Below are 57,671 nucleotides of genomic sequence, written 5' to 3'. Positions count from 1 at the left end.
TCTCCACCGAACAGGACCGGCAGCGCATCCTCCACCGGCTGCTCTGCGCCATGTGGAACGGCCACATCGCCGCCGAGGGCCGGGCCGACTCCCCCCACCTCGTCCGGATCCGCCTCCAGGAGGGCGAGGGCGCGACCATGTCGCTGCGCCTGGAGGGCTTCGACGGCTCGCTCTCCAGCTGGGCGGGGCTGCTGCGCGCGTACGAACGCTGGGCGCTGCTCGACGAGGGGCAGATCATCGAGCAGTTCTGCGAACGGCTCATGCGGGCCCTGCCCCAGGGCCTCGCCCAGGTCCCCGCACCCCCGTCGCCGCTCTTCACCCACTTCGTGGAGAACGTCGCCCCGCGCCAGCTCGCCCTGATCGACCGGATCGCCGCCGAGTACGGCGAGGCGGACAGCGAATGGCTCGCGCCGCTCCGCCACTTCTGGTCGGTCACCTACCCGGGCGCCCTCGACATGCGCTTCCCGAGCTCGGCCCGCCCGACCCGGGCGACCCTCCGCGCCCTCTACGAGCGCCACGCGCCCCGCCGGGGCCAGGGCCAGGGGCGGGGCCAGGAGCCGAGGCGTCCGCGGGGGCAGAGGCAGGGGTACGTCCCCGAGGCCCGCCAGGAGCCCCGCCCGCGTCCCCGGTACGAGTCCCCCGCCCGGCACGAGAACGGCGCGGGGCACGCGCCCAGGCCCCGGTACTACGAGGAGTACGAGGCCTACGAGTCGGGGCCGGGGCCCGACACCGATGCGGGGCGGATCCGCGACGACGGGCGCGCGTACGAAGAGGGGCGCGCGTACGACTCCCGGTCCGGGTACGACGACGGGCGCGCGTACGAGTCCCGGTCCGGGTACGACGACGGCCCCGCGCACGACTCCCGGTCCGGGTACGAGGACGGTGCCGGGCGGGAGAACGGGGTTCGGCGCGATCCGCGTTCCGGGTACGCGAAGGAGCCCGCCTCCGCACCGCCGCCGTCCGCCTACGAGGGCGACTGGGAGCTGGACCCCGAGCCGGACTTCGAGCCCGAAGGTGAGGGCTACGACGGGGGCCACGGGACGGGTTACGAGACCGGTTACGACACGGGTTACGAGAGGGGCTACGAGACGCGTGACGAGTCGGACCGCGGCCCGGAGTCCGGGCCCGCCGCCGACGAACCGCACCGCCGCGACCGGGCCGGTGAGGCGGAGTGAGCCCCCACGTCCCTCCCGTCCTGCCCGAACGGCCCCTGCCGGGCCACGCCGTCTGCCTCGACCTGCGGACGCCGACGGACGGCGCGTACGGACTCGAAGCCGTCGTACGCGCCGCCCTGGACGTCCCGCAGCCCGGCGGCGAACGGCGCTTCCTCGTCGTCGACACGGCCGACCGCCTCGTCGCCCACCAGCTGCTCTACGAACGCCTCTCCTCCTACGGGCCCGCGCACATCGTCTGCCTGGCCGTCGCCCGCCGGGGCGAGCGGACCCTGAGCCGCTCCCTCACCCTCCGCCCGCCCGCCGCCGGCGTCCTGTGGGTCTTCGACTCCACGGAGGACGGCGTCCCCGGCGAGGCCGTGCTGCGCCCGCTCGTCGACGTCCTGTCCACGCCCGAGGTCTTCGACGCCGTCCTGCGCGCCCTCGGCGGCGTGGTGCACGGCGTCGCCGTACCGGCCGTGCGGGTCCTGGAGCACGACCTCACCGACGAGGCCCGGGCACGCGCCTGGCGCCAGGCCGTGGAGGGGCTCACCGGACCCGACGTCCCGGCCGGGAACGTCTCCGCCGACCAGGTGCCGGGCGCGCTCGCGCTGCTCCTGGACGAGGGAGTCCCGCGCTCCCTGTCCGGCCACCGGTGGCTGCCGCCGCAGGGCCGGGCGGGGGCGACGCTCGCCGCCTGCGACGCGGCGGTCGGCGAGGCCGTCGAGGGCTACCAGCGGGTGCGCGGCCCGGCCGGCCTGCTCACCCGGGCGGGCCGGTCCGTCGACCTGCCCGCGGACATCGAGCGGGTGACGGAGGAGCTCGACCGGTTCCGTACCGCCGTCGCGGACGCGTTCGGCGCGGCGGGCGGCACCCGGCTCACCGCCGAGCACCGGGGGGTGCTGCGGGACCGCGGGGTCGAACTGCCGGAGCTGCCGCGGGAGATCTCGCGGGCCGGGATCGTCCCGGCGCTGCGCGACCTCACCCACGACCTGATCGGCAAGGGCCTGCCGCTGCGGTCCGTGGCGGCCCGGCTCTCCGCGCTGTCCGCGCGCACCGCGCCCGTCGGCAGCGCGGCCCGGCTCGCCCGCCTCGACGCCATCTGCGGACCCGAGCGGCTGCGCCGGCTCGGCGCCCGGTACCCCTTCACGGCCGGCGGTTCGCGGCCCGCGGCCTTCGCCGTGACCGGACTCCTGGCGCTGCTCGCCGGGGTCTGGCCGCTGCTCGGCTGGGTCCTCGGCCCCGCCGTCGGCGTCCTCGCCGCCGGACTCGCCCATCTGATGCTGCGCCGCAGACCGAACCGCTCGCCCGATGGCCGCATCGACGGCGGGGGTGCCACGGGCGCGGCGCCCCGGCTCTTCGGGGGCCTGCTCGGCGGCCTCGCCGGGGCGGGCCTCGGCCAGTTCCTGGAACTCCCCGTCTGGGCAGGGGCGGTGGCGGCGACCGTGTCCGTGGCGGCCGTCGTCCTGCTCGCGCTGCGCGACTGGAGCCGGGCCGTCGACGACTGGTGGACGCGCGCCGACCCGGAGGAGGCCTGGCGGATCCTGCGGGAGATCCAGACCCTGGTGGTCACGACCGCCGTCCACGACTGGCTCTTCGCCGAGGTACGGCACCACTGCTCGGCCGGCGCGGGAGCCGTGGCCGGGCTGCTCCGGGGCCTCGCGGAGACCGCCGACGCGCACGGGCAGCCGCACGCGGCCCGGCCGGCCGGCCGCCCCGAGGCGGAGCCACCGCCGGTCCGGGACTCCGGCACGGCGTCGTGGAGCTGGGAGGACTGGAAGGACGACGCCGACGACTGGGGCGACGGCCCGGAGGCCTGGGGCGACGGAGCCGAGCCCTGGGGGGACGGCGCGGAGGCCTGGGAGGACAGGGCGGAGGCCCGGAGGGGCGGGGCGGAGGCCTGGAGGGACCGGGCGGAGGGCGAGCGCTGGTCCGGCAGGGACGAGGAGCCGCCGATGGCCGAGCCGGAGCCGGAGCCGGCCGCGTTCGCCTCCGCCGCGCACGGCCCCCTGCCCGCGCCCGGATGGCTGGAGCGCCGGTACGGGGACGGGGGCCCCGCGCTCGTCGACACCCTCGTCGGCGACCTGGTCGCCGGGACCGTCCTGATCCTCGACCGCTGCTGGGCGGGCATCGAGCGCGATCCCGGCGCCCTCGCGCGGGCCGGTCACGAGCAGCGGATCACCGAGCTCCTGGACGAGACCCGGCTCCGCCTGGAGCGGGACGTGGCGGCCTCGCCGCCGCCCCGGTACGAGGGCCTGCGCGACCCCGACGCGCTGACCTCCCTCGCGGCCTTCACCGACCGTTCCGACCGGCCCGACGCGGCCCGCCTCACCGGGGTCGCCGCCGACGCGGTGGCCCGGCTGCTCCTGGCCGAGGACGACCCCGGCCGTACGGTCGCGCTGTGCGGCCCCGAGCACCTGCGGCTGCTCTCCCACGACCCGCTCGCCGCCCGGCAGGTCCGGTTCGTGCCCGAGGCGATGCGCCGCGGGGCCGCCGGGGACGACCTCTGGCGGGGCGCCGCCGAGGACGTGGTGTGGACCGGCGCGGGACGGCACGCCGGCATCCTCCGTCTCGTACCGCTGCGCGCGGACGTCGTGCACACCGTCCGCGCCGAGGAGGCGGGAGAACCGTGACCGACCCGAACCACCCGAGCGACGCGCACTTCCTGGGCGACCCGGGGTACCTGGACGACCCGAACCATCCGAACGACGCGGGGTACTTGGACGACCCGAGCGACCGGATCGACCCGAGCGACCGGATCGACCCGAGCCTCCCGAACCCCGCGACCCCTCCGAATCACCCGACGGACCCGGTCCATCCCGGCGATGCGCACCATCCGATCGGCCCGGACCACCCCGATCACCTGAGGGAGCCGACCACGCCGACCCATCCGTACTACCAGGAGCTGGAGTTCCTCACCCACCGGGAGGACCCGGTCCGCTTCGCCGTGCGCTACGGCGAGGACCACCGGCCGCCCGGCCGCCCCGGCGTCCTCGCGCGCCGGGTCACCCTGGGCAAGGGCTCGCACGTCCTCCAGTACCGGCTGACCTCCTCGGCGCAGGGCGACCCCGAGGCGTACGGCCGGCTGGAGCGGGAGGTGACCGCCGCCGTCGCGCTCGAACGGCGGTACGGCGGGGCCAGGTTCGGCGCGGTCTTCGCGCGGATCGTCGGCTTCGACCTGACCGCCGCCGAGCCCTTCGTGCTGTACCGGCCGCCGACGGGACGCCCGCTGTCCGAGTGGGCGGGGCGCCTCGGCGCCGAGGACCAGGAGCGCATCACGGGCCAACTCGCCATGGCCGTACGGCTCCTGGGGGAGGTCTCGCTCGTGCACCGGGCCATCGCGCCCGACACCGTACGGTGGGACGGCGCCCGGGTACGGCTCGGCGAACCGTACGCGGCACAGCGCGCCGGCGAGGCCCGCGAGCCCTTCGGCGGAGCCCCCTGGGCCTCGCCCGAACAGCGCGCGGGCCGGGGCACCGCCGATCCGCGCGACGACCTGTGGTCCGTCGCCGAACTCGCCTACTACCTGCTCTCCGGCCGCCCCGACCGGGGCGAGGGACCCCCGGCGGACCTGGCCGACTACCGCCGTCTCGCGGCCCTCGGGCAGAGCGGTCTCTTCGCCGCGCGCGCGGCGGACCGGCCCCACCCGGCCGAGCTCATGCGGCTGCTGGACGTCCGCGACCCGCTCGCCACCGGCGTCGGGGCGGCCGACCCGCTCGACCGCTGGCGTACCGAGTACGACCGCCAGACCGCCCGGAAACGCGCGGCCTCCGCACCCCACCGGGACGAAGAGGAACCGCCCCCGCCGAGCCCACGGCCCGGGCGCCCCTCGCTGCGCGACCGGATCTTCGGCGGCGGCGACTCCTACCGTCCCGTCGAGCCGGCCGCCCCGTCGGAACCGGCTCCGCTCCCGGCCTCACGGGCCCGGATGTGCCCGTACTGCCTGCTCCCCGTCGAGTACGACGAACGGCTGCTCGTCACCATCGACGCCAAGGGCAACCGGATCCCGCTGGACCTCAGCGCCGAACGCCGCCCCGGCCATGTCGCGGACGCCCTCCGCAAGGCCTACCACCTGTGCCCGCACACCGCGGACGGCGACGAGGAGCACGAACTCCCCGTCCCCTACCTCACCAACGGCGAGCCGCTCTCCATCGCCCTCGTCGGCAGCTCGTCCGTCGGCAAGACCCACCTCCTGGCCGCCATGCTCGGCGAGGTCGAACTCGGCGGCCTCGAACCGTACGGACTCAAGTGCCGGCCGCTCAACCCCGAGGCGCACCGCACCTTCGTCCACGACCGGGTCCAGCGGCTCAAGGAGGGGCGGCAGCTGGGCCGCACCGGCCAGCAGACCTTCGCGCGCTTCGCCGACGGGCTCCTCGTCCAGGCGGGCGGCGCGACGCCCCGGCCCGTCGTCTTCTTCGACCTCGCGGGGGAGGACCTCGCGCAGGACGGGGAGGTCGGGCGTTTCCTCATGGGCGTCGACGCGTTCGTCTTCGTCCTCGACCCGCTGCGCGCCCTGCGGCTGCCCGGGCTCGACCCCGTACGCGAACAGAGCGGGCTGCGGCGGCGGGACTTCGGCGACGAGGCCTTCACGACCGTGCTCAACCGCATCCCCCGGCAGGAGGGCGGACTCGTCGGCGCGCCCGCCGCGCTCGCCGTCAACAAGAGCGACCTCGTCCGCTTCGAACCGGTCGTCGACCGCTGGCTGGGCCGGGCCCTGCCCGGCCGGCACGACCCGGCGGCGGTCCTGGAGGAGAGCCGGGACGTGTACGCCTTCCTCGCCCACCACGCCGGGGCCGCCTGGCTGAAGCCCTTCGACGACTGCGTCGACTGCACCCTGCACTTCGTCGCCGCGACCGGCGGGCAGGCACGGGGTGACCGATTTCCGCACGGGGCCCGGCCGCGCCGGGTCCTCGCGCCGTTGCTGTCGCTGTTCGCCCTGTGCGGGCTGCTGCCCGGGGCGGAACCGATGGAGGGGATCGTCCGATGACACGGACGGAGCACGAGGCCGACCAGATCGTCTTCCGCTGGGACAGCGAGAACCTCACCGGCAACACGGGCTTCGGGCCGGTCGCCTGGTCCGGGCCCCGCGACGAGGCCGAGAACCTCTTCCGGATCTCCGGGCCCGTGCTGCGGGCCAGCGGCGACGAGATCCGGCCGGCCCTGATCCGGCTCAGGGAGCGCGCCTACGTGATGCTGATCCGGCGCGTGCCGTTCACGGACGCCGACGGCCGGACGTCCGTGCTGTGCCACGCCCTCGTCGGCGCGCCGGGTCTCCTCAAACCCTTCGTCTGCCTCGGGCTGCACGGCTGGGACTGGGAGGGCGCCGCGCACGCCGCCGGGGCGCGCGGGCGGCTGCCGGTGGTCCCGGCGGAGGCCCTCGCCCCCGGCGGGGGACTGGCCGAGCTCGACCGGCGCCTGCCGTACGTGGTGGAGGAACTCGTCGGCGCGGTGGCGGAGTTCCTGCGGCACCCCGAGGGGCCGTTCACGATCCTCGACGAACGGGGCGACACCGCGCCTGCCGTCCTCTGGGGCCTGCAGAGCATCGTCGGGGCGGTCACCCGGCACCCGTGGACCTTCGCCACCCACGACACGGTCGAACTGCCCACGCTCCAGTTCGCGTTCGTCGGCCGCTGGCCCGGCGCGGCGAGCCGCAACACCGAACGGCGCCGCGTCGACCCGCTCGAGCGGTGCGGCGACCGGGCGGAGGAGATCGCGACCCGGCTGGTCCGCCACCATCTGGCGGAGCTCGAGGAGCAGGGCCGGGAGCACGTGGTCGCGAGGGTCCTCGGTACGACGGCCTCCACCCACCGGGGCCCCCTCCTGGACACGGCGGCGAGAGCGGCGGACACCCTGGACGCCCTGGACCACCACGGCAGCCCCCCACGCGGGAGATCCCGCCCGCCCCGGGTCCCCCGGGACCAGCGCCCGGCACCGTCGAGGGACCAGTCGGCCCCGGGCCCCCGGGACGTGGGCGCTCCGGCCCCCCGGGACGTGGGCGCTCCGGGCTACCGGGATCAGGGCACGACGCCCTCCCGTGACGAGCGCGCTCCGGGCTCCCGGGACCAGGGCGCTTCGGGGCTCCGGGACCGGGACACCCCCGGGTCCCGGGACCAGGCCGGCGCGGGCTCCGGGCAGCAGGGCACCCACGACCCGCGAGGCGAGACCGCCCCGGGCCCCCGGCGCGAGGGCGCCCACGGCCCCGGAGACCGGGCCCCCCGGGGCGAGGGGACTCCGGAACCCGGCCAACAGCCCGGCCCGGGCTCCCGGCACGAGGCCGGACCGGATCCCCGGGACCGACCCGGCTCAGCCCCCCGGTACGAGGACGAAGCGGCCGGCCTCGGCCAGGACACCCCGGCTCCCCGGCACCCGGATACGCAGGATTCCCGGGACCAGTCGGGCCAGGCCCCCCGGTATGAGGACGCTTCGGGCCCCCGGGGCCAGGGCGCTTCGGACCCCCGGGGCCAGACCGGGACGGACCCGCGCACGTCGAGTGCCCGGGAGCCGGCCGGCTCCGACTCGCGGCGTCCGTCCGGCCCGGACCCCCGGCGCCAGGGCGGCACCCCCATCCCCCGGTACCCCGACTCGCCGCCCGACGCGCCCGGTACGGCTCTGGACCCGGACCCGTACGGCCGGGCCGAGAGTCCGGTCTCGGACCCGTATGGCCGGCCCGACAGCCAGGTCTCGACCCCGTACGGCCGGCCCGACAGCCACGCCTCGGGTCCGTCAGGGCGGCCGGCCCACCCCGCCGAGCCCCCGTCGGCGCCCGGTGCCGTCGCCTACCCCCGTCCCGTACTGGCGCGCGTGAGGCCCGACTGGACCGGGCCCGGGAAGGGGGCGCGGCGGGGGCTGCGGAAGCGGGGGCGGGAGGCCGAGACCTCGCTCGTGCACAAGCTGCCGACCGTGCGCAGCCCTGAGGAGGCGCGGGGGTTCGTCCGGGCCGCCGGCCACCGCGAGCTGCTCGACGCGCTGCGCAGGCAGCAGGCGTACGTCGTCGTCACCGTCCTCCTGGAGGAGATCGCCCGGCGCCTGCCGTCCTGGGAGCATCCGCTGCGCCGGGAGCTCTGCGAGGTCGTCATCGCACGGGAGCTGTGGGCCGTCGTCCCGCCCGCCGCGCGCGACGACCGCTCCGAGCCGGCGGAGGATCAGCGCGCGGCGAACGCCGCCGAGCTGTACCGCTGGGCGGTCCGCCCGCTGCTCGCCGGCGGCGACGCCCCGGTCGGCACGGTCGCCGAGCTGCTCTCGCGGCTCCGGACCAGCCCGCAGCCGTCCGCCTGCGAGGCGTTCTGGCTGATCGTGGACGGGGAGCGCCCGGGGCTGCCGGACGCGGTCTGGCTCTCGCTCCTGAAGGAGGCGTACGGCCTGCCCCGCACCCCGCCGAGCCCCGGACCCGCGTACTCCCTCGGCGAGGACCTCGGCAGCGGCTACACCCGCCGCTTCCTGGGCCGCGCCGCGCTGCTGATCGGAGGTCTGGTGGGGGCGATCCTCCTGATCGGCGTCGTCCAGTGGCTCACCTGAGCGTCGAAAACGCGGGCCAGGGCCGCCCGGCTCCGTCAGGATGGGCGCATGGGATTCCATGTCGATTCCGAGACCGGGCGGCTCCGCCGCGTCATCCTGCACCGGCCCGATCTGGAGCTGAAGCGGCTCACCCCGACCAACAAGGACGCCCTCCTCTTCGACGACGTGCTGTGGGTGCGGCGGGCCCGGCAGGAGCACGACGGCTTCGCCGACGTTCTCCGCGACCGCGGGGTGGAGGTGCACCTGTTCGGGGACCTGCTGCGAGAGTCCCTGGAGGTCCCGGCGGCCCGCGCGCTGGTCCTCGACCGCGTCTTCGACGAGAAGGAGTACGGCCCGCTCGCCACCGACCACCTGCGCGCGGCCTTCGACTCGCTGGACGCCGCCGCGCTCGGCGAGGCGCTGGTCGGCGGCATGACGAAGCGGGAGTTCCTGGCGGCGTACCGGGAGCCGACCTCGGTCCGCTTCCACGCCCTGGACCTGGACGACTTCGTCCTCGGCCCGCTGCCGAACCATCTCTTCACCCGGGACACCTCGGCCTGGATCTACGACGGCGTCTCCATCAACGCGATGCGCTGGCCGGCGCGGCAGCGCGAGACGGTGCACTTCGAGGCGATCTACAAGCACCATCCGCTGTTCACGGGCCCGGAGGCGGGTTCCTTCCACCACTGGTCGGAGGGGCAGTCGGACTATCCGTCGACGATCGAGGGCGGGGACGTCCTGGTCATCGGCAACGGCGCCGTGCTGATCGGGATGAGCGAGCGGACCACCCCGCAGGCGGTGGAGATGCTGGCCCGGGGGATGTTCGCGGCCGGTTCGGCGCGCACGATCATCGCGCTCGACATGCCGAAGCGGCGCGCGTTCATGCACCTGGACACGGTGATGACGATGGTCGACCAGGACACGTTCACGCAGTACGCGGGGCTCGGCATGCTCCGCTCGTACACGATCGAACCGGGCGACGCGGGGCAGTCGCTGCGGGTCACCGACCATCCGCCGGAACAGATGCACAGCGCCATCGCGGCGGCCCTCGGGCTCCAGGACATCCGGGTGCTCACGGCGACCCAGGACGTGCACGCGGCGGAGCGCGAGCAGTGGGACGACGGGTGCAACGTGCTGGCGGTGGAGCCGGGGGTGGTCGTCGCGTACGAGCGGAACGTCACGACGAACACGCATCTGCGCAAGCAGGGCATCGAGGTGATCGAGATCCCCGGCAGCGAGCTGGGCCGGGGGAGGGGCGGTCCGCGCTGTATGAGCTGTCCGGTGGAGCGTGACGCCGGCTGAGGAGCGGGCCGACCGAGCGGGCCGACCGAGGGGAGCCGACCGAGGGGAGCCGACCGAGGGGGTCGACCGAGGGGGGCTGTATAGAAATGTTGAAGTGCGTATACACTTCCAGAGTCCCGACCCGCCGTCCTCCCGACCGTACCCACAGGAGCGCGTCCCATGGCCACAGACCTCATCGGCCGCCACTTCCTCAAGGAGCTGGACTTCACCGCCGAGGAGTTCCGCGGCCTGATCGAGCTCGCCGCCGAGCTCAAGGCCGCCAAGAAGGCGGGCACCGAGGTGCAGCGGCTGCGCGGCCGGAACATCGCCCTGATCTTCGAGAAGACCTCGACCAGGACCCGCTGCGCCTTCGAGGTCGCCGCCGCCGACCAGGGCGCCTCCACCACCTACCTCGACCCCTCGGGCTCCCAGATCGGCCACAAGGAGTCGGTCAAGGACACCGCCCGGGTCCTCGGCCGGATGTTCGACGGCATCGAGTACCGCGGGGACAGCCAGGCGAACGTCGAGGAGCTCGCCGCCTTCGCGGGCGTGCCGGTCTTCAACGGGTTGACCGACGACTGGCACCCCACCCAGATGCTCGCCGACGTGCTCACCATGACCGAGCACGTGGACAAGCCGCTCGACGGGATCGCCTTCGCCTACCTCGGCGACGCCCGCTTCAACATGGGCAACTCCTACCTCGTCACCGGCGCCCTGCTCGGCATGGACGTCCGGATCGTCGCCCCGCAGGCCTACTGGCCGGCCGAGGACGTCGTCGCCGCGGCCCGCAAGCTCGCCGAGACCAGCGGCGCCACGATCACCCTCACCGATGACGTGTCCGAGGGCGTCGCCGGCGCGGACTTCGTCGTCACCGACGTCTGGGTCTCCATGGGTGAGCCCAAGGAGGTCTGGGACGAGCGGATCGCCGCCCTCTCCCCGTACTCCGTGACGATGGACGTGCTGCGCGCCACCGGGAACCCGGACGTCAAGTTCCTGCACTGCCTGCCCGCCTTCCACGACCTGGGCACGGCCGTCGGCCGGGACATCCACGCCCGGCACGGCCTGACCGAGCTGGAGGTCTCGGACGAGGTCTTCGAGTCGGCGCACTCGGTCGTCTTCGACGAGGCCGAGAACCGGATGCACACCATCAAGGCGGTCCTGGTGGCGACCCTGGCCGGCCCGGCCGGGAAGTAGTCCCGCGGAGGAAGTGGCCCTGCGGGGTGGTGGTCCTGCAGGGGAGTGGCAGGGGAGTGGCAGGGGAGTGGCAGGGGATTGTCCTGCCGGGGGCCCTACGGGCGGCGCCGCCGCTGGGCCGGTATCCCCGGGAGCGTGAACCACACCGCCTTGCCGTGCGCGGTGGGGCGGTGTCCGCAGTCGCTGCTGAGCGCGCGGATCAGGAGGAGACCCCGGCCGTGCTCCTGCCACGGGTCGACCTCGATGTCCGGGCCGGGGCGGACGAGCTCGCCGGGGCCGGCGGGCTGCGAGTCGTGGACCTCGATCTGACAGCCGCCGGGCGCCGCGAGCAGTTCGACGACCAGCTCGATGGGGCCCTCGCCCTCGGTGTGCTCGACGGCGTTGGCGACGAGTTCGGCGGTGAGGAGCTCCGCCGTGTCGCAGTCGGGCCGGTCGGCGGCCACGGGGTCGATGTCGGTGAGCGCGGTACGGATCAGGGCGCGGGCGATCGGCACGGCGGCGGTGGTGTGGGGCAGCCGGACGCGCCAGGCGACGGCGGGTCCGGCGGGCTCGGTCCCGGGATCAGCCGTGGCGGGTCCGGCGGTCCCGATTCCGGGGCTCACGGCCGCGGGTCCGGTGGCTTCGGGCATGGGGGGCGGGCTCCCTTCACCGAGGGGCGGATGGGGCGAGTGGGGTGGGGGCATCCCTAGACGTCCTGGTTTCAACCTTACGAGGCGCAAAATCCTCTTCCCAGGGCACCCCCTCCCTTCCCGCAGGGACTTAGGTCGACCGTGGCCCGGGACCTTGTGGAGCCCGGCGTATCGCGTACTCGTGACGACAGTCACAGTACGGTGATACCCTCCCTGCGGAGGAAGGAGGCCCCTCGGATGAGCCCCTTTACCGGCTCCGCGCCCCGCACGTCACGCTGGCAGCATCTACGCCTCGACATCGACCAGGGCGTCGCCACCGTCACCCTGGCCCGCCCCGCGAAACTCAACGCGCTCACCTTCGGCGCCTACGCCGATCTGCGCGACCTCCTCGCCGAGCTCTCCCGCGAGCGCGCCGTCCGCGCCCTCGTCCTCGGCGGCGAGGGCCGCGGCTTCTGCTCGGGCGGCGACGTCGACGAGATCATCGGCGCCACCCTCGACCTCGACACCGCCCGGCTCCTCGACTTCAACCGGATGACCGGCCAGGTCGTCCGCGCCCTGCGCGAATGCCCCTTCCCCGTCGTCGCCGCCCTGCACGGCGTCGCCGCCGGCGCCGGGGCCGTCCTCGCCCTCGCCGCCGACTTCCGGATCGCCGACCCCACCACCCGCTTCTCCTTCCTCTTCACCCGGGTCGGGCTCTCCGGCGGCGACATGGGCGCCGCCTATCTGCTGCCCCGGGTCGTCGGCCTCGGCCACGCCACCCGCCTCCTCATGCTCGGCGAGCCCGTCCACGCCGCCGAGGCCGAGCGGATCGGGCTCCTCAGCGAGCTCACCGAGGAGGGCGCGGCGGGGGAGCGGGCCGCCGCCCTCGCCCGCCGGCTCGCCGACGGCCCCGCCCTGGCCCTCGCCCAGACCAAGGCCCTGCTCACCGCCGAACTCGACATGCCGCTCGCCGCCGCGGTCGAACTGGACGCGGCCACCCAGGCGCTCCTGATGAACGGCGAGGACTACGCCGAGTTCCACGCCGCCTTCTCCGAGAAGCGCCCCCCGAAGTGGCGGGGATGCTGACGCCCCCGGCCGGGCCCACCAGGGACGCCGGCCCCCGCCCCGGGAGCGACGCCGACGGGGGCGCCCGGCGTGACGCCGCCCCTGTTACCGGCCTGAGCGCCGACCCCGGCGCCGACCCCGACCCCGGCCTCGGTCCCGACCCCGACCCCGACCCCGGGGCCGACCCCGACCCCGACCCCGGGGCCGACCCCGGCCCCGGCCCCGGCCCCGGCCCCGACCCCGACCCCGGCCCGGACCCCGGCCCCCGCCCCGTCCCCCGGACCGTCGCCGTCGTCGGTGGTGGGCCCGGCGGGCTCTACGCCGCCGCCCTGCTGATGCGCCAGGACCCCACCCGCGAGATCACCGTCTGGGAGCGGAACGCGCCCTCCGACACCTTCGGCTTCGGCGTCGTCCTCTCCGACGAGACCCTCGGCGGCATCCGGGACGCCGACCCCGTCGTGTACGAGGCGCTCCGCCGCGAGCTCGTCCGCTGGGACGACATCGACGTCGTCCACCGGGGCCACCGCACCACCTCCACCGGCCACGGCTTCGCCGCCCTCGGTCGCCGCCGGCTCCTGGAGATCCTGCACGCCCGCTGCGCCGAGCTCGGCGTACGGCTCCGCTTCCGCACCGAGGCCCCGCCCGCCGCCGTCCTCGCCGCGGAGCACGACCTGGTCATAGCCGCCGACGGCGTCCACAGCCGCACCCGCGAGACCCACGCCGCGCACTTCCGCCCCCGGCTCACCACCCACCGCTGCCGCTACATCTGGCTCGCCGCCGACTTCCCCTTCGAGGCGTTCCGCTTCGAGATCGCCGAGACCGAGCACGGCGTGATGCAGCTCCACGCCTACCCCTTCTCCCCGGCCGACTCCACCGTCATCGTCGAGATGCGCGAGGAGGTCTGGCGGGCCGCCGGCTTCGACGAGCTCGACGAGGCCGAGTCCACCGCCCGCTGCGCCAAGGTCTTCGCCGAGGCGCTCGGCGGCCGCGAGCTCCGCTCGAACAACTCCGCCTGGACCGCCTTCCGTACCGTCGCCAACGCGCGCTGGTCCCACGGCAACACCGTCCTCATCGGCGACGCCGCCCACACCGCGCACTTCTCCATCGGCTCCGGCACCAAGCTGGCCGTCGAGGACGCCGTCGCCCTCGCCGCCGCCGTCGGCGCCCACCCCACCCTCGACGAGGCCCTCACCGCGTACGAGACGGAGCGCCGCCCCGTCGTCGAGTCCACCCAGCGCGCGGCCGGCGCCAGCCTGAGCTGGTTCGAGGAGCTCTCCGGGCACGTCGACCGGCCGCCCCGCCGCTTCGCGTTCGACCTGCTCACCCGCAGCCGCCGCGTCACCCACGCCAACCTGAAGCTGCGCGACCCCGTCTTCACCGCCGCCGTCGAGGCGGACTTCGGCTGCCCGCCCGGCACCCCGCCGATGTTCACCCCGTTCCGGCTGCGCGGACTGACCCTCCGCAACAGGGTCGTCGTCTCCCCCATGGACCTGTACGTCGCCGAGGACGGCGTCCCCGGCGACTTCCACCTCGTCCACCTCGGCTCCAGGGCCCTCGGCGGCGCCGGACTCGTCATGACCGAGATGGTCTGCGTGAGCCCCGAGGGCCGCATCACCCCCGGCTGCGCCGGCCTCTGGACCGACGAGCAGGCCGGGGCCTGGTCCCGGATCACCGACTTCGTCCACGCCTCGGCGCCCGGCACCGCGCTCGGCGTCCAGCTCGGCCACTCCGGCCGCAAGGGCTCCACCCGCCGCATGTGGGAGGGCATCGACCAGCCGCTCCCCGAGGGCAACTGGCCCCTCGTCGCCGCCTCGCCCCTCCCGTACCGGCCCGGCGTCAACCAGACCCCGGCCGCCCTCGACCGCGCCGGACTCACCGCGATACGCGAGCAGTTCACCGCCGCCGCCCACCGCGCCGCCCGCAGCGGCTTCGACCTCCTCGAACTCCACTGCGCCCACGGCTACCTCCTCTCCGGCTTCCTCTCCCCGCTCACCAACCACCGCACCGACGGCTACGGCGGCGACCTCACGGCCCGGCTGCGCTACCCCCTCGAAGTCTTCGACGCGGTACGGGAGGCCTGGCCGGCCGACCGGCCCATGACCGTCCGGATCTCCGCCACCGACTGGGCCGAGGGCGGCACGACCGCCGAGGACGCCGTCGCGATCGCCCGCGCCTTCACCGACCACGGCGCCGACGCCATCGACGTCTCCACCGGCCAGGTCGTCCCCGACGAGGAGCCCGCCTACGGCCGCTCGTACCAGACCCCGTACGCCGACCGCATCCGCAACGAACTCGGCGTCCCCGTGATCGCGGTCGGCGCGATCTCCTCCTGGGACGACGTCAACTCCCTGCTCCTCGCGGGCCGCGCCGACCTCTGCGCCCTCGCCCGACCGCACCTCTACGACCCGCACTGGACCCTGCACGCGGCGGCCGAGCAGGAGTACCGGGGACCGGCCGCGCCCTGGCCCGCCCCGTACCGCGCGGGCAGCCGCCGCCCGCCCACCGGCCGCCGGGACTGAAGAACCTGGACGCTCGCGTATGCGGGTGCGACGCGGAACCATGTCCCCCGCCCTGGCTCCTCCCCTTGAATGAGGGCATGACAGAAAACAGGGGCGGGAAGGGTGCCGGGGCGGTCCTCGGCACGGCGACGGCGTTGACGGGACTCCTCGCGGGGGTGTGGTTCGCGTACGTCTGCTCGGTGATGCCGGCACTGGCGCGCAGCGACGACCGGGTCTACGTCGAGGTGATGACGAACATCAACGACGTCATCCAGAACCCGGTGTTCTTCACCCCGTTCTTCGGGGTGCCGATCCTCACGGCGGTGGCCGCCTGGCAGCACCGCGCCGGCCGGGCGAGGCTCTGGACGCTCGCCGCGTTCGTCCTCGCCCTGGCCGTCCTCGTGGTCACCTCGGCCGTGAACGTCCCCCTCAACGACGCCCTCGCGGCGGCGAAGGACCCCGCCGCCGCCCGGGCCGCGTTCGAGGGCCCGTGGGTGGCGTGGAACATCGTCCGAGCGGTCCTCGGCACGGCGGGCCTGATCTGCCTGGTCCGAGCCCTGTCCGTACGGCGCTAATCGCCCGCCAGGAACGGGCCCACGTACTCCGCGCCCCGGTCCCGCAGCAGTTCGTGCAGGGCGGTGAAGACCTCCGCCGAGCGGCGGCCCGGCCAGTCGTCCGGCAGGAGCTCCGCCGGGAGCACCGGGTCCGCGTAGGGGAGCCGGCGCCACGAGTCCAGGGCGAGGAGGTAGTCCCGGTAGGCGTCCCCGGCGTCCGCCGGGGCCGTCCGCCAGGACCGCAGGACCGGCTCGTGGGCCGCCAGGAACTCCTCGTGGAGCCCGGCGATCGCCGGCAGGTCCCACCAGCGGGCCACCGCCTCGGCCGTCGCCGTGTAGCCCAGGTGGTCGCCGCGGAAGAGGTCCACGTACGGGGAGAGCTCCAGCCGCTCCAGGGCGTTCCGGGTCTCCTCGTACAGCCGGGCGGGCGCGATCCAGACGCCCGGCGCCGCCGTGCCGAAGCCGAGCCGGGCGAGCCGCGACCGCAGCAGGTGCCGCTTGTGCCGCTCGGCCTCGGGCACCGAGAAGACGGCCAGGACCCAGCCCTCGGACAGCTTCGGCTCCGTCCGGGCGTAGATCCGCCGGTCGCCGTCGTCCAGGAGCCGCCGGGCGTCCTCCGACAGGGAGTACCCGGCGGCGCCGCCGGCCGTACGGCCCGGCAGCAGCAGCCCGCGCCGCTTGAGCCGCGACACCGAGGAACGCACCGACGGCGCGTCCACGCCGAGGGCGCCGAGCAGCCGGATGAGCGCGGCCACGGGCACCGGCGACTCGTCGGGCCCACGGCCGTACGCGCCGTAGAACGAGACGATCAGGGATCGGGGGGTGTGCTGCTCGGCCACGTGATCACTTTAGGGGGTGCTGCACACGTCATGCCGGTCGCGCCGGGTCCCGCAGCAGGAAGCGCTGGAGCTTGCCCGTCGCGGTGCGCGGCAGCGCGTCGAGGAAGACGATCTCCCGGGGCGACTTGTACGGGGCGATGCGGGCGCGGACGAAGGCCCGCAGCGCGGCGGCGGTGCTCGCGTCGCGCGGCACCCCGTCCCGTACCACCGTGTACGCCACGACGACCTGGCCGCGCAGCTCGTCCGGGCGGCCCACGACCGCCGTCTCCACGACGTCGGGGTGGTCCAGGAGCACCTCCTCCACCTGGGGGCCCGCGATGTTGTACCCGGCCGAGATGATCATGTCGTCGGCCCGTGAGACGTAGCGGAACCAGCCGTCGGGTTCGCGGACGTACGTGTCGCCCGTGACGTTCCAGCCGTTCCGCACGTACTCCTCCTGGCGGGGGTCGGCCAGATAGCGGCAGCCCACCGGGCCGCGCACCGCGAGCAGCCCCTCCTCGCCGTCCGGGACGGCGTTGCCCTCGCGGTCGACGACCCTGGCCTGCCAGCCGGGCACCGGGCGGCCGGTGGTGCCGGGGCGTATGTCGCCGTCGGCGGCGGAGATGAAGATGTGCAGGAGCTCGGTGGCCCCGATGCCGTTGATCAGACGCAGACCGGTCCGCGCGTACCAGGCCGTCCAGGTCGCCTCCGGCAGGTTCTCGCCGGCCGAGACGCAGCGGCGCAGCGAGGCCACCTCGGGGGCGGTGCCCTGGGTCAGTTCGTCGAGCATGACGCGGTAGGCCGTCGGGGCGGTGAAGAGGACCGTCACCTTGTGCCGCTCGATCGCCGCGAGGAGCTGTTTGGGCCCGGCCTGTTCGAGGAGGACCGCGCTCGCCCCGGCCCGCAGGGGGAAGACGACGAGCCCGCCGAGGCCGAAGGTGAAGGCGAGCGGCGGCGAGCCGGCGAAGACGTCGTCGGGCAGCGGGCGCAGGACGCGCGCGGAGAAGGTGTCGGCGACGGCGAGGACGTCCCGGTGGAAGTGGACGCAGCCCTTGGGCCGGCCGGTGGTGCCGGAGGTGAAGGCGATGAGGGCCACGTCGTCGGCGGCGGTGGCCACGGCCTCGTACGGGCCGGGGTGGCGTGCGGCGAGGGAGAGGAGGTCGTCCGGGCCGTCCCCGCCGAAGGGGGTGACCCGGAGCCCGGGTATCCGGGCCGCGCGGAGCTCGTCGAGGACCTGGGCGTCGCACAGCGCGTGGGTGCACTGGGCCGCCTCGGCCATCACGGCGAGTTCGGGGGCGCGCTGCTGGGCCAGTACGGTGACGGCGACCCCGCCGGCCTTCATCACGGCGAGCCAGCAGGCGGCGAGCCAGGGAGTGGTGGGGCCGCGCAGGAGCACCCGGTTGCCGGGCAGCACCGCGAGGTCGGTGGTGAGGACGTGGGCGATCCGGTCCACCCGGTCGCGGAGCTCCCCGTAGCTCCAGATCCCGCCCTCGCCGTCGTGGAAGGCGGGTCGGTCGGCACCGAACCGCTCCACGCTGCGGTCGAGGAGTTCCGTGCCGCAGTTGAGCCGGTCGGGGTAGTGGAGCTCGGGGAGGTCGAAGACGAGCCGGGGCCACCGATCGGGCGGCGGCAGCCGGTCACGGGCGAAGGTGTCGAGGTGGCCCGAAGGCGTCAGCTCCATGAGTCCGTCCCCCTGTCGTGGTGGGGTCGTACGTCGCTCGACGAGCGTATCGTGTTGGTGACGACAGTCAACGGTTCGCGACAGAGGTGCCGGGAGGCACCGGGACGAGCGCGCGGGAGGAGGCTGGGACGCAGGCCCGTGAGGGCGCCGGTACGGAGGCGCCGGAGGCCGTCGCCGCGCGGGCGCCGACGGGCACCCCGGCCGGGGCGCCGAGGAGCGCCGTCGTACGAGGGCGGTCGGAGCGCGCCGGGAACAGGGCGCCGGACGGCGTCGCCGCAGAGGCGTCGCAGGGCGCCGGAAGCAGGGCGCCCGAGGGCGCCCGGACCAGAGCGCCGGAAGGCGTCGTGACGAAGACGCCCGGGGGCGTCAGAGAGGGCCCACATGCCCGCATTCTCGCTCGATCCGGCACAGACCACCTGGTGTGCGCAGCTCAGCGCGCTCGCCGCCGACCGCCTGAAGCCCCTCGCCGACCAGGGCGAACCCGGCAGGGTCAACCGCCCCCTCGTCGCCGCCCTCGGCGAGCTCGGCCTCCTCGCCCGCCTCTTCGAGGCCGGCGCCCTCGACCTCTGCCTGCTGCGCGAGTCCCTCGCCCGGACCTGCACCGAGGCCGAGACCGCGCTCGCCCTCCAGGGCCTCGGCACCCACCCCGTCGCCGCCTTCGGCACCCCCGCCCAGCGCGCCCGCTGGCTCCCCGAGGCCACCGCGGGACGCGCCGTCGCCGCCTTCGCCCTCTCCGAACCGGACGCCGGCTCCGACGCCGCGGCCCTCGCCCTCGACGCCGTCCCCGACGGACGCGGCGGCTGGCGCCTGCACGGCGAGAAACGCTGGATCTCCAACGCCCCCGAGGCCGACTTCGCCACCGTCTTCGCCCGCACCACCCGCGGCGCCGGAGCCCGCGGCGTCACCGCCTTCCTGGTCCCCGCGGACCGCCCCGGCCTCGGCGGGGAACCGCTCGACATGCTCGCCCCGCACGCCCTCGGCACCCTCACCTTCGACGGCGTCCCCGTCGGCCCCGAGGACCTCCTCGGCGAACCCGACCGGGGCTTCCGGGTCGCCATGAACACCCTCAACCTCTTCCGGCCCAGCGTCGGCGCCTTCGCCGTCGGCATGGCCCAGGCCGCCCTCGACGCGGCCCTCTCCCACACCGCCGCCCGCCCGGCCTTCGGCGGCGTCCTCGCCGACCTCCAGGCCGTCTCGCACCGCGTCGCCGAGATGGCCACCCGCACCGAGGCCGCCCGCCTCCTCGTGTACGCGGCGGCCGTCGCGTACGACGAGGGAGACCCGGACGTCCCCCGGCGCTCCGCGATGGCGAAGCTCCTCGCCACCGAGACCGCCCAGTACGTCGTGGACGCGGCGGTCCAACTGCACGGCGCCCTCGCCCTCCAGCGCGGCCACCTCCTGGAACACCTCTACCGGGAGGTCCGCGCGCCGCGGATCTACGAGGGCGCGACGGAGGTGCAGCGCACGATCATCGCGAAGGAGCTGTACGCGCAGCTGCCGCCCGCGAAGCCCATCGAGGAGCCGAAGGCCGAGGAGCCGAAGACCGAGGAGTGGAAGACCGAGGAGCGGAAGACCGAGGAGCCGACCCCATGAGCCTGCACCGTCACAACCCCGCCGAACTCTCCCCGCCCACCGGCTTCTCCCACGCCGTGACCGCCACCGGGACCCGGCTCGTCTTCCTCGCCGGACAGACGGCCCTCGACACGGAGGGCAAGGTCGTGGGGGAGGAGCTCACCGAGCAGTTCACCACCGCCCTCGGCAATCTGCTCACCGCCCTGCGGCACGCCGGCGGCACCCCCGCCGACCTCGCCCGGGTCACCGTCTACACCACCGACGTCGCCGACTACCGCGAGCACGCCCACGAACTGGGCCGGATCTGGCGGCAGTTGGCGGGTCGGGACTACCCGGCGATGGCGGTCATCGGAGTCGTACGCCTCTGGGACGAGCAGGCCCTGGTGGAGCTCGACGGCTTCGCGGTCCTGGACGAGCCCGGGCCCGCTTGATCAATTGGTCACCCGAGTGGACCAGGCTTAGTGTCGAAAGGTGGACTGACCGGCCCACGGACCCGTCAGGTGAGGGCGCGATGCGCCATGAACTGCCATGAGTAGCAGCACACCGAAGCCGACGACCCCGACGTCGACCGCTCCCCGCAAAGGCGGCGGAGACGGCAAGGGCATCGCCCTGTTCGTGATCGCCTCCTGCCAGCTGATGGTCGTCCTCGACATCACCATCGTGAACATCGCGCTCCCGCACATCCAGAGCGCGCTGGACTTCTCGACCACCAGCCTGTCCTGGGTCGTCAACGCCTACACGCTCACCTTCGGAGGCCTGCTCCTCCTCGGCGGGCGCACGGGCGACATCCTCGGCCGCCGCCGGGTCTTCATCTTCGGCGTGCTGCTCTTCGGACTCGCCTCCCTCTTCTGCGGACTCGCGCAGACCGAGTGGCAGCTCCTCGCGGCCCGGTCGCTGCAGGGCGTCGGTGGCGCGATAGCCTCGCCGACCTCCCTCTCCCTCATCACCACGACGTTCGACGAAGGCCCGGAACGCAACCGGGCCTTCGGTGTGTTCGCGGGCGTCTCGGCCGGCGGCGGCGCGATCGGCCTGGTGGCCGGAGGCATGCTCGTCGAATGGCTCGACTGGCGCTGGATCTTCTTCGTCAACGTCCCGATCGCCATAGTGATCGCGCTCCTCACGCCGCGGCACGTCAAGGAGTCCGAGCGCCATCCCGGCCACTTCGACCTCGCCGGAGCGCTGACCTCGACGCTCGGCATGGTGGCGCTGGTGTACGGATTCATCCGGGCCGCGCAGGAGGGCTGGAGGGATCCCTACACGATCGGCTCGTTCGCCGCCGCGGTCGTCCTCCTGGCCACGTTCATCCTCATCGAGCGGCGCTCCCAGCAACCCATCACGCCCCTGCACATGTTCGCCGACCGCAACCGCTCGGGCACCTACGTCATCATGCTCTGTCTGGCGGCGGCCATCTTCGGGATGTTCTTCTTCCTCACCCTGTTCGTGCAGCAGGTGCTGGGCTTCAGCCCCCTGGCGACGGGGCTCGCGTTCCTGCCGGTCAGCGGGATCATCGCGGTCGGCGCGGGCCTCACGTCCAACCTGCTGCCCCGGTACGGTCCGAAGCCCTTCATGGTGACGGGATCGGTGCTCGCCGCGGCCGGCCTGTCCTGGCTGACGCTCACCGATGTGAACTCCACCTACGCGGGCAGCATCCTCGGGCCGCTCCTCGTCTTCGGCATGGGCATGGGCCTGATGTTCGTCTCGCTGACCATCATGGCGCTGTCGAACGTCCCGCAGCAGGAGTCGGGCGCCGCCTCCGGTCTGCTCAACGCCACGCAGCAGGTGGGTGGTTCGCTCGGCCTCTCGATCCTGGTGACCGTCTTCGGCACGGCCAGCCGCAACGAGGCGGAGACCCAGGTCCCGGCCTTCCTCTCGCAGGCCGGCCCGCTGGAGAAGGCCCAGTTCGCGAAGACCGGCCAACTCCCACCGCCCTACAGCGACCAGGTCCTCGCCAGCGGCGTCTCCGCGGGCTTCGTCACCGCGGCGATCTTCGCGGTCGTCGGCGCCCTCGTCGCCCTCTTCGTGATCCAGGTCCGCGCCTCCGACCTCGAACGCCTCAAGGGCGGCGGAATGATGCCGGGCGCCTAGGGCCTGTCCGGCCGCAGCTCGGCGTACGGCCGCTCGGGGCAGGGCGCGTCGGGCGGCGCGAGCTTCAGATAAACGATCCCGAACTGCGGGTTCTCGACGGTCCTGCCCGGCTCGGGATCCTGGAAGCAGACCTTCCACGGATCGGCGACGCCGGGCAGATCCACATCGGAGTACGCACTCTCGGGCTCGACCTTCCGGAACGCGAGGGGCCCGAGCGTCTCACCGGCCCGCGCGAAGGTCATCCCGGTGACGGCGGGCATGGCAGGCCAGGGAATCTCGCCGCCATCAGCACGCGGACAAGGCGCCTCGACCCGCACCACCCCGAGATCGAGCACGGGCCGCCCACCACTCCGCTGCCCGGCGGCCCCCTGAAAACACACCTTCCAGCTACCGACGTCCCACTGCCGGGCGTCCTGGTCGGAGGCATCGTGCGACACGACGTCGAACCCGGCGGCGGCAGCCTGTTCCTTCGCCTCCCTGAGGCTCTTCCCCACGAGCGAGGGAGGCCCGGAAGGCCGAGGAGGCGCGGACACGGTGACCGTGACGCTCGCCTGCGGCGGCACCGCCTTCTCCTCCGACGCCCCGCCGCCGAAGAACGAGAACACGCCCCAGAGACCCGCGAGCACCACGACCACGACGAGCAGAGGATGCCGCCACCACGCCCGCGAAACCGCCCGGGGCGGAAGCGGGGGCGGCGGCGGGACAGCGACGTTCGGATCCACGCCGGGATCGTAGCCACGCCCGAAACCCCACCGCCCCGCCGTGCCGGTATTCGCCGTACAGGACGTCCTAGATGTCCCGGAAGATCTCGATCTGGGCGCCGATCGAGTTCAGGCGTTCCGCGAGGTCCTCGTAACCGCGGTTGATGACGTACACGTTGCGGAGGACCGACGTGCCCTCCGCTGCCATCATCGCGAGGAGGACGACCACCGCCGGGCGGAGGGCCGGGGGGCACATCATTTCGGCGGCGCGCCAGCGGGTGGGGCCCTCGACCAGGACGCGGTGGGGGTCGAGGAGCTGGAGGCGGCCGCCGAGGCGGTTGAGGTCCGTGAGGTAGATGGCGCGGTTGTCGTAGACCCAGTCGTGGATGAGGGTCTTGCCCTGGGCCGTCGCCGCGATCGCCGCGAAGAAGGGGACGTTGTCGATGTTCAGGCCCGGGAACGGCATCGGGTGGATCTTGTCGATCGGGGCTTCGAGCTTGGAGGGGCGGACCGTGAGGTCCACCAGGCGGGTGCGGCCGTTGTCCGCCGGGTACTCCGCCGAGCGGTCGTGGTCGAGGCCCATCTCCTCCAGGACCGCGAGCTCGATCTCCATGAACTCGATCGGGACCCGGCGGATCGTGAGTTCGGACTCCGTGACCACCGCCGCGGCCACCAGGCTCATGGCCTCTACCGGGTCCTCCGAGGGGGAGTAGTCGACGTCCACGTCGATCTGCGGTACGCCGTGCACGGTCAGGGTCGTCGTGCCGATGCCGTCGACCCGGACGCCCAGCGCCTCCAGGAAGAAGCAGAGGTCCTGGACCATGTAGTTGGAGGAGGCGTTGCGGATGACGGTCACGCCGTCGTGGCGGGCGGCCGCCAGGAGGGCGTTCTCCGTCACGGTGTCGCCGCGCTCGGTCAGGACGATCGGGCGGTCGGGGGAGACCGAGCGCTCGACCTGGGCGTGGTACAGGTTGTCCGTCGCCGTGACCTCCAGGCCGAAGCGGCGCAGCGCGATCATGTGCGGCTCGATGGTGCGCGTACCGAGGTCGCAGCCGCCGGCGTACGGCAGCTTGAAGCGGTCCATGCGGTGCAGCAGCGGGCCGAGGAACATGATGATCGAGCGGGTGCGGATCGCGGCCTCGGCGTCGATGGACTCCATGTCGAGCTCGGCCGGCGGCACGATCTCCAGGTCCACGCCGTCGTTGACCCAGCGGGTGCGGACGCCGATGGAGTTGAGGACCTCCAGGAGCCGGAAGACCTCCTCGATGCGGGCGACGCGACGCAGGACGGTGCGGCCCTTGTTGAGGAGCGAGGCGCAGAGCAGCGCGACACAGGCGTTCTTGCTCGTCTTGACGTCGATGGCGCCGGAGAGGCGGCGGCGGCCGACGACCCGGAGGTGCATGGGGCCGGCGTAGCCGAGTGAGACGATCTCACTGTCGAGGGCCTCGCCGATGCGGGCGATCATCTCAAGGCTGATGTTCTGGTTGCCGCGCTCGATCCGGTTGACGGCGCTCTGGCTCGTGGCCAGCGCTTCGGCGAGCTGCGTCTGCGTCCAGCCGCGGTGCTGCCGGGCGTCACGGATGAGCTTGCCGATGCGTACGAGGTAGTCGTCTGCCATGGCGTCACGTTATCTCAGATATGAGATGGTGATCGACATCGGGTGGGCCGTCAGGGTGAATCACCGTGCGCGGTCGGGTGGCGCGGTTCGTACAGGGGGAGTTCGGTGCCGCTCGGTAGCCGTACGGCCGCGAGCAGGCCCCAGCCCTGGTCGGTGATGGCCCGTGAGATCTCGGCGCCCCGGTCCTCCAGGGTTGTCAGGGTTTGGGTGAGGTCCTCGCACATGAGGTACATCTCGTGCTTCGGCTCGCCGTCCGTCGGGTGCACCGCCACCTCGGCCGGCGGCAGCTTGAAGATGAGCCAGCCTCCTCCGGCGTCCACGTGCTCGAAGCCGACGATGTCCTTGAGGAAGGCCCGGTCGGCCTCCGCGTCCCGGGTGTAGAGAATCACGTGCGCGCCGCTGAACATGGCTCGATCGTCGGCCGGGAGGTGTGCCGCGGCAATCGGGCCGCGTCCGTTCGGGCCGCGTCCGTTCGGGCAGCGTCCGCTCGGGCCGCGTCCGTTCGGGCGGGGCGGGGCAGGGCAGAGCGGGGCGGGGCAGGGCTGGGCGGGGCAGAGCAGGGCGGGGCGTACGGGGTGGTGGGGGTGCTCGGTCCCGGGTCGGCCGTGGCTAGGATCTGCCGCCGATGCGTACGGATGATGGGGGAGACATGCAGGTGGACACACGGGATGCGGCGGTCACCTTCGTCTACGAGCCGACCGAGGCCGACTACCGGGCGGCGGTCCGGCGTCTGAGGTTCGGGACCTGGCGGGGGCTCGGCGGAGTGGCGGTCCTGCTCGTCGTGGCGGAGCTTCTCGCGTCGTACCGGGCCTGGCGCGGTGGTTTCTCGCCCGCGGGCGTGACCGTCTGGGCCGCCTGCCTGCTGGTGGTTCTGGTGGCGGTCGTCCACTGGGCCACGGGACGCCTCGCGCGGCGGCAGTTCGACGGCATGGACGCGTACGGCACCTGCCGGACGGTCGTCGGCCCGCAGGGGATGACCACCACGGGCGGGGAGCTGAGCAGCGACCTCGACTGGCAGGCGTTCCCCTGGTACGTCGAGACCTCCGAGCTCTTCGTCCTCAGGACCCGGCGTACGGGCCTCGTCTTCGTCCTGCCGAAGAGGGGGGCCCAGGACCCGGCCGATGTGGACCGGGTGCGGGAGGTCCTGGAGGGAAGTCTGCACCGGCTCCGCAGCATGCCAGGCATGACCGCGCGGCGGTGATGTACTAGAGTTATCTCGACATCGAGATATCTGCCGAGGCGCACCGCTGCCGCCACCCTGGTAAGGGATACCTAACTTAGCCTTACCTTAGCGGATCGACGACGTGTACGTGGCGGCAGGATGTGGTGAAACGCGCACATATATGAAGGAGACTGTCGTGTCGGCGAACAGCTTCGACGCCCGCAGCACGCTGCGCGTGGGCGACGAGTCGTACGAGATCTTCAAGCTGGACAAGGTCGAGGGCTCCGCGCGCCTCCCTTACAGCCTGAAGGTCCTCCTGGAGAACCTGCTCCGCACCGAGGACGGCGCGAACATCACCGCCGACCACATCCGGGCCCTCGGCAACTGGGACTCGCAGGCTCAGCCGAGCCAGGAGATCCAGTTCACGCCCGCCCGCGTGATCATGCAGGACTTCACCGGCGTGCCCTGCGTCGTCGACCTCGCCACCATGCGTGAGGCCGTCGCCGCGCTCGGCGGCGACCCGGCGAAGATCAACCCGCTGTCCCCGGCCGAGATGGTCATCGACCACTCCGTCATCGCCGACAAGTTCGGCACCAACGACGCCTTCGCGCAGAACGTCGAGCTGGAGTACGGCCGCAACAAGGAGCGCTACCAGTTCCTGCGCTGGGGCCAGACCGCCTTCGACGACTTCAAGGTCGTCCCGCCGGGCACCGGCATCGTCCACCAGGTGAACATCGAGCACCTGGCCCGCACCGTCATGGTCCGCAACGGCCAGGCGTACCCCGACACCCTCGTCGGCACCGACTCGCACACCACCATGGTCAACGGCCTCGGTGTGCTGGGCTGGGGCGTCGGCGGCATCGAGGCCGAGGCCGCGATGCTCGGCCAGCCGGTCTCCATGCTCATCCCGCGCGTCGTCGGCTTCAAGCTGACCGGCGAGCTTCCCACCGGCACCACCGCCACCGACCTGGTGCTGACCATCACCGAGATGCTGCGCAAGCACGGTGTCGTCGGCAAGTTCGTCGAGTTCTACGGTGAGGGCGTCGCCGCCACCTCCCTCGCGAACCGCGCCACCATCGGCAACATGTCGCCGGAGTTCGGCTCCACCGCCGCGGTCTTCCCGATCGACGACGAGACCCTGAACTACCTCAAGCTCACCGGCCGCTCCGAGCAGCAGGTCGCGCTCGTCGAGGCGTACGCCAAGGAGCAGGGCCTCTGGCTCGACCCGGCCGCCGAGCCCGACTTCTCCGAGAAGCTGGAGCTCGACCTCTCCACGGTCGTCCCGTCCATCGCCGGCCCGAAGCGCCCGCAGGACCGCATCGTCCTCGCGAACGCCGCCGCGCAGTTCGCCCAGGACGTCCGCAACTACGTCGCCACCGCCGACGAGGCGGGCGAGGAGTCCTTCCCGGCCTCCGACGCCCCGGCCGTCTCCAACGGCGTCCCGTCGAACCCGGTCCAGGTGACCGCCCCCGACGGCACGACGTACACGATCGACCACGGCGCCGTCACCGTCGCCGCGATCACCTCCTGCACCAACACGTCGAACCCGTACGTGATGGTCGCCGCCGCCCTCGTCGCGAAGAAGGCCGTCGAGAAGGGCCTGACCCGCAAGCCGTGGGTCAAGACCACCCTCGCCCCGGGCTCGAAGGTCGTCACCGACTACTTCGACAAGGCGGGCCTCACCCCGTACCTCGACAAGGTCGGCTTCAACCTCGTCGGCTACGGCTGCACCACCTGCATCGGCAACTCCGGCCCGCTGCCGGAGGAGGTCTCCAAGGCCGTCAACGAGCACGACCTGGCCGTGACCTCGGTCCTCTCCGGCAACCGGAACTTCGAGGGCCGCATCAACCCCGACGTCAAGATGAACTACCTGGCCTCCCCGCCGCTGGTCGTCGCGTACGCCATCGCGGGCTCCATGAAGGTGGACATCACCAAGGACGCCCTCGGTGTCGACCAGGACGGCAAGCCCGTCTACCTGGCCGACATCTGGCCCTCGGAGTCCGAGGTCAACGACGTCGTCGCCAACGCCATCGGCGAGGACATGTTCTCGAAGTCCTACCAGGACGTCTTCGCGGGTGACGCCCAGTGGCAGGCCCTGTCGATCCCGACCGGCTCGACCTTCGAGTGGGACGCCGAGTCCACCTACGTCCGGAAGCCCCCGTACTTCGAGGGCATGACGATGGAGACGACCCCGGTCACCGAGATCACCGGTGCCCGCGTCCTGGCCAAGCTGGGCGACTCGGTCACCACCGACCACATCTCCCCGGCCGGCGCCATCAAGGCCGACACCCCGGCCGGCAAGTACCTCACCGAGCACGGTGTGGAGCGTCGTGACTTCAACTCCTACGGCTCGCGCCGAGGCAACCACGAGGTCATGATCCGCGGCACCTTCGCCAACATCCGCCTGCGCAACCAGATCGCGCCGGGCACCGAGGGCGGCTACACCCGCGACTTCACCCAGGCCGACGGCCCGGTGTCGTTCATCTACGACGCCTCGCAGAACTACCAGGCCGCCGGCACCCCGCTGGTCATCCTGGGCGGCAAGGAGTACGGCTCCGGCTCGTCCCGCGACTGGGCCGCCAAGGGCACCGCGCTCCTCGGCGTCAAGGCCGTCATCACCGAGTCGTACGAGCGCATCCACCGCTCGAACCTCATCGGCATGGGCGTCCTGCCGCTCCAGTTCCCGGCCGGCCAGTCGGCCGACTCGCTCGGCCTGACCGGTGAGGAGACCTTCTCCATCACGGGCGTCACGGAGCTGAACGAGGGCACCACGCCGAGCACGGTCAAGGTCACCACCGACACCGGTGTCGAGTTCGACGCGGTCGTCCGCATCGACACCCCCGGTGAGGCGGACTACTACCGCAACGGCGGCATCATGCAGTACGTGCTCCGTAACCTGATCCGCGGCTAAGACCGACGGCTGGTACGGAAAGGCCCCGCTCCTCGGAAGAGGAGCGGGGCCCTTTCGTTCGTCACACGCGCCGTCCTGGGACGGAGCGAGGATCAGAACATGATGCGGTAGGTGTTCCAGCCGCTGGTGCCGATGATGGCGCGCGGCTTGAACGGCGTGGCCGCGTTGCCGGTGCCGGAGTAGCGGTAGAGCTTGCCGGCGCCGTCGCGGGCGATCAGGTCGGAACGGCCGTCGTAGTCGAGGTCGCCCACGCCCAGGAGGTTGTTGTAGGCGCCCCAGCCGGAACCGACCCGGGTGCGGCCGGAGAACGGCGCCCTGTAGTCGCCCGTGCCCTTGTACAGCCACAGGACGCCCGAGCCGTCGCGCGCGACGATGTCGGCCTTGCCGTCACCGCTCAGGTCGCCGACGCCGGCGATCTGGTTGTACGCGTTCCAGCCGCTGCCGACCTTGAGGCGGCCGGCCAGCTTGCCGTTGCCGTAGCCGAGGTAGAGCCACAGCACGCCGGAGCCGTCGCGGGCGAGGATGTCCGCGGCGGTACCGCCGTTGAGGGAGCCCGGCGACAGGACCTTGTTGTAGGCGTTCCAGCCGCCGCCGACGTTCACGAGGTCCGTCGAGGTGGACTCGCCGGCCGCGTAGGCCAGGTAGCCGGAGGTGTTCCAGCCCCAGACGTCGTCGGCGATGCCGTCGCCGTCGTTGTCCGCCTGCTGGGCCCACTTCGCGTTGCCCCAGGTGCTGTTTGCGTACTCGCGCTGGTCGTAGCCACCGGAGCCGTTGGGCGCGTACCAGTAGAGGGCGGAGCCGGCGACGCCCTGCAGGGCCCGGTGCTCGACCGCGGCCGCGGTGGTGCTGTCGGCGGAGGCGATGGACGCGGAGGCGGCGGACGGCTTGACCGCCGCGGCCGCTTCCTTCGGCGCCTCGGCCGCGACGGCGGCCGTGGTCGTGCCCACGAGGGCCGCGGTTATCGCCGCGACCGTGACACGGGACAGGATGCCCGTGCGGTTCAGGCCAGAAGAGTTGGCCACGTGTACTCCAGTTCCGTATGGAATAAGACGGATCCCGACGTCGCACCCGTGCCGGAGGCAGGGGACGGCGGGACCTCTATGATCCCGGATCCTCCTCACGGAATCTTCACCGGGCAACTGGTTTGTGACACAACTGTTTCGATGGCGTTCATATGTCCCAATTGCCCTCCCTCTCCCCGCAAGCTGCCGTCCACCCGCGCCGCGAGGCCGGAAGGAAGGGGGTGGCTCTGATGCCCTGTCAAGGGTGTTGCGTCGCGAATGGTTGGACGAAACGCCGCAGATCCAGCGTGCTTATCCCGGAGGTCTCAACTCGGGAAAGATGGTCGTGCAAACCTGGTTTCGATCTTGCTCCCGTGAAGGGAAGTGGACTATACCTGTCGGCGTCCAGCCAGTCGGAGCAATCCGACGACGGCCCGACGCGTGCACGACCCGGCTGCAATTGACCGCGGTGGCGGGGCCCTTCGCCTGTGGCGAGTGAGAAACGGGCGACCGGTACACCGCCTGAGTCCTGAATGAAGGCGAGGACTTGAGCATGGGATCCACCTCCGCACACAACGGTGAGGGCCTCGGCCGTCGCGATCTGATCAAGCGTTCCGCCGCGATCGGTCTGATCTCCGTCCCGACGATGGGCTTCCTGTCCGCCTGCGCGAGCAGCGGCGACGGTGGTAACGAGAAGGTCGAAAAGGGCACGAAGTCCGATAAGAACCCGCTCGGGGTGAATGAGTCGGCGCCGCTGGAGTTCGTCCTCTTCGACGGCGGATTCGGACAGCAGTACGCCAAGGACGCGATCAAGGTCTACGAGACGAATTACCCGAAGGCGCAGGTCAAGTTCACGCCGACCCAGAAGATCACCACCACCCTGCAGCCGCGTTTCAACGGCGGCACCCCGCCGGACCTCATCGACAACTCCGGCGCCGAGCAGATGGACATGGGCGTCCTCGTCGGCCAGAAGCAGCTGGCGGACCTCACCCCGCTCCTGGACGCGCCGTCCATCGACGACCCGAGCAAGAAGGTCCGCGACACCCTGCGGCCCGGCATCGTCGAGATGGGCCAGTTCGAGGGCGACCCGGTCTGGATCATGTACTACGCGTACACGGTCTACGGCGTCTGGTACTCGCAGAAGCTGCTCGACTCCCTCGACGCGAAGTACCCCGAGACCTGGGACGAGATGCTGGCCGTCTGCGAGAAGGCCAAGAAGAAGGGCATCGCCGGCTGGACGTACGCCGGCAAGTACCCGTACTACGTCCCCTTCTCGCTCTACCCGATGATCGGCAAGGTCGGCGGCCGCGAGGTCCTCGACGCCATCGACAACCTGGAGCCGAAGGCCTGGGAGCACCCCGCGGTCAAGGCCTGTTTCGAGGCGTACTACGAGCTGGTCAAGAAGGGGTACATCCTCCAGGGCACCCCCGGCCTCGACCACATCCAGTCGCAGACCGCCTGGACCGAGGGCAAGGCGCTGTTCATCCCGAACGGCTCCTGGGTCGAGAACGAGGCCGCGAAGACCATGCCGGCCGACTTCAACCTGGCCGTCTCGGCCCCGACGGGCATCGACTCCTCCGACAAGATGCCCTTCGGCACGATCTGGGCCTCCGGCGGTGAGCCCTTCATCGTCCCCGCCAAGGCGAAGAACCAGGAGGGCGGCCTGGAGCAGCTGCGCATCATGCTCAGCGAGGCCTCCTCCAAGAACTTCACCAAGTCCGTGAAGTCCCTGACGGCCTACAACGGCGGCACCGACGGCATCGAGCTGACCCCGGGCCTCAAGTCCGGTGTCGCGGCCCTGGAGAAGGCCGGCCAGAACGTCGTCAACCCGCGCCTCCAGGACTGGTACGTCGCCCTCCAGAAGGAGAAGATCGGTGTCGCCGGCCTCGGCGAGATGATGGCCGGCCGCGCGACCCCGGCCGAGACGATCAAGAAGATCCAGAAGTACGCCGACGAGGCGGCCAAGGACTCCAGCATCAAGCACTACAAGCACTGACGCACAGTGCCGGGGCCCCTTCCCGCCGACCGGGAGCGGGCCCCGGCCCCTTCGCGCGCGGCACCAGCGGCGCGCCCGGCGCGGGAAAGATCGGGGTCGGTTAGGAATGCAACACGGCAAGTACCGTTTCATCGTGGGGTTCCTGGCGGTCCCCCTCGCGCTCTACGCGCTGTTCGTGATCTGGCCGTTCATCCAGGCCATCTACTACTCGTTCACGGACTGGACCGGACTGAGTCCCGAATTCGGCATGGTCGGATTCGACAACTACAGCAGAATGCTGGACGACGAGGTCTTCTGGAAATCGGTCCAGCACAGTCTGACCTTCGCGGTGGTGCTGCCGCTCGTGACCGTGGGGCTCGCGCTTTTCTTCGCCTTCATGCTCAATGTCGGCGGTCGGCGCCGCAAGGGCGCGGCGATCTCGGGTGTGCGCGGTTCCTCGTTCTACAAGATCGTCTATTTCTTCCCGCAGGTGCTGTCGATCGCGATCGTCGCGCTGCTCTTCCAGTTCGCGTACAACCCGAACAGCGGAGCCATCAATTCCGTATTGAAGGGCGTCGGTCTCGGCAGCATTCAGCCGGACTGGCTCGGTGATCCGGACCTCGCCCTCATCTGCGTGATGGTGGTCCTCGTCTGGTCCACGGTCGGATTCTTCGTCGTCCTCTTCTCGGCCGGCATGGCGTCCATTCCGAGGGACTTCTACGAGGCCGCCCTGCTCGACGGCGCCAACCGCTTCACGACCTTCTTCAAGATCACCCTGCCGCTGCTCTGGGACACCGTGCAGTCGGGCTGGATCTACATGGGCATCCTCGCGCTCGGCGCGGAGTCCTTCGCCGTCGTGCAGATCATGACCGTCGGCCCCAACGGCGGCGGGCCGGACTTCTCCACCGTCGTCCTTCCGCTGTACGTGTACCAGAAGGCGTTCCGGGACGGTCAGGCCGCCTACGCAACGACCATCGGTGTCGCGCTCCTCCTCGTCACGCTCGCCTTCGCGGCCGTCGTGATGAAGGTGGGCCGGCGCGAGCGGCTGGAGTTCTGATGAAGACGACCGACACTGCCTCCACGGGCGTCGAGACCCCCGGCTCCCCGGCCGGACCGGGACCCGCGGTCACCAAGACGGCGGCGCCCGCCCCGCGCAGGACCGCCAAGGCCGAGGGCGCGACCCTCAACGTCTTCTCGCACGGCGTCCTGATCATCTGGGCGATCATGGTCGTCATGCCGCTGCTCTGGGCGGTCATGACCTCCTTCAAGAGCGACAAGGCGATCTTCACCTCGCCGTGGGCGCTGCCCGACAGGCTGCACTTCGAGAACTGGTCGCGCGCCTGGACCGAGGCGCACATGAGCGACTACTTCCTGAACACCCTCCTGGTGGTCGGCGGCTCGCTGCTCGGCACGCTCCTCTTCGGCTCGATGGCGGCCTACGTGCTGGCCCGCTTCGACTTCCCGGGCAACCGCTTCATCTACTTCCTCTTCATCGGAGGGATGAGCTTCCCGATCATCCTGGCGCTCGTGCCGCTCTTCTACGTCATGCAGAACATGGCCCTGCTGAACACGCTGCACGGCCTGATCCTGGTCTACATCGCGTACTCGCTGCCGTTCACCGTCTTCTTCCTCACGGCCTTCTTCCGCACCCTGCCGACCTCGGTGGCGGAGGCGGCCTTCGTCGACGGCGCCTCGCACACCCGGACCTTCTTCCAGGTCATGCTGCCGATGGCCAAGCCCGGCCTGATCAGCGTCGGCATCTTCAACTTCCTCGGCCAGTGGAACCAGTACCTGCTGCCGACCGTGCTCAACACCGAGCCGGAGAACAAGGTGCTGTCGCAGGGCCTCGTCCAGCTGGCCGTCAGCCAGGGCTACAAGGGCGACTGGTCCGGCCTCTTCGCCGGCCTCGTGATGGCGATGCTCCCGGTCCTCGCCGCGTACATCATCTTCCAGCGGCAGGTGGTGGCCGGTCTGACCGCCGGCGCCGTGAAGTAACCCCGCCGCAGCACTCCGCAGGGCCCCCGGCGCACCCGCGCCGGGGGCCCCGGCGCGTCGTGTGACGCTCGCCCTCCGACACTCAAGGTCTTGACGGGGACCAAGCCGAAAGAGTCCCCTTAGGGTTCACATGTTGGAGAAAACGGTGGGAGTGAGTGAGTCGATGGAGACTCCGGGGTCGCAGACGTCTCTGCACAGGGCCAATCTCGAACGGGTCGTCCGGGCGGTGCGCATGGCCGGCTCGCTCACCCAGGCGGAGATCGCCCGGGCGACGGGCCTCTCCGCCGCCACGGTCTCCAACATCGTGCGGGAGTTGAAGGAGGGCGGCACCGTCGAGGTGACGCCCACCTCCGCGGGCGGCCGCCGCGCCCGCAGCGTCTCGCTCTCCGGCGACGCCGGCATCGTGATCGGCGTGGACTTCGGCCACACCCACCTCCGGGTCGCCGTCGGCAACCTGGCCCACCAGGTCCTCGCCGAGGAGGCCGAGCCGCTCGACGTGGACGCCTCCGCGGCGGAGGGCTTCGACCGGGCGGAGCGGCTGGTCAAGCGGCTGATCCGGGCCACCGGCATCGGCTACGACAAGGTGATCGGCGTCGGCCTCGGCGTGCCGGGACCGATCGACGTCTCCTCCGGGACGCTCGGCTCGACCTCGATCCTGCCGGGCTGGAGCGGCATCAACCCGGCCGAGGAGCTCTCGGGCCGGCTCGGCGTCCCCGTGCACGTCGACAACGACGCCAACCTGGGCGCGCTCGGCGAGCTCGTCTGGGGCAGCGGCCGGGGCGTCAAGGACCTGGCGTACATCAAGGTGGCCAGCGGCGTCGGCGCCGGACTCGTCATCGACGGCCGGGTCTACCGGGGGCCCGGCGGCACCGCCGGGGAGATCGGGCACATCACCCTGGACGAGTCGGGGCCGGTCTGCCGCTGCGGCAACCGCGGCTGCCTGGAGACCTTCACCGCCGCGCGGTACGTGCTGCCGCTGCTCCAGCCCAGCCACGGCCCCGATCTGACCATGGAGCGGGTCGTCCAGCTGGCCCGGGAGGGCGACCCCGGCTGCCGCCGGGTGATCGCCGACGTCGGACGGCACATCGGCAGCGGCATCGCCAACCTCTGCAACCTCCTGAACCCCAGTCGGGTGGTGCTCGGCGGCGACCTCGCCGAGGCCGGGGAGCTGGTCCTGGCGCCCATCAGGGACTCCGTCTCGCGGTACGCGATCCCCAGCGCCGCCCGGCAGCTCTCGCTGGCCCAGGGGGCCCTCGGCGGGCGCGCCGAGGTGCTGGGCGCCCTCGCCCTCGTGCTGAGCGAAATGGGCGATTCGACCCTGTTGGAGAGTGCGCTGCCGACGGCCGCTCCGGCCTCCCGGCTTGCCTTCACTTAGATAACGAACACCGTCGTTGTCATCTCGTTAATAATTTACTTCTTGACGTCAACGTTTCGGCCGAGTTGACTTCGTGCCACCTCGGCCGCAACGTCGCGGCCTCGTCAGGGAGGCAACCCCACATGAACGCAGTGACGCGTCGCGCCGTCATAGCCACGGCCGCGGTCTCGATGGCCCTCTCGCTCGCCGCCTGCGGCAAGGCCGGCGGCGGCGACAGCGGCGACAAGGGCAGCTCGACCAAGATCGGCCTGCTCCTGCCGGAGAACAAGACCTCGCGCTACGAGGCCCTGGACAAGCCCCAGTTCGAGAAGGCCGTCAAGGCCGCCTGTTCCGACTGCGAGATCGTGTACAACAACGCGGTCTCCGACGTCGTGAAGCAGAAGCAGCAGTTCGACCAGCTGATCGCCGACGGCGTCAAGGTCATCGCGCTCGACCCGGTCGACGCCGCCAAGGCCGAGAGCTGGGTCAAGGACGCCAAGGCGAAGGGCGTGAAGGTCGTCGCGTACGACCGTGCCGTCCCCGGTGCCGACGCCTACGTCAGCCACGACAACAACAAGGTCGGCGAGCTCCAGGGCCAGGCCCTGCTGACCGCGCTCGGCGCGAAGGCCGCCACCGCCAACGTCGTGATGATCAACGGCGACGAGAAGGACCCGAACGCCGCGCTGTTCAAGAAGGGCGCCCACAGCGCCCTCGACGGCAAGGTCGGCAAGATCGCCTACGAGGCCTCCGGCGAGTGGGACCCGAAGGTCGCGGGCGAGAAGATGTCCGCCGCGATCTCCTCGGTCGGCAAGGACAAGATCGGCGCCGTCTACTCCGCGAACGACGGCATGGCCGGCGGCATCATCACCTCCCTCGAGAACGCCGGCGTCAAGGACATCCCGGTGGGTGGCCAGGACGCCGAGGTCGCGGGCGTCCAGCGCATCATCGCCGGCACCCAGACCTTCACCATCTACAAGTCGCCGCTCCAGCTGGCCCCCGAGGCCGCCAAGTTCGCGGTGAACCTGCTCAAGGGCAAGGACCTCGGCGCCCAGGGCGCGACCGACGGCGTGCCCTCCACGCTCTTCGCCCCGGTCGTGGTCGACAAGACCAACATCCAGTCCACGGTCGTCAAGGACGGCATCTACAAGGCCGCCGACCTCTGCACCGCGGACCTCGCCGCCAAGTGCACCGAGCTGGGCATCAAGTAACCCCGGCTCCACCCCGTCGGGCCCCGAAGGGCCCGGCGGCACGGATCCCGCACGTCCGGCGCCCCTCCGGGAGAGCGCCGCACGGCCCCGCGTACAGAGGGTGAAGACCCTCGGTAACAAGGCCGGTGCCTGACGCGCGGATCCGTCCCCCAGCCCGTCCGGCCCCCGGCCGACCCAGACCCCGCTGTCGTTCCGGGGGCCGGACGAGCCCAGCCCCCCTCGAAGTCTTCGGCGCCGCACGACGGCGCGACATGCCGTCGCCCCCTCGGGCGGCGAAGGAGTTGGTTCACGTGTCCCAGACGCCCGTGCTGGCGTTGCGCGGGATCTTCAAGCGATTCGGAGCGGTTCAGGTCCTCTCCGGTGTCGATCTCGAAGTCCACGCAGGAGAGGTCGTCGCGCTCGTCGGCGACAACGGAGCGGGAAAGTCCACGCTGGTCAAGACGATCGCCGGCGTGCACCCCATCGACGAGGGCGTCATCGAGTGGGAGGGCGAGCGCGTCGAGATCCAGCGGCCGCACGACTCCCAGAACCTCGGTGTCGCGACCGTCTACCAGGACCTCGCGCTCTGCGACAACCTCGACGTCGTCGCCAACCTGTTCCTCGGCCGCGAGATCAAGAAGGGCGGCGTCCTCGACGAGGTCGCCATGGAGAAGCGGGCCAAGGACCTGCTCTCCACGCTCTCGATCCGCATCCCCAGCGTCCGCATCCCCGTCGCCGCCCTCTCCGGCGGCCAGCGGCAGGTCGTGGCCATCGCCCGCGCCCTGGTCGGCAACCCCAAGATCGTGATCCTCGACGAGCCCACCGCCGCGCTCGGCGTCGAGCAGACCGCACAGGTCCTCGACCTCGTCGAGCGGCTGCGCGAGCAGGGCCTCGGCGTCATCCTCATCAGCCACAACATGGCCGACGTGAAGGCCGTCGCCGACACCGTGGCCGTGCTCCGCCTGGGCCGCAACAACGGCACCTTCCCGGTGGCCACCACCACGCACGAAGAGATCATCGCCGCCATCACCGGTGCCACGGACAACGCCGTGACCCGCCGCCAGGCCCGCAACGCGGAGGTAGCGAAGTGAGCACCACCCCCAGCACCTCCGAGGACACCGTGCCCGAGCCCCGCACCGGCGAGGAGGCCGCCCCGGCCGCCGCCGCCGTACCCGCCGTCGACCCCCGCCTCCTCGTCCGCGAGCAGGGCTTCAAGGGGTACGTCGACGAGTTCAAGCGCAAGATCCGCTCGGGCGAGATCGGCTCGCTGCCCGTCGTGGTCGGCCTGATCGTCATCGGCATCGTCTTCCAGGCCCTCACCGGCAACTTCATCACCTCGTACAACCTCGACCAGATCACGCTGTACGCGGTCGGCCCCGGCATCATGGCCGTCGGCATCGTCTTCGTCCTGCTGCTCGGCGAGATCGACCTCGCCGTCGGCTCCGTGGCGGGCCTCGCCGGCTCGGTCTGGGGCGTCCTCGGCACCGACATGCCCGACGGGCTCGCCATCCTCCTCGGCATCCTGTCCGGCACCCTGATCGGCGCCTTCCACGGCATGGTCTTCGCCAAGATCGGCGTGCCCGCCTTCGTCGTCACCCTCGCCGGCTTCCTCGGCTGGGCCGGTCTGCAGACCTGGGTGATGGGCGACCGGTCGACCATCCCCACCCCGATCGGCAGCTTCGTCGAGGACCTCACCAAGTACTACTTCTCCGACGTCGCCGCCGCGTACGGCCTCGCCGTGGCCGTCATCGCCGGCTTCTACCTCGCCCAGCTGCGCGACTCCCGCCGCCGCAAGGCCGCCGAGCTGCCGCACCGCCCGCAGAGCGAGATCATCCTGCGCACCGCCGTCCTCGCGGTCCTGGTCCTCGTCGCCGCGTACGGCTTCAACCAGGAGAAGGGCCTGCCGCTCTCCCTGGTCATCTTCCTGGTGATCCTGCTCGCCACCGACTTCGTCCTGCGCCGCACCACCTACGGCCGCCAGGTCTTCGCGGTCGGCGGCGGCATCGAGGCCGCCCGCCGCGCCGGCATCAGCGTGGACTGGATCCGGATCTCGGTCTTCATGATCTCCGGCACGCTGGGCGCCGTCGGCGGTCTCTTCCTCGCCTCCGCGACGGGCGGCGCCGACCGCTCCCTCGGCGGCGGCAACCAGCTGATGATGTGCATCGCCGCCGCGGTCATCGGCGGAACGTCCCTGTTCGGCGGACGCGGCAAGGTCTGGTCGGCGCTCCTCGGCATCCTGGTCATCCAGTCGATCGTCCAGGGCCTCAACCAGATGAACCTGTCCTCGAACGCGATCCAGTACATGATCACCGGAGCCGTTCTGCTCATCGCCGTGATCATCGACTCGGTCTCCCGCCGCACGCAGAAGACGGCGGGCCGCGCGTAACACCCGTCACAGCAGCCCGGCACCGGGAAACCGGTGCCGGGCACTGCTGCGTCCGGAGCAGTACACGCGCGCGTACAGAGCCGTACAGATCAGCGGCTTGTCGGCCGTGCGGGTGACGCCTCACCCCCCGGCCCGATGCCCACGATCCAAGACGGAACATTAGACTCGACAAATCGGCAAGCTCGACCAGCTCAAAGCAAGGAGGAACGGGTGGCTCTGCTGACCCGTATCAGGGGACCGCGAGATCTGGACCGGCTCTCCCCGGAACAGCTGGACCAGCTGGCCGACGAGATCAGGACGTTCCTCGTGGACGCCGTCTCCAAGACCGGCGGGCACCTCGGCCCCAACCTCGGTGTGGTCGAGCTGACCATCGCCCTGCACCGGGTGTTCGACTCCCCGAAGGACAAGGTCCTCTGGGACACCGGCCACCAGAGCTACGTCCACAAGCTCCTCACCGGGCGCCAGGACTTCTCGAAGCTCAAGATGAAGGGCGGCCTCTCCGGCTACCCCTCGCAGGCCGAGTCCGAGCACGACGTCATCGAGAACTCGCACGCCTCCACCGTCCTCGGCTGGGCCGACGGCCTGGCCAAGGCGAACGAGGTCCTGAAGAAGGACGACCACGTCGTCGCCGTCATCGGCGACGGCGCGCTCACCGGCGGCATGGCCTGGGAGGCGCTGAACAACATCGCCGCCGCCAAGGACCGTCCGCTCGTCATCGTCGTCAACGACAACGAGCGCTCCTACGCGCCCACCATCGGCGGCCTCGCCAACCACCTGGCCACCCTGCGCACCACCGACGGCTACGAGCGCTTCCTCGCCCGCGGCAAGGACATCCTGGAGCGCACCCCGGTCGTCGGGAAGCCGCTGTACGAGACCCTGCACGGCGCCAAGAAGGGCCTCAAGGACTTCATCGCCCCCCAGGGCATGTTCGAGGACCTCGGCCTCAAGTACGTCGGCCCCATCGACGGCCACGACATCGAGGCCCTGGAGTCGGCCCTCACCCGCGCCAAGCGCTTCGGCGGCCCCGTGATCGTCCACTGCCTCACCGAGAAGGGCCGCGGCTACCAGCCCGCCCTCCAGGACGAGGCCGACCGCTTCCACGCCGTCGGCAAGATCCACCCCGACACCGGCCTGCCCATCGCCTCCTCCGGAGCCGACTGGACCAGCGTCTTCGGCGAGGAGATGGTCGCGCTCGGCAAGGAGCGCGAGGACATCGTCGCCATCACCGCGGCCATGCTCCAGCCCGTCGGTCTCGACAAGTTCGCCAAGGCCTTCCCCGAGCGGGTCTTCGACGTCGGCATCGCCGAGCAGCACGCCGCGGTCTCCGCCGCCGGCCTCGCCACCGGTGGTCTGCACCCGGTCTTCGCCGTGTACGCGACCTTCCTCAACCGCGCCTTCGACCAGGTCCTGATGGACGTGGCCCTGCACAAGTGCGGCGTCACCTTCGTCCTGGACCGGGCCGGTGTCACCGGCACCGACGGCGCCTCGCACAACGGCATGTGGGACATGTCGATCCTCCAGGTCGTGCCCGGCCTGCGGCTCGCCGCCCCGCGCGACGCCGACCAGGTCCGCGCCCAGCTCCGCGAGGCCGTCGAGGTCACCGACGCCCCCACCGTGGTCCGCTTCTCCAAGGGCGCGGTCGGCCCGGCCGTCCCGGCCCTGCGCCGCGTCGGCGGCATGGACGTGCTCCGCGAGCCCGGTGCGGACCGTCCGGACGTCCTCCTGGTCTCCGTGGGCGCCCTCGCTCCCATGTGCCTGGAGATCGCCGACCTCCTCGACCGCCAGGGCATCTCCACCACGGTCGTCGACCCCCGCTGGGTCAAGCCCGTCGACGAGGCCCTCGCCCCGCTCGCCGAGCAGCACCGTGTGGTCGTCACCGTCGAGGACAACAGCCGCGTCGGCGGTGTCGGCTCGGCCGTCGCCCAGGCGCTGCGCGACGCCGGCGTCGACGTACCGCTGCGTGACTTCGGCATTCCGCCGCGCTTCCTCGACCACGCCTCCCGCGGCGAGGTCCTGGCCGAGATCGGTCTGACCGCCCCGGACATCGCCCGCCAGGTCACCGGACTCGTGTCGCGGCTCGACGGGCGGTTCGAGAGCAGCAGCCAGGCCGTGGAGCCCGCCCGCGACTGACGGGCTCCCCGCCCCGAGACGTCACACGGCGTCACCTTTGGGCCGGTCGGCTCACTCTTCGGAGTGCCGACCGGCCCTTTCGCGTGCATTCTGGCCAGTGGGCGGGCAGCCCCAAGGCAGGGAGGTGCGACGTGAGTACGGACCAGCAGCCACGCGCCAATACCGGATTGTTCCGGACGAAAACGGTCGAACAGTCGATCCGTGACACGGAGGAGCCGGAGCACGCGCTCCGGAAATCCCTGTCGGCCTGGGATCTGACGGTGTTCGGCGTCGGTGTCATCATCGGCACCGGCATCTTCGTCCTCACCGGCAAGGTCGCCAAGGAGAACGCCGGGCCGGCCACCGCCCTCGCGTTCGTCGCCGCGGGCATCGTCTGCGCCCTGGCCGCCCTGTGCTACGCCGAGTTCGCCTCGACGGTGCCGGTGGCGGGATCGGCGTACACCTTCGCGTACGCCTCGATCGGCGAGCTGCCGGCGTGGATCATCGGCTGGGACCTGGTCCTGGAGTTCGCCCTGGGCACGGCGGTGGTGGCCGTCGGCTGGTCCGGATACGTCAGATCCCTGATGGACAACATCGACTGGCACCTGCCGGCCGCGCTCGAAGGCCCGGACGCCGCGGGCGGCACCTTCGACATCCTGGCCTTCCTGCTGGTCCTCGTGCTGACGGTGGTCCTCGTCCTCGGCATGAAGCTCTCCGCCCGGATCACCGCGGTCGTCGTCGCGATCAAGGTGACCGTCGTGATGATCGTGATCGTCGCGGGCCTGTTCTTCATCGTCGGCGACAACTACAAGCCCTTCATCCCGCCGGCCGTCACCCCGCCGGGTGGTACCTCCGGCTGGGACTCGCCGATGGTCCAGCTGATCTTCGGCTACGAGCCGACGAACTTCGGCGTCATGGGCATCTTCACCGCCGCCTCGGTCGTGTTCTTCGCCTTCATCGGCTTCGACGTGGTCGCCACGGCGGCCGAGGAGACCAAGCTGCCGCAGCGGGACATGCCCCGGGGCATCCTCGGCTCGCTGCTCATCTGCACCGTGCTGTACGTGGCGGTGGCCCTCGTCGTCACCGGCATGCAGAAGTACACCCAGCTGTCCACCAGCGCCCCGCTCGCCGACGCCTTCAAGGCGGCGGGACACCCCTGGTACGCGGGCGTGATCAGCTTCGGCGCCGCCGTCGGCCTCACCACGGTCTGTCTGATCCTGCTCCTCGGCCAGACCCGCGTCTTCTTCGCGATGAGCCGCGACGGTCTGCTGCCGCGCTTCTTCTCGGTCACGCACCCCCGGTTCAAGACCCCGTACCGGCCGACCATCCTGCTCGGTGTGATCATCGCCATCGTCGCCGGCTTCACCAGCATCAACGAGCTGGCGACCCTGGTGAACATCGGCACCCTCTTCGCCTTCGTCATGGTCGCCATCGGCGTCATCATCCTCCGCCGCACCCGCCCCGACCTGCACCGCGCCTTCCGCACCCCCTGGGTGCCGGTGCTGCCGATCCTCTCCGTCGCCGCCTCGGTCTGGCTCATGCTGAACCTGCCCGGCGAGACCTGGTTCCGCTTCGCCGTCTGGATGGTGATCGGCTTCGTCGTGTACTTCCTGTACGGGCGCGGTCACAGCCGGCTCGGCAAGCAGGGCCGGGACGCCATGTACTGATCGGCCGAGGCCGTAGGCGCGCGGGAGCCCGTCCGGGAGGGCGACTACAGTCGGCTCGTACCCGAACTGCTCCCGACGACCGGAGTGCTGGATCCCCCCATGGCGAATCGATCCCAGGCCACCGACGACCGTTCCCACGGCCCCGCCGCCCCCGTGCTCCAGGGCGGCTGGCTGACCAGAGGGGAGGAGGGCCGGTTCAGCGCCTACCTGCCCCGGGACGGCGAGGTGGTGCGCTGGACCGAGGAGCCCGGAGGCGGCTGGAGCGGCCCCGTGTCCCTCGGCGGTGACGGTCTGACGCCGTTCCTCGCCGTCGGCCAGGGCGCCGACCGGTACGTCCACCTCGTCGGCGTGCGGCCGACGGGCGGGGACGAGGGGCACGTCGAGCTGGTGCACGCCGTCCAGTTCCAGACGGGTCGTCCCGCGGCCGCCTGGCGGTCCATCGGGCACTCGAACGGCAAGTCCCCCTGGACGGGCCACCCGGCGGTCGCCGTGGACGCCCTGGGCCGCGTCTACGTCTTCGTACGGAACGGGGGCGGCGGCCTCAGCGTGCGGGCGCAGAAGGACGCGGGCGGCTGGCACCCCTGGTGGGACCTGCTCGGCTCCAAGACCGACCCCTCGCCGGTCGCCGTCACCAACGGCTCCGGGTTCGTCGAGCTGTACAGCTCGCACGCCAAGGGACTCGTCCGCTACGTCCAGCGCGAGTCCGGCGCCAAGCCGATCCGCGAGGAGCTGCTGCCCGCCTCGGTGGCCATGGGCACCCTCGCGGCCGTCACCGGCCCCTCCGGGCACGTCACGCTCTTCTACCTCGACCAGGAGGGCCAGGTCATGGCCTGGTCGCCGGAGCGCGGGCTCGCGCCGACGCCGCTGGGCAAGGCCGTCGGCACCGGACGCCTCTCCGTCACCCGCTGTCTCGTCGACGGCGTCGACCGCACGGTCCTCGCCCAGCGGTCCGAGGACGGCCGGCTCGCCCTCGCCGACCACCCCAGCGAGCAGGAGGCCGAGCAGGGGGCGGAGAGCCTCAGCTGGTCGGAGACCGGCGAGCGGCAGGGCGATCTGGCCGCCGTCCTCGCGCAGGGCCTCGACGGCCGTCTGGTCGCGATGACCGTGGCCGACGGCCGCACCCCCGTCATCGCCCGTCAGAAGGCCGGGGCCGAGGGCCTGCTGCTCGAAGGGTGGCGCTCCATAGGGTGACGCCGCCCCCCCGAGACGGGAAACGGCCCCGGCACCTGTGCGAGGTGCCGGGGCCGTCGTCTTGACGCGTCCGGGAGTTAGGCCGGGACGCTCGCCACGCCCTGGGCCAGGAAACGCTTGCCGTTGACGCGCTCGGAGACGCCCTCACGGTCCAGGTACGGCGTGATGCCGCCCAGGTGGAAGGGCCAGCCCGCGCCCGTGATCAGGCAGAGGTCGATGTCCTGCGCCTCGGCGACGACACCCTCCTCCAGCATCAGGCCGATCTCCTGCGCCACCGCGTCGAGGACGCGGTCGCGGACCTGCTCCTCCGTCAGGACGACGTCGCCCTGCTTCAGGAGCGCGGCGACCTCGGGGTCGAGCTCCGGCTTGAAGCCGTTCTCCGGCTTGTAGACGTAGAAGCCGCGCTTGCCGGCCTCGACGACCGCCTTCAGGTTGGGGGAGACCGTGAAGCGCTCGGGGAAGGAGCGGTTCAGCGTCTCGGAGACGTGCAGCCCGATGGCCGGGCCGACGAGCTCCAGGAGCACCAGCGGCGACATCGGCAGGCCGAGCGGCTCGACGCCCTTCTCGGCGACGGCGACCGGGGTGCCCTCGTCGATGACGTTCTGGATCTCGCCCATGAAGCGGGTCAGGATGCGGTTCACGACGAACGCCGGGGCGTCCTTGGTGAGGACCGCGGTCTTCTTCAGCTTCTTGGCGACGCCGAAGGCGGTGGCCAGGGAGGCGTCGTCGGTCTTCTCGCCGCGGACGATCTCCAGGAGCGGGAGGATCGCGACCGGGTTGAAGAAGTGGAAGCCGACCACGCGCTCCGGGTGCTGGAGCTTGGAGGCCATCTCGGAGACCGACAGCGAGGAGGTGTTGGTGGCGAGGATCGCGTGCGCCGGGGCGACCGCCTCGACCTCCGCGAACACCTTCTGCTTGACGGACATCTCCTCGAACACGGCCTCGATGATGAAGTCCGCGTCCGCGAAGCCCTCGGCCTTGTCGAGGACACCGGAGACCAGGCCCTTGAGACGGTTGGCCTTGTCCTGGTTGATGCGGCCCTTGCCGAGCAGCTTCTCGATCTCGCCGTGGACGTAGCCCACGCCCTTGTCGACGCGCTCCTGGTCGATGTCGGTCAGGACGACCGGCACCTCGAGGCGGCGCAGGAAGAGCAGGGCCAGCTGGGAGGCCATCAGACCGGCGCCGACGACACCGACCTTGGTGACCGGGCGGGCCAGGGACTTGTCCGGGGCACCGGCCGGGCGCTTGCCGCGCTTCTGCACCAGGTTGAAGGCGTAGATGCCGGAGCGCAGCTCGCCGCCCATGATCAGGTCCGCGAGGGCCTGGTCCTCGGCGTCGAAGCCCTTCTGCAGGTCGCCGTCCTTGGCGGCCTCGATGATGTCGAGGGCGCGGTAGGCGGCCGGGGCGGCGCCGTGCACCTTGGAGTCGGCGATGGCGCGGCCCTTGGCGACGGCCTGGTCCCAGGCCTCGCCGCGGTCGACCTCGGGACGCTCGACGGCGACGGAGCCGTTGAGGACACCGGCGGTCCAGATGAGCGACTGCTCCAGGAAGTCGGCGCCCTCGAAGATCGCGTCGGCGATGCCGAGCTCGAAGACCTGCTTGCCCTTGAGCTGGCGGTTCTGGTTCAGCGAGTTCTCGATGATGACCGAGACGGCCTTCTCGGCGCCGATCAGGTTCGGCAGGATGGCGCAGCCGCCCCAGCCGGGCACCAGGCCGAGGAAGACCTCGGGCAGCGAGAAGGCCGGGAGGGCCTTCGACACGGTGCGGTAGGAGCAGTGCAGACCGACCTCGACGCCGCCGCCCATGGCCGCGCCGTTGTAGTACGCGAAGGTCGGCACGGCGAGCGCGGACAGGCGCTTGAAGACGTCGTGGCCGCCCTTGCCGATGGCGAGCGCCTCGTCGTGCTTCTTGAGCAGCTCGACGCCCTTGAGGTCGGCGCCGACGGCGAAGATGAACGGCTTGCCGGTGATGCCGACGCCGACGATGTCACCGTTCGCGGCCTCGGCCTCGACCTGGTCGATCGCCGCGTTCAGGTTGGCGAGGGACTGCGGGCCGAAGGTGGTCGGCTTGGTGTGGTCGAAGCCGTTGTCCAGCGTGATCAGCGCGAACTTGCCGGCGTTGGCCGGGAGTTCGAAGTGCCGGACGTGGGCCGAGGTGACGACCTCGTCCGGGAAGAGCTCGGCGGCGCCCTTCAGAAGCTCGGCGGTGGTGCTCACTTGCCCTCCCAGTGGGGGTTCTCCCAGATGACCGTCGCGCCCATGCCGAAGCCGACGCACATGGTGTTGAGGCCGTAACGGACCTGCGGGTTCTCCTCGAACTGGCGGGCCAGCTGCGTCATCAGACGGACGCCGGAGGAGGCGAGCGGGTGACCGTAGGCGATCGCGCCGCCGTACTGGTTCACGCGGGCGTCGTCGTCGGCGATGCCGTAGTGCTCCAGGAACGCGAGGACCTGAACGGCGAAGGCCTCGTTGATCTCGAAGAGCTGGATGTCGTCGATCGTCAGGCCGGCCTTGGCCAGGGCCTTCTCGGTCGCCGGGATCGGGCCGTAGCCCATGACCTCGGGCTCGACACCGGCGAAGGCGTACGAGACGAGGCGCATCTTGACCGGGAGGTCGTTCTCCCGGGCGAAGTCCTCGGAGGCGATGATCGAGGCGGTGGCGCCGTCGTTGAGGCCGGCCGCGTTGCCCGCGGTGACGTTGCCGTGGACGCGGAACGGCGTCTTCAGGTTGGCCAGCGACTCCAGGGTGGTGCCCGGGCGCATCGGCTCGTCGGCGGTGACCAGGCCCCAGCCGGTCTCGCCGCCCGCCGGGTCGGTGCGGCGCACCGAGATCGGCACCAGGTCCTGCTGGATCTTGCCGTCGGCGTACGCCTTGGCGGCCTTCTCCTGCGAGCGCACGGCGTACTCGTCGGCGCGCTGCTTGGTGATGCTCGGGTAGCGGTCGTGCAGGTTCTCGGCGGTCATGCCCATGAACAGGGCGGACTCGTCGACCAGCTTCTCGCTGACGAAGCGCGGGTTCGGGTCGACGCCCTCGCCCATGGGGTGGCGGCCCATGTGCTCGACGCCACCGGCGATGACGGCGTCGTACGCGCCGAAGGCGATCGAACCGGCGACGGAGGTGACGGCGGTCAGCGCACCGGCGCACATGCGGTCGATGGAGTAGCCCGGCACCGACTGCGGCAGCCCGGCCAGGATGCCCGCCGTGCGGCCGAGGGTCAGACCCTGGTCACCGATCTGCGTGGTCGCGGCGATGGCGACCTCGTCGATCTTCGCGGGGTCGAGGCCCGGGTTGCGGCGCAGCAGCTCCCGGATGGCCTTCACGACGAGGTCGTCGGCGCGGGTCTCGTGGTAGATGCCCTTCGGGCCCGCCTTGCCGAACGGGGTGCGGACGCCGTCGACGAAGACGACGTCCCTGACGGTACGAGGCACGATGGCTCTCCTCCAGGGTGCGGGATGGCACTGCTGCTGCGGCCCACGCCTAAGCGTGCGCTTGCTCCCCCATGCTACTTGTGGGTAACCAAGCTGCCCAGTCCTTGGGGGCCAAGCGGTGAAGGTCACACTCCGTCCACGGCGCGCGCCCCCTCCGTGCGCCCCTCCGTTGGGACGGTCCGGCAACCCGATGGGCCCAGGACGGCCGCTGTGCCGTGGCGACCCCTTCCCGGCGGACGGAGCCTGGCCGGGCCGGGGCACGAGGCCCCGGCGACCGGCCCGCAGAAGGGATCCCCATGTCGATCGTCACCACCGACCACGAGGTCACCCATAAATCCACCGTCCCGGCGAACAAGGACGAGACCGTCAAGCTCTTCGTACGGGAGCGCAACGGCACGCCCCCGGGACAGCCGCGCAAGCCCGTCCTGATGCTCCACGGCCGGAGCATCCCGGTGCTCGCGGGCTTCGACCTCCAGTACAAGTCGTACAGCTGGGCCGAGGAGCTGGCGAAGGCCGGCTACGACGTCTTCCTGATGGACCTCCAGGGCTCGGGACTCTCGCCGCGCCCCAAGATGGACGACCCCCACAACGTCAACCCCGCCCAGCAGCACCTGCTGACCCCGAGGCCGCCCGGATTCGTGCCGGGCCCGCCGAGCTACCCGTTCCAGCTGACCAACTCGTACAGCGACCGGGACGAGCTGAACACCGTCGTGAAGTTCGTCCTGAACCTGTGCGGGACGGCGAAGCTCTCCTTCATCGGCTGGTCCGCCGCCGCCTTCCACATGGGGCCGTACGCGATCAACAACCCCGACAAGGTCGAGAGCCTGTTCCTGCTGGCCCCGGTCTTCCCGCCCAACGGCACCTCCACCCCGCCGTCCCCGCTGCCCCAGCCGGGCTTCCCGATGTTCATCGGGGGGAAGACCGGGTTCGTCAGGGCCCTGGACAACGAGACGCACTGCGTGGACCAGCGTGAACCCAACATCACCGACGTGGCCTGGGACGCGGTCATGAAGTGCGACCCGATCGGCAGCGCCTGGGGGCCGCCCACCGGGTTCAACAGGATCAGGAACTTCGTCCGGTGGGGATGGAACAAGACCACCGCGGGTCAGGGCGGAGTGCTCGGCGGAACCGTGCCGGTGCTCATCGTGTACGGGGACAGCGACGTCCAGGCGAACACCTCACCGCCCAGCCCCGACCCGGAACTCAACTTCTCGGTCCCCGAGCTCTACGACGCCATCCAGGGCCCCCACAAGCTCATGGTCAAGCTGGCCTGCGCGGGGCACTCGGTGGTGTGGGAGAACCAGCACAAGAACCTGCACCACCTCTCGAAGCACTGGCTGAAGCAGCTCAAGGTCGACGGCAAGACCAACGGCGTCTTCGACATGGACACCGACGGCAACCTCAGCCCGGCGTAGCGCACGACGGAGCCCCCGGCGCCTCTCCGGGCACCGGGGGCTCTCCCCGTCCGGTCACGCGCTCGCCGACAGCGCCTTCACGAGCAGCGGGGTCACCAGCTCCACCTGCCACGGCCGGGCGCCGTAGCCGGACAGGGCCGCCGAGACCGTCTCCGGGGTCGCCGGGGCCGGCGGCTCCCAGCACACGCGGCGGACGGTGTCCGGGGTGATCAGGTTCTCCTGCGGGAGGTTCAGCTCCTCCGCGAGCGCCGAGACCGCCGTGCGCGCCGCCGCGAGGCGGGCCGCCGCGGCCGGGTCCTTGTCCGCCCAGGCGCGCGGCGGGGGCGGGCCCGCGACCTGCTGGCCCGGCTGGGGCAGCTCGCTCTCCGGGAGGGCCCTGGCCCGGTCCACGGCGGCCTGCCACTGCTCCAGCTGGCGGCGGTTCATCCGGTTGCCGAAGCCGGGCAGCGCGAGGAGCGCGCCCACGTTCACCGGCACCGCGAGCGCCGCCTCCACGATCGCGGCGTCGCTCAGCACCTTGCCGGGGGAGACGTCACGCCGCTGGGCGACCTTGTCACGGGCCGTCCACAGCTCCCGTACGACCGCCATCTGACGCCGGCGGCGCACCTTGTGCATGCCGGAGGTCCGGCGCCACGGGTCCTTGCGCGGCGGGGCCGGCGGTGCCGAGGCGATCGCGTCGAACTCCTGGCGGGCCCACTCCAGCTTCCCCTGCCGGTCGAGCTCCTTCTCCAGGGCGTCCCGCAGGTCGACGAGCAGCTCGACGTCGAGCGCCGCGTACCGCAGCCACGGCTCGGGCAGCGGGCGGGTGGACCAGTCGACGGCGGAGTGGCCCTTCTCCAGGGCGTAGCCGAGGACGGACTCGACCATCGCGCCGAGGCCGACCCGCGGGAAGCCCGCGAGGCGCCCGGCGAGCTCGGTGTCGAAGAGCGAGGTGGGGAGCATGCCTATGTCGCGCAGGCAGGGGAGGTCCTGGGTCGCGGCGTGCAGGATCCACTCGGTGCCCGCGAGCGCCTCGCCGAGCCCCGAGAGGTCGGGGCAGCCGACGGGGTCGATCAGCGCGGTGCCCGCGCCCTCGCGGCGGAGCTGGACGAGATAGGCGCGCTGGCCGTAGCGGTAGCCGGAGGCGCGCTCGGCGTCCACGGCCACGGGTCCGCTTCCGGCGGCGAACGCGGCGATCACCTCGGCGAGGGCGTCCTCGGTCTCGACGACGGGCGGAATCCCCTCGCGGGGCTCCAGCAACGGGATCGGAAGCCCATTCGCAGGGACATCGTCGTCCGGGGGGCCGCCCCCGGTGGTGCGCAGTGCTGTGTCTGCTGCGGTCTCTTGGGCGTCGGTCACGTGTCAAGGGTATCGGTGAACGGCAAGCGCCTGTCGACGGAACGTTCCGTCGACAGGCGCGGGCCCGTGTCCACCGGCCGTCAGTGGATGATCCCCGTCCGCAGGGCGACCGCGACCATGCCGGCGCGGTCCCCGGTGCCCAGCTTGCGGGCGATGCGGGCGAGGTGGCTCTTGACGGTGAGGGCGGAGAGCCCCATGGAGACGCCGATCGCCTTGTTCGACTGGCCCTCCGCGACGAGCCGCAGCACCTCGACCTCACGGCCGGAGAGCTCGCGGTAGCCGCCCGGGTGGCTCGGGGCACCCGGGGGGCGGCGGTGGCCGAGACGGGCCGCCGCGGCGCCGATGGGGGCGGCGCCGGGGCGGGTCGGGTGACCGATGTTGGTCCGGGTTCCGGTGACGACATAGCCCTTCACGCCGCCCGCCAGGGCGTTGCGCACGGCGCCGATGTCGTCGGCGGCCGAGAGGGCGAGGCCGTTGGGCCAGCCCGCCGCGCGGGTCTCGGACAGCAGGGTCAGGCCGCTGCCGTCGGGCAGGTGGACGTCGGCCACGCAGATGTCGCGCGGGTTGCCGACGCGGGGACGGGCCTCCGCGATGGACGAAGCCTCGATCACGTCGCGTACTCCAAGGGCCCACAGGTGGCGGGTCACGGTGGAACGGACGCGCGGATCGGCCACGACGACCATGGCCGTCGGCTTGTTCGGGCGGTAGGCGACCAGGCTTGCGGGCTGCTCGAGGAGAACGGACACCAGGCCTCCTGGGGGGAAGGGTGCGGGACGGAGCCGGCTCGGGGAAGAAGCCGGGGGCGAACCCGTGCTGTGAAGGGGTCACTGACTCCTTCGGCAGCTGGGCCGCCCGCCTTTAGGGAAAGATCACGATTTGGTGAGTAACAATTAGGGCAATTCGGACGCGTGATCGATCATCCTACGAGCGGGCCCCGCCCCGTCACCCCCACGAGGGACCCCCCGGGGAGGTGTCCTAGGCCCCCTGCGGCCCCCGGCGCTGGGGCAGCGAGACGACCCCCGCGCCCGTCACCGTGCCCGCCCCCGGATCCGCCGCCGCGGGCGGCAGCCCCGCGATCTGGCAGAGCAGATCGCACCAGGCCGCCAGGTGTGCCCCCGTGTCCGGCACCCCGCCCCGGCCCTCGTGCGGGGTCCAGGACGCCCGGATCTCGATCTGGGTCGCCGGTCTGCGGTCCGCGAGACCACCGAAATAGTGCGAGCCCGCCATCGTGACGGTCCCGCTCGCCTCCCCGTACGCGAGCCCCCGAGCCTCCATGGCCCCGGTCAGCCAGGACCAGCACACCTCGGGCAGCAGCGGGTCCGCCGCCATCTCCGGCTCCAGCTCCGCCCGGATCAGGGTCACCAGGCGGAACGTGCCCTTCCAGGCCTCGTGCCCGTCCGGATCGTGCAGCAGCACGAGCCGCCCGTCCGCCAGGTCCTCCTCGCCCTCCACGACGGCCGCCTCCACCGCGTACGCGTACGGGGCGAGCCGCTGCGGCGGCCTGGTCGGGTCGATCTCGATCTCGGGCCGCAGCCTCGCCGACCGCAAGGCCTCCACCGCCCGCCGGAACGCGGGCGGAACCGGGTTCGTCTCCTTGCTCTCCGCCGTTTCGTCCGTCCCTCGATCGCCGTCGGAATGATCGGAAAAATGTCCCTGAGCCGCAGCCATGCGGGGAAGAGTAGGCGGAACGGGGCCTCCGTGCAGGGAGGGACACCCGGCCCGGACGAGCGGCTTCACGCCACATGCGAAGATTTGGGCGTGAGTGCCAAGGACAGCCCGCAGGGCCAGCAGACGAAGCAGCAGTCGCGGACGTACGACTCCGCGTTCCTCAAGGCGTGCCGACGCGAGCCGGTGCCGCACACCCCCGTCTGGTTCATGCGACAGGCCGGGCGCTCCCTCCCCGAGTACCTGAAGGTCCGCGAGGGCATCCCCATGCTCGAGTCGTGCATGCGGCCCGAGCTGGTCACCGAGATCACGCTCCAGCCGGTCCGGCGCCACAAGGTCGACGCCGCGATCTACTTCAGCGACATCGTCGTCCCCCTCAAGGCCATCGGCCTCGACCTCGACATCAAGCCCGGCGTCGGCCCGGTCGTCGCCGACCCGATCCGCACCCGCGCCGACCTGGACCGGCTGCGCGACCTCACCCCCGAGGACGTCCACTACGTCACCGAGGCCATCGGGATGCTCACCGAGGAGCTGGGCGACACCCCGCTCATCGGTTTCGCGGGCGCGCCTTTCACCCTCGCGAGCTACCTCGTCGAGGGCGGCCCGTCGCGCAGCCACGAGCGCACCAAGGCGATGATGTACGGCGACCCGCAGCTCTGGGCCGACCTGCTCGACCGCCTCGCCGAGATCACCTCGGCCTTCCTCAAGGTGCAGATCGAGGCGGGCGCCTCGGCCGTGCAGCTCTTCGACTCCTGGGTCGGCGCGCTCGCCCCGGCCGACTACCGCCGCTCGGTGATGCCGGCCTCGACCAAGGTCTTCGACGCGGTCGCCGGCTACGGCGTCCCCCGCATCCACTTCGGTGTCGGTACGGGCGAGCTCCTCGGCCTGATGGGCGAGGCGGGCGCGGACGTCGTCGGTGTCGACTGGCGCGTCCCGCTCGACGAGGCCGCCCGCCGCGTCGGCCCCGGCAAGGCCCTCCAGGGCAACCTGGACCCCGCCGTGCTCTTCGCCTCGCCCGAGGTCGTGGAGGCCAAGGCCGACGAGGTCCTCGCCGCCGCGAAGGACCTGGAGGGGCACGTCTTCAACCTGGGCCACGGCGTCATGCCGTCGATGGACCCGGACGCCCTGACGCGTCTCGTCGAATACGTGCACACGCGGACGGCCGTCTGACGGCCGCCCGCGTGGGGGACGGGGAGTACCGGGACTGCGGGGCTCAGACCTCGCAGTTGACCGGCGGGTTGCCGGAGCTCACCCGGCAGAAGTCGAAGCCGGTGCCGCCGTTGACGGCGCCCGCGTTGGGTCCGACGACGATGTAGTCGCTGTCGTCCCCGCCCAGGATCTGGGCCATCGGTCCGACGGAGCCTTCGACCCGGAGGTAGTCGCGGCCGGTGCCGCCCCTGACGACGGCGCCGCCGCCGACGTTGCCGCCGATGCGGATGTAGTCGCCGCCGCCGAGGCCGTCGACCACGTCACCGGGGGCCAGCGGGCCGCAGGTGATGTAGTCGGCGCCCGCCGTACCGACGACGTTCGAGCTGTTGACGGCGATGCCGTTGACCCGGCACGAGGCCACCGCGTGGGCGGGCGTCGCCGTGAGGGCGACCGGGGCTATGACGAGAGTGGCGGCGCAGAGCGCACGCATCGTGTGTCTGATCATGTGATCAGTGACACATGGTGAGCGCTCGGCCGCAATCCGTCACCTCCGGTCGTTCCGCCGCTCGGGTCATTCCGCCGCCCGAACGGCCGCCACCGCCTTGCGCGCCGCGACGAGCACCGGATCCCACACCGGCGAGAACGGCGGCGCGTACCCCAGGTCGAGCGCCGTCATCCCCTCCACCGTCATCCCCGCCGTGAGCGCCACCGCCGCGATGTCCACCCGCTTCGCCGCGCCCTCCCGGCCCACGATCTGCACCCCGAGCAGCCGGCCCGTGCGCTGCTCGGCCAGCATCTTCACCGTCATCGGCGCCGCCCCCGGGTAGTAGCCCGCGCGGCTCGTCGACTCGACCGTCACCGTCACGTACCGCAGCCCCACCTCCCGGGCGTCCTTCTCCCGCAGGCCCGTCCGCGCGATCTCCAGGTCGCACACCTTCGACACCGCCGTGCCCACCACGCCCGGGAAGGTCGCGTAGCCGCCGCCCACGTTGGAGCCGATGACCTGACCGTGCTTGTTCGCGTGCGTGCCGAGGGGCACGTGCCGCTCCCGGCCCGAGACCAGGTCCAGGACCTCCACGCAGTCACCGCCCGCCCAGATGTTCCCGTGGCCCCTGACCCGCATGGCCAGATCGGTGAGCAGCCCGCCGTACACCCCCAGGGGAAGCCCCGCCGCCCGCGCGAGCGAGGTCTCCGGCACCACACCCGTGCCGAGCACCACCACGTCCGCCGGGTACTCCTCGGCGTCCGTCGCCACCGCCCGCACCCGGCCTCCCCCGAGCTCTCGGCTGCGCTCGAGCAGGGAGGTACCCCCATCGCCCGTGAGGATCTTCGTGACCTGCGCCGAGGCGACCGTCCTGATCCCGAGCCCGTCCATCGCCCGGTGCACGAGCCGCCCCATGTCCGGATCGAGCGTCGCCATCGGCTGCTCGCCCCGCGTCAGGACCGTCACCTCGTAGCCCCGGTTCAGCAGGGCCTCCGCCATCTCCACGCCGATGTACCCGGCGCCGACGACCACCGCCCGCCGGCCCGGCGTGCCGGACAGCGAGTCGAGCAGCGCCTGGCCGTCGTCGAGGGTCTGCACCCCGTGCACCCCGGCCGCGTCGATCCCCGGCATCGGCGGGCGCAGCGGCCGGGCCCCGGTCGCGATCACCAGCTTGTCGAAGCCCGTCCACGCCTCCGTACCCGCCTCCAGGTCCCGTGTGCGGACCCGCTGCCCCGGGACGTCGATCTCCGTCACCTCGGTCCGCGTCCGCAGGTCGATGTCACGGGCCCGGTGCTCCTCGGGGGAGCGCGCGATCAGCTCCCCGCGCGTCGCCACGTCCCCGCCGACCCAGTACGGGATGCCGCAGGCCGAGTACGAGGAGAAGTGCCCGCGCTCGAAGGCGACGATCTCCAGCTCCCCGGGGCCCTTGAGCCTGCGCGCCTGCGACGCGGCGGACATGCCCGCCGCGTCGCCACCGATGACCACCAGTCGTTCGCTCATGGGGGAGACGCTACTTCTCGGGGGCCTCCCGGGGCCGGGGAGTCGCCGGGGACTCGGGGGCCGCCCCGGGGGCCAGGGCAGCTCCGGCGGCGTTGCGCGGGGCGTCCGGCGCCGCCGGGGCCGCGCCCGCCGGGCGGGGGCCGCGGGCCGCGAGGCGCGGCCGGACCAGGCGGCGCCACAGGACGAAGACGACCAGGGCCACCGCGAGCCACGGCGCGAGCGCGGTCAGGACGACGCCGATCCATGCCGCGGCGCCCACCAGCGCGTACCAGCCGCCGCTCAGGGCGTCCGCGAAGCCGGGACGGCCCGCCTCCTTCTCCTCCGCCGACGGCTTCTCGGGTTCGAGGAGCCGCAGGGTGATCGTCGCCATCGTCGTCCGGTCCCTCAGCGAGTCGCGCTGGGCGAGCAGCGCCTCCAGGTCCGCCTGGCGGCGGCTCAGCTCGCCCTCCAGGGTCACCACGTCGGACAGCTTCTCCGCCCGGTCCATCAGCGTCCGCACCCGCGCCACGCTCGCCCGCTGGGTGGCGATCCGGCTCTCCACGTCCACCACCTGGTCGGTGACGTCCTTGGCGGAGGCCTTGCGGTCGAGCAGCTTCCCGGCGCCCGCCAGCTCGGTGAGGACGGAGTCGTACCGCTCCTGCGGCACCCGCAGCACGATCTGCGAGGTGAGCCGGGAGTCGTCGACCCGCTCCGTCGTCTCGTTCTCCACGTGCCCGCCCGCGTCGGTCGCCGCCCGGCGGGCCGCGGCCAGCGCCTTCGCGGCGTCCTTCACCTCGACGGAGAGCTCGGCGGTACGGATGACGTGCTGCTGCGCGGGCACCTTCGCCGCGGGCTTCCCCGCCGCGCCCGGGGCGCTGTCGGCCGCCCCCTCGGCCGCCGTGTCGGCGGGTTTCGCCGCCGCCATGCCGCCGCCCTTGCTGTCCGCGGCCGTGTCGGTGGCGCCGGCGCCGCAGCCGGTCAGGACCAGTGAAGCCGTCAGCAGAACGGCCGCCGCCGTTCTCGTTCTCGCTGCCCGCACGGGTTCCCCCCAGGGATGGTGGTGAGTGATGCCTCTTGGACGTACGGGCCCCTCGTACGGGTTGCCCCCGGGCGGTAGCGATGCGGTCACGGTCCGGCCTCGGAACGGGACCGGGCGGGCGATTTGAGAGAGTGGTGCCATGAACGCGGACACCACGGGACAGCACGCCGGGACGCACGGACACCACGCCGGGCCTCATGTCGTCGTCGCCGGAGGCGGGATCGCCGGACTCGCGGCCGCCCACCGGCTGGCCCTCGCCGGCCACCGGGTGACCCTCCTCGAAGCGGACGCCCGGCTCGGCGGCAAGCTCCTCGCCGGCGAGATCGCGGGCGCGCCCGTCGACCTCGGCGCCGAGTCGCTGCTCGCCCGCCGCCCCGAGGCCGTCGCCCTCGCCCGCGCCGTCGGCCTCGGCGACCGGCTCCAGGCCCCCGCGACGACCACCGCGTCCGTCTGGTCCCGCGGCGAGCTCGTCCCCATGCCCAAGGGCCACGTCATGGGCGTCCCCGGCGACCCCGCCGCCGTCCAGGGCCTCCTCTCCGCCGAGGGCGTGCGCCGCGTCGGCGGAGACCTGGAACTGCCGCCCACCGAGATCGGCGAGGACATCGCCATCGGCGCGTACGTCGCCGCCCGCATGGGCCACGAGGTCGTCGACCGGCTCGTCGAGCCCCTCCTCGGCGGCGTGTACGCCGGTGACGCCCACCGCATCTCGATGAAGGCCGCCGTCCCCGCCCTCTTCGAGGCCGCCCGCGTCCACCCCACGCTCACCGCCGCCGTGCACGCCGTCCAGCGGGCCGGCGCCGCCACCCCCACCGACGCGGCGGGCGCCGCCACCGGCCTCGGCGGCTCCGCCTTCCTCGGCATCCGGGGCGGCATCGGCACCCTCCCCGGCGCGGTCGCCGACGCGATCCGCGCCGCCGGCGGCGAGATCCGCACCGGAACGCCCGTGACCGCCCTCCTCCGCACCGGCGACACCGGCTGGCAGGTCGTGACCCCGGACCGGACCCTCGACGCCGACGCCGTCGTCCTCGCCACCCCCGCCGGCATCACCGCCGGACTCCTCGGCGGCCACGCCCCCGACGCGGCCGCCGAGCTCGCCGCCGTCGACTACGCCTCCATGGCCCTGATCACCCTCGCCTTCCGCCGCACCGACATGCCCGCCCTGGAAGGCACAGGCCTTCCCGCCCTGCCGGGCTCGGGGTTCCTCGTTCCACCCGTCGACGGCCACACCATCAAGGCCTCCACGTTCTCCGCCCAGAAGTGGCAGTGGGTCGCCGACTCCGCCCCCGACCTGTTCGTGCTGCGCACCTCCGTCGGCCGCCACGGCGAGGAGGAGCAGGTCCACCGCGAGGACTCCGACCTCGTCGCCGCCTCCCTCAAGGACCTCGCCGCCGCCACCGGCCTCGCCGCCCGCCCCGTCGCGTCCACGGTCACCCGCTGGACCGGCGGCCTGCCCCAGTACCCCGTGGGCCACCTGGCCCGCGTCGCCCGGGTCCGCGCGGCCGTCGCAGGCCTCCCCGGACTGCGCCTCGCGGGCGCCGCGTACGACGGCGTCGGCATCCCCGCCTGCATCGCCTCCGCCCACCGCGCGGCCGACGAGATCATCGCCACGTCGAAAACGGCCGACCCCGGTGCGGGGCACTCCCTGTGACGGGCGAGAATAGGCGTATGAGTGCGCCCGAAAAGATCCCGAACGCCGGTAAGAAGGCGAAGGACCTCAACGAGGTCATCCGCTACACCCTGTGGTCCGTCTTCAAGCTGCGCGACGTTCTCCCCGAGGACCGCGGCGGTTACGCCGACGAGGTCCAGGAGCTGTTCGACCAGCTCGCGGCCAAGGACATCACGATCCGCGGCACGTACGACCTGTCCGGTCTGCGCGCCGACGCCGACGTCATGATCTGGTGGCACGCCGAGACGAGCGACGAGCTCCAGGAGGCGTACAACCTCTTCCGCCGCACCAAGCTGGGCCGCGCCCTGGAGCCGGTCTGGTCGAACATGGCGCTGCACCGCCCCGCCGAGTTCAACAAGTCGCACATCCCGGCCTTCCTGGCCGACGAGAACCCGCGCGACTACGTCTCGGTGTACCCCTTCGTGCGCTCCTACGACTGGTACCTGCTGCCCGACGAGGACCGCCGCCGCATGCTCGCCGACCACGGCAAGATGGCCCGCGGCTTCCCGGACGTCCGCGCCAACACGGTCGCCTCCTTCTCGCTCGGCGACTACGAGTGGCTCCTCGCCTTCGAGGCCGACGAGCTGCACCGCATCGTCGACCTCATGCGCCACCTGCGCGCCTCCGAGGCGCGGATGCACGTCCGCGAGGAGGTCCCGTTCTTCACCGGCCGCCGCAAGAGCGTCGCCGACCTGGTGGCGGGCCTGGCCTGACGGCCGTACAGAACCTGGTGGCGCGCCCGGCTCCCGGC

Annotated in this window: 43 protein-coding genes (1 of these 43 running past the window's edge); 28 read left to right on the top strand and 15 right to left on the bottom strand. The window is 72.2% G+C overall.

Features of this window, described 5'->3' with window-relative positions:
• From ACWGN5_RS26590 to argF, 6 genes are all read left to right on the top strand, one after another.
• Window positions 1-1,175, top strand: the 3' portion of a protein-coding gene (locus ACWGN5_RS26590) for a tubulin-like doman-containing protein (RefSeq protein WP_453519540.1). 2,599 nt of this gene lie to the left of the window's left edge; 1,175 of the gene's 3,774 nt are visible here — the last part of the coding sequence; the start codon falls outside the window, past its left edge; the stop codon is at window positions 1,173-1,175.
• Complete coding sequence (locus ACWGN5_RS26585; protein WP_453519538.1) at window positions 1,172-3,784, top strand: hypothetical protein; 2,613 nt, start codon at window positions 1,172-1,174, stop codon at window positions 3,782-3,784. Before ACWGN5_RS26590 ends, ACWGN5_RS26585 begins: the two co-directional genes overlap by 4 nt.
• On the top strand, window positions 3,781-6,138 hold the full coding sequence (locus ACWGN5_RS26580) for a hypothetical protein (RefSeq protein WP_453519535.1): 2,358 nt from the start codon (window positions 3,781-3,783) through the stop codon (window positions 6,136-6,138). The genes ACWGN5_RS26585 and ACWGN5_RS26580 overlap by 4 nt, the downstream gene beginning before the upstream one ends.
• A complete protein-coding gene (locus ACWGN5_RS26575; protein WP_453519534.1) occupies window positions 6,135-8,666 on the top strand; it encodes a hypothetical protein in 2,532 nt (843 codons plus the stop codon). The genes ACWGN5_RS26580 and ACWGN5_RS26575 overlap by 4 nt, the downstream gene beginning before the upstream one ends.
• A 48-nt stretch (window positions 8,667-8,714) precedes the next feature.
• On the top strand, window positions 8,715-9,947 hold the full coding sequence (locus ACWGN5_RS26570; protein WP_453519532.1) for an arginine deiminase: 1,233 nt from the start codon (window positions 8,715-8,717) through the stop codon (window positions 9,945-9,947).
• 159 nt (window positions 9,948-10,106) lie between these two features.
• Window positions 10,107-11,120, top strand: a complete 1,014-nt coding sequence (argF, locus tag ACWGN5_RS26565; RefSeq protein WP_453519531.1) for an ornithine carbamoyltransferase — start codon at window positions 10,107-10,109, stop codon at window positions 11,118-11,120.
• A gap of 95 nt (window positions 11,121-11,215) precedes the next feature.
• Here the strand turns inward: argF and ACWGN5_RS26560 are convergent, their stop codons facing one another.
• Window positions 11,216-11,749, bottom strand: coding sequence for an ATP-binding protein (locus ACWGN5_RS26560; RefSeq protein WP_453519529.1), 534 nt, complete (start codon window positions 11,747-11,749; stop codon window positions 11,216-11,218).
• A 237-nt stretch (window positions 11,750-11,986) separates the two neighbouring features.
• Here ACWGN5_RS26560 and ACWGN5_RS26555 point away from each other — a divergent pair, with 237 nt between their 5' ends.
• From ACWGN5_RS26555 to ACWGN5_RS26545, 3 genes are all read left to right on the top strand, one after another.
• Entirely contained in the window at window positions 11,987-12,814 is an 828-nt protein-coding gene (locus tag ACWGN5_RS26555) for an enoyl-CoA hydratase family protein (protein WP_453519528.1), read from the top strand.
• A 314-nt stretch (window positions 12,815-13,128) separates the two neighbouring features.
• The gene (locus ACWGN5_RS26550; RefSeq protein WP_453519556.1) at window positions 13,129-15,312 is read left to right on the top strand and encodes a bifunctional salicylyl-CoA 5-hydroxylase/oxidoreductase; all 2,184 of its coding nucleotides are present in this window, start codon (window positions 13,129-13,131) and stop codon (window positions 15,310-15,312) included.
• Between the two features lie 77 nt (window positions 15,313-15,389).
• Entirely contained in the window at window positions 15,390-15,866 is a 477-nt protein-coding gene (locus tag ACWGN5_RS26545) for an anthrone oxygenase family protein (protein ID WP_453519527.1), read from the top strand.
• On the opposite strand, the gene ACWGN5_RS26540 is transcribed toward ACWGN5_RS26545, so the two are convergent.
• Window positions 15,863-16,684, bottom strand: a complete 822-nt coding sequence (locus tag ACWGN5_RS26540) for a PaaX family transcriptional regulator (RefSeq protein WP_453519524.1) — start codon at window positions 16,682-16,684, stop codon at window positions 15,863-15,865. The two genes, ACWGN5_RS26545 and ACWGN5_RS26540, sit on opposite strands and share 4 nt — an antisense overlap.
• A gap of 28 nt (window positions 16,685-16,712) precedes the next feature.
• Window positions 16,713-18,344 carry an AMP-binding protein gene (locus tag ACWGN5_RS26535; protein ID WP_453519521.1) on the bottom strand — a complete coding sequence of 544 codons (1,632 nt, stop codon included), beginning with the start codon at window positions 18,342-18,344 and terminating at the stop codon, window positions 16,713-16,715.
• Window positions 18,345-18,725: 381 nt separating this feature from the next.
• Between ACWGN5_RS26535 and ACWGN5_RS26530 the strand changes: the two genes are divergently transcribed.
• The 3 genes from ACWGN5_RS26530 to ACWGN5_RS26520 all read left to right on the top strand — a co-directional run bounded on the left by ACWGN5_RS26530 (window position 18,726) and on the right by ACWGN5_RS26520 (window position 22,001).
• Window positions 18,726-19,937, top strand: a complete 1,212-nt coding sequence (locus tag ACWGN5_RS26530) for an acyl-CoA dehydrogenase family protein (RefSeq protein WP_453519518.1) — start codon at window positions 18,726-18,728, stop codon at window positions 19,935-19,937.
• Window positions 19,934-20,347, top strand: coding sequence for a RidA family protein (locus ACWGN5_RS26525; protein WP_453519515.1), 414 nt, complete (start codon window positions 19,934-19,936; stop codon window positions 20,345-20,347). Before ACWGN5_RS26530 ends, ACWGN5_RS26525 begins: the two co-directional genes overlap by 4 nt.
• Window positions 20,348-20,444: 97 nt before the next feature.
• Complete coding sequence (locus tag ACWGN5_RS26520) at window positions 20,445-22,001, top strand: MFS transporter (protein WP_453519512.1); 1,557 nt, start codon at window positions 20,445-20,447, stop codon at window positions 21,999-22,001.
• On the opposite strand, the gene ACWGN5_RS26515 is transcribed toward ACWGN5_RS26520, so the two are convergent.
• The 3 genes from ACWGN5_RS26515 to ACWGN5_RS26505 all read right to left on the bottom strand — a co-directional run bounded on the left by ACWGN5_RS26515 (window position 21,998) and on the right by ACWGN5_RS26505 (window position 24,727).
• On the bottom strand, window positions 21,998-22,636 hold the full coding sequence (locus ACWGN5_RS26515) for a hypothetical protein (protein ID WP_453519509.1): 639 nt from the start codon (window positions 22,634-22,636) through the stop codon (window positions 21,998-22,000). The two genes, ACWGN5_RS26520 and ACWGN5_RS26515, sit on opposite strands and share 4 nt — an antisense overlap.
• 154 nt (window positions 22,637-22,790) lie before the next feature.
• Window positions 22,791-24,320 (bottom strand): helix-turn-helix domain-containing protein, encoded by a 1,530-nt coding sequence (locus ACWGN5_RS26510; protein ID WP_453519507.1) that lies wholly within the window; start codon window positions 24,318-24,320, stop codon window positions 22,791-22,793.
• A 50-nt stretch (window positions 24,321-24,370) separates the two neighbouring features.
• Complete coding sequence (locus tag ACWGN5_RS26505) at window positions 24,371-24,727, bottom strand: VOC family protein (protein WP_453519505.1); 357 nt, start codon at window positions 24,725-24,727, stop codon at window positions 24,371-24,373.
• A gap of 248 nt (window positions 24,728-24,975) precedes the next feature.
• On the opposite strand from ACWGN5_RS26505, the gene ACWGN5_RS26500 reads away from it, so the two are divergent.
• On the top strand, window positions 24,976-25,521 hold the full coding sequence (locus ACWGN5_RS26500) for a YcxB family protein (protein ID WP_453519502.1): 546 nt from the start codon (window positions 24,976-24,978) through the stop codon (window positions 25,519-25,521).
• 157 nt (window positions 25,522-25,678) lie between these two features.
• Complete coding sequence (gene acnA, locus ACWGN5_RS26495) at window positions 25,679-28,393, top strand: aconitate hydratase AcnA (RefSeq protein WP_453519500.1); 2,715 nt, start codon at window positions 25,679-25,681, stop codon at window positions 28,391-28,393.
• 92 nt (window positions 28,394-28,485) lie between these two features.
• Here the strand turns inward: acnA and ACWGN5_RS26490 are convergent, their stop codons facing one another.
• Window positions 28,486-29,415, bottom strand: coding sequence for an FG-GAP repeat domain-containing protein (locus ACWGN5_RS26490; protein ID WP_453519497.1), 930 nt, complete (start codon window positions 29,413-29,415; stop codon window positions 28,486-28,488).
• Window positions 29,416-29,947: 532 nt separating this feature from the next.
• Here ACWGN5_RS26490 and ngcE point away from each other — a divergent pair.
• The 10 genes from ngcE to ACWGN5_RS26440 all read left to right on the top strand — a co-directional run bounded on the left by ngcE (window position 29,948) and on the right by ACWGN5_RS26440 (window position 43,258).
• Entirely contained in the window at window positions 29,948-31,390 is a 1,443-nt protein-coding gene (gene ngcE / locus ACWGN5_RS26485) for an N-acetylglucosamine/diacetylchitobiose ABC transporter substrate-binding protein (RefSeq protein ID WP_453519495.1), read from the top strand.
• A 106-nt stretch (window positions 31,391-31,496) separates the two neighbouring features.
• Window positions 31,497-32,426 carry a carbohydrate ABC transporter permease gene (locus tag ACWGN5_RS26480; RefSeq protein WP_453519492.1) on the top strand — a complete coding sequence of 310 codons (930 nt, stop codon included), beginning with the start codon at window positions 31,497-31,499 and terminating at the stop codon, window positions 32,424-32,426.
• Window positions 32,426-33,364: a carbohydrate ABC transporter permease gene (locus tag ACWGN5_RS26475; RefSeq protein WP_453519490.1), complete on the top strand. Its 939-nt coding sequence runs from the start codon at window positions 32,426-32,428 to the stop codon at window positions 33,362-33,364. The genes ACWGN5_RS26480 and ACWGN5_RS26475 overlap by 1 nt, the downstream gene beginning before the upstream one ends.
• 163 nt (window positions 33,365-33,527) lie before the next feature.
• Window positions 33,528-34,739, top strand: coding sequence for an ROK family transcriptional regulator (locus ACWGN5_RS26470; protein WP_453519488.1), 1,212 nt, complete (start codon window positions 33,528-33,530; stop codon window positions 34,737-34,739).
• Between the two features lie 122 nt (window positions 34,740-34,861).
• The gene (locus ACWGN5_RS26465) at window positions 34,862-35,926 is read left to right on the top strand and encodes a sugar ABC transporter substrate-binding protein (protein ID WP_453519486.1); all 1,065 of its coding nucleotides are present in this window, start codon (window positions 34,862-34,864) and stop codon (window positions 35,924-35,926) included.
• Between the two features lie 281 nt (window positions 35,927-36,207).
• On the top strand, window positions 36,208-36,996 hold the full coding sequence (locus ACWGN5_RS26460) for an ATP-binding cassette domain-containing protein (protein WP_167352215.1): 789 nt from the start codon (window positions 36,208-36,210) through the stop codon (window positions 36,994-36,996).
• A complete protein-coding gene (locus ACWGN5_RS26455) occupies window positions 36,993-38,291 on the top strand; it encodes a sugar ABC transporter permease (RefSeq protein ID WP_453519484.1) in 1,299 nt (432 codons plus the stop codon). Before ACWGN5_RS26460 ends, ACWGN5_RS26455 begins: the two co-directional genes overlap by 4 nt.
• Before the next feature lie 210 nt (window positions 38,292-38,501).
• A complete protein-coding gene (gene dxs, locus ACWGN5_RS26450) occupies window positions 38,502-40,421 on the top strand; it encodes a 1-deoxy-D-xylulose-5-phosphate synthase (RefSeq protein WP_453519483.1) in 1,920 nt (639 codons plus the stop codon).
• Window positions 40,422-40,552: 131 nt separating this feature from the next.
• Window positions 40,553-42,067: an amino acid permease gene (locus ACWGN5_RS26445; RefSeq protein ID WP_453519482.1), complete on the top strand. Its 1,515-nt coding sequence runs from the start codon at window positions 40,553-40,555 to the stop codon at window positions 42,065-42,067.
• 99 nt (window positions 42,068-42,166) lie between these two features.
• Entirely contained in the window at window positions 42,167-43,258 is a 1,092-nt protein-coding gene (locus ACWGN5_RS26440; protein ID WP_453519480.1) for a hypothetical protein, read from the top strand.
• A 77-nt stretch (window positions 43,259-43,335) separates the two neighbouring features.
• Here the strand turns inward: ACWGN5_RS26440 and ACWGN5_RS26435 are convergent, their stop codons facing one another.
• Entirely contained in the window at window positions 43,336-45,474 is a 2,139-nt protein-coding gene (locus ACWGN5_RS26435; RefSeq protein WP_453519479.1) for a 3-hydroxyacyl-CoA dehydrogenase NAD-binding domain-containing protein, read from the bottom strand.
• Entirely contained in the window at window positions 45,471-46,685 is a 1,215-nt protein-coding gene (locus tag ACWGN5_RS26430) for a thiolase family protein (RefSeq protein ID WP_453519477.1), read from the bottom strand. Before ACWGN5_RS26430 ends, ACWGN5_RS26435 begins: the two co-directional genes overlap by 4 nt.
• Before the next feature lie 296 nt (window positions 46,686-46,981).
• Here ACWGN5_RS26430 and ACWGN5_RS26425 point away from each other — a divergent pair, with 296 nt between their 5' ends.
• Window positions 46,982-48,100 (top strand): alpha/beta fold hydrolase, encoded by a 1,119-nt coding sequence (locus ACWGN5_RS26425; protein WP_453519474.1) that lies wholly within the window; start codon window positions 46,982-46,984, stop codon window positions 48,098-48,100.
• A 54-nt stretch (window positions 48,101-48,154) separates the two neighbouring features.
• On the opposite strand, the gene ACWGN5_RS26420 is transcribed toward ACWGN5_RS26425, so the two are convergent.
• The 3 genes from ACWGN5_RS26420 to ACWGN5_RS26410 form a co-directional block, all read right to left on the bottom strand.
• Window positions 48,155-49,438, bottom strand: coding sequence for a ribonuclease D (locus tag ACWGN5_RS26420; RefSeq protein WP_453519472.1), 1,284 nt, complete (start codon window positions 49,436-49,438; stop codon window positions 48,155-48,157).
• Window positions 49,439-49,518: 80 nt separating this feature from the next.
• Window positions 49,519-50,184, bottom strand: coding sequence for a response regulator transcription factor (locus ACWGN5_RS26415; RefSeq protein ID WP_015037008.1), 666 nt, complete (start codon window positions 50,182-50,184; stop codon window positions 49,519-49,521).
• A 229-nt stretch (window positions 50,185-50,413) separates the two neighbouring features.
• A complete protein-coding gene (locus ACWGN5_RS26410) occupies window positions 50,414-51,106 on the bottom strand; it encodes a DUF3000 domain-containing protein (protein WP_453519469.1) in 693 nt (230 codons plus the stop codon).
• A gap of 90 nt (window positions 51,107-51,196) precedes the next feature.
• Here ACWGN5_RS26410 and hemE point away from each other — a divergent pair, with 90 nt between their 5' ends.
• Window positions 51,197-52,273: a uroporphyrinogen decarboxylase gene (gene hemE / locus ACWGN5_RS26405; protein ID WP_453519467.1), complete on the top strand. Its 1,077-nt coding sequence runs from the start codon at window positions 51,197-51,199 to the stop codon at window positions 52,271-52,273.
• Between the two features lie 43 nt (window positions 52,274-52,316).
• Here the strand turns inward: hemE and ACWGN5_RS26400 are convergent, their stop codons facing one another.
• The 3 genes from ACWGN5_RS26400 to ACWGN5_RS26390 form a co-directional block, all read right to left on the bottom strand.
• The gene (locus tag ACWGN5_RS26400; RefSeq protein WP_453519464.1) at window positions 52,317-52,757 is read right to left on the bottom strand and encodes a hypothetical protein; all 441 of its coding nucleotides are present in this window, start codon (window positions 52,755-52,757) and stop codon (window positions 52,317-52,319) included.
• 66 nt (window positions 52,758-52,823) lie between these two features.
• On the bottom strand, window positions 52,824-54,236 hold the full coding sequence (locus tag ACWGN5_RS26395; protein WP_453519462.1) for an FAD-dependent oxidoreductase: 1,413 nt from the start codon (window positions 54,234-54,236) through the stop codon (window positions 52,824-52,826).
• A 10-nt stretch (window positions 54,237-54,246) separates the two neighbouring features.
• Window positions 54,247-55,254 carry a DUF4349 domain-containing protein gene (locus tag ACWGN5_RS26390; protein WP_453519460.1) on the bottom strand — a complete coding sequence of 336 codons (1,008 nt, stop codon included), beginning with the start codon at window positions 55,252-55,254 and terminating at the stop codon, window positions 54,247-54,249.
• A 139-nt stretch (window positions 55,255-55,393) separates the two neighbouring features.
• On the opposite strand from ACWGN5_RS26390, the gene hemG reads away from it, so the two are divergent.
• Together hemG and hemQ are read left to right on the top strand one after the other, a co-directional pair.
• Window positions 55,394-56,902: a protoporphyrinogen oxidase gene (gene hemG, locus ACWGN5_RS26385; RefSeq protein WP_453519457.1), complete on the top strand. Its 1,509-nt coding sequence runs from the start codon at window positions 55,394-55,396 to the stop codon at window positions 56,900-56,902.
• A 17-nt stretch (window positions 56,903-56,919) separates the two neighbouring features.
• Window positions 56,920-57,633, top strand: coding sequence for a hydrogen peroxide-dependent heme synthase (hemQ, locus tag ACWGN5_RS26380; RefSeq protein WP_041131776.1), 714 nt, complete (start codon window positions 56,920-56,922; stop codon window positions 57,631-57,633).
• Window positions 57,634-57,671 lie beyond the last annotated feature (38 nt).

It is taken from the genome of Streptomyces sp. NPDC055815 (assembly GCF_053616475.1).
The sequence above is the reverse complement of the archived record's forward strand: the minus strand, read 5'-3'. Positions and strand labels throughout refer to the sequence as shown.

What these genes read in the sequence shown, in the direction of transcription:
- ACWGN5_RS26575 (WP_453519534.1), top strand. Translation starts at nt 6,135, where the DNA reads ATGACACGGACGGAGCACGAGGCCGACCAGATCGTCTTCCGCTGGGAC.
- ACWGN5_RS26570 (WP_453519532.1), top strand. Translation starts at nt 8,715, where the DNA reads ATGGGATTCCATGTCGATTCCGAGACCGGGCGGCTCCGCCGCGTCATC.
- argF (WP_453519531.1), top strand. Translation starts at nt 10,107, where the DNA reads ATGGCCACAGACCTCATCGGCCGCCACTTCCTCAAGGAGCTGGACTTC.
- ACWGN5_RS26560 (WP_453519529.1), bottom strand. Translation starts at nt 11,749, where the DNA reads ATGCCCGAAGCCACCGGACCCGCGGCCGTGAGCCCCGGAATCGGGACC.
- ACWGN5_RS26555 (WP_453519528.1), top strand. Translation starts at nt 11,987, where the DNA reads ATGAGCCCCTTTACCGGCTCCGCGCCCCGCACGTCACGCTGGCAGCAT.
- ACWGN5_RS26550 (WP_453519556.1), top strand. Translation starts at nt 13,129, where the DNA reads ATGCGCCAGGACCCCACCCGCGAGATCACCGTCTGGGAGCGGAACGCG.
- ACWGN5_RS26545 (WP_453519527.1), top strand. Translation starts at nt 15,390, where the DNA reads ATGACAGAAAACAGGGGCGGGAAGGGTGCCGGGGCGGTCCTCGGCACG.
- ACWGN5_RS26535 (WP_453519521.1), bottom strand. Translation starts at nt 18,344, where the DNA reads ATGGAGCTGACGCCTTCGGGCCACCTCGACACCTTCGCCCGTGACCGG.
- ACWGN5_RS26530 (WP_453519518.1), top strand. Translation starts at nt 18,726, where the DNA reads ATGCCCGCATTCTCGCTCGATCCGGCACAGACCACCTGGTGTGCGCAG.
- ACWGN5_RS26525 (WP_453519515.1), top strand. Translation starts at nt 19,934, where the DNA reads ATGAGCCTGCACCGTCACAACCCCGCCGAACTCTCCCCGCCCACCGGC.
- ACWGN5_RS26520 (WP_453519512.1), top strand. Translation starts at nt 20,445, where the DNA reads ATGAGTAGCAGCACACCGAAGCCGACGACCCCGACGTCGACCGCTCCC.
- ACWGN5_RS26510 (WP_453519507.1), bottom strand. Translation starts at nt 24,320, where the DNA reads ATGGCAGACGACTACCTCGTACGCATCGGCAAGCTCATCCGTGACGCC.
- ACWGN5_RS26505 (WP_453519505.1), bottom strand. Translation starts at nt 24,727, where the DNA reads ATGTTCAGCGGCGCGCACGTGATTCTCTACACCCGGGACGCGGAGGCC.
- ngcE (WP_453519495.1), top strand. Translation starts at nt 29,948, where the DNA reads ATGGGATCCACCTCCGCACACAACGGTGAGGGCCTCGGCCGTCGCGAT.
- ACWGN5_RS26480 (WP_453519492.1), top strand. Translation starts at nt 31,497, where the DNA reads ATGCAACACGGCAAGTACCGTTTCATCGTGGGGTTCCTGGCGGTCCCC.
- ACWGN5_RS26475 (WP_453519490.1), top strand. Translation starts at nt 32,426, where the DNA reads ATGAAGACGACCGACACTGCCTCCACGGGCGTCGAGACCCCCGGCTCC.
- ACWGN5_RS26470 (WP_453519488.1), top strand. Translation starts at nt 33,528, where the DNA reads ATGGAGACTCCGGGGTCGCAGACGTCTCTGCACAGGGCCAATCTCGAA.
- ACWGN5_RS26465 (WP_453519486.1), top strand. Translation starts at nt 34,862, where the DNA reads ATGAACGCAGTGACGCGTCGCGCCGTCATAGCCACGGCCGCGGTCTCG.
- ACWGN5_RS26440 (WP_453519480.1), top strand. Translation starts at nt 42,167, where the DNA reads ATGGCGAATCGATCCCAGGCCACCGACGACCGTTCCCACGGCCCCGCC.
- ACWGN5_RS26425 (WP_453519474.1), top strand. Translation starts at nt 46,982, where the DNA reads ATGTCGATCGTCACCACCGACCACGAGGTCACCCATAAATCCACCGTC.
- ACWGN5_RS26410 (WP_453519469.1), bottom strand. Translation starts at nt 51,106, where the DNA reads ATGGCTGCGGCTCAGGGACATTTTTCCGATCATTCCGACGGCGATCGA.
- ACWGN5_RS26400 (WP_453519464.1), bottom strand. Translation starts at nt 52,757, where the DNA reads ATGATCAGACACACGATGCGTGCGCTCTGCGCCGCCACTCTCGTCATA.
- ACWGN5_RS26395 (WP_453519462.1), bottom strand. Translation starts at nt 54,236, where the DNA reads ATGAGCGAACGACTGGTGGTCATCGGTGGCGACGCGGCGGGCATGTCC.
- hemG (WP_453519457.1), top strand. Translation starts at nt 55,394, where the DNA reads ATGAACGCGGACACCACGGGACAGCACGCCGGGACGCACGGACACCAC.
- hemQ (WP_041131776.1), top strand. Translation starts at nt 56,920, where the DNA reads ATGAGTGCGCCCGAAAAGATCCCGAACGCCGGTAAGAAGGCGAAGGAC.